This is a genomic window from Parabacteroides sp. CH2-D42-20 (assembly GCF_003670185.1).
Taxonomy (GTDB): domain Bacteria; phylum Bacteroidota; class Bacteroidia; order Bacteroidales; family Tannerellaceae; genus Parabacteroides; species Parabacteroides distasonis.
This window is the reverse complement of the sequence record NZ_RAYG01000001.1, coordinates 115,344-173,014: the sequence shown is the minus strand read 5'-3', so window position 1 is coordinate 173,014 and position 57,671 is coordinate 115,344. Positions and strand designations below refer to the sequence as shown.

The window sequence follows — 57,671 nt, the reverse complement described above, 5'->3', positions numbered from 1 at the left end:
GATCGCATGGAAAGCAAGTACCGGGAAGAATTCTAACACATTATTACAACATCAAACGGCCGGCAGGCTCATACCGGTGATTTTACGGTATAGATCGAGCGCATATACATCGGTCATGCCGGAGATATAATCGAGTACGCATTGTATCTTGCCATATGTAGTAGGAGCTTTCGTGTCATATTGCTCCGGTATCCGTTGTAAGAGCAGTTTGCTGTAAGCATGCTCTTGGTTCATCACGGCCTCGGTCAAGCTGTCGATCAGATGGCTGAAAATATGATAACCGGCTAATTCAATGTCGAGCACTTCTTTTGCCTTATATATTTTCTTGTATGCTGTAGCCGAGCAATTAGCGTAAGCCTGTTTGGCTTGATCGCATATGTTACTGATTAACGGAGTGCTGTAGGTACCATTGAGGATGCTTTCCTCGTTCTCTAAAAAGACACGGGAACATTCATCCACTAATAGCCCGATAATACAAGAACGCAGATAGGCGATTTGCTCATTGGTATCGTCTACCATATGCATGACCTTGCGGATATGCTCCAGCCGCTCTCCTTCGAAAAATCCCAATAATAGTTGTATGGCCTCTTCGGTGGTCAGGATATGTAGTTTGCAAGCATCTTCTATATCCATAATTTGATAGCAGATATCGTCTGCCGCCTCTACTAAGTAAACTAACGGGTAACGAAGAAATTTGTCCGGGGCTTCCGGGTTATGCCCGATCCCCAGCTCTTGGGCGATTTGCAGATAACTTCCCTCCTCCGATTGGAAAAAGCCGAATTTCCCTTTCTTTCCTGAATAGATGGATGCGTAAGGATATTTGATGATAGAGGCTAATGTGCTATATGTTAAGGCAAATCCCCCTTTTCTGCGTCCAATGAACTGATGGGTCAGCAACCGCATGGCGTTTGCGTTACCTTCAAAATGGACGAAGTCTTCCCAGCGTCCCCGTTCCTTCCGTACTTTCTCTTCTAGTTTTCGCCCATTCCCTTCGGAGAAGTAAGCGGAGATCGCTCTCTCTCCGGAATGCCCGAATGGAGGGTTTCCCATATCATGGGCAAGGCAAGCGGCTGATACGATGGAACCTATCTCTGGGAAGTTGATACTGCCGTCCGGATATTTTTGCATAAGTCCTTTCGCTACGTTATTACCCAATGAACGTCCTACGCATGATACTTCCAGACTATGTGTAAGTCGGTTATGTACAAAGATACTTCCCGGAAGGGGGAACACCTGTGTCTTGTTTTGTAGTCTTCGAAAAGGGGATGAGAAAATCAAACGGTCATAGTCACGTTGGAAATCAGTTCTCTCATGTTTCCGCTCGTGATACTCTTCCATCCCGAAACGCTTGCCGGATAATAGCTGGGTCCAGTTCATAGTCAATACATTAATATATATATATCGCAAATGTAGAGATAATCTGTGCAAATCATTGAATATTTGTGGAAGAAATTAGAGTTAATGGTTAATTTCCTGACTGAGTTGTTTTCGAAGCTTGTAAATAAAGCTGTAATTTTATTCCAAGATGATAGTCAGATAGCGATTGGATGTTATAGGATGTTATAGGAGGAAGAAGATAATGAAGGAAAATTATGTTAATTGAAATTTGTTGTTAGTTTCATTAGAACTAAATCAAATTAACATATTTAATTTATTGAGGGATGATGAAAATTTGACTATGTGTTATCGCAAACACCTGAAAAAGTGAGGAACATACTGATTTTTGTTACGTTTTAACTTGTATGTATAGTTATTATATATATATTTGTCTGTCAAAACATGAAAAACGACTTAGTTCTAATGATACTACGTTGTTATTATTATTTAAAATAGAACCGTTTGATTTTAAATAGAAAGAGATTTCTGTATGAACATAATAATAACTTTAAACAAAAAAGAGTAAATGCCTATGCACTAAAAAAGAAAGAAAAGAGAGCCCGATCTCTCTAAAAAGAGTATGAAAATTAAAAAAGCACAAATGTAGAATCACTTAAATCAAAAACGATTTTTCATGAGAAAGTCATTTATCTTATTATTGGCGTTTTTTCTGTGTGTTACAGGATATGCACAGAAACTAACGATTAGTGGTGTCGTCATTGACAAGGATCTAAATGAGCCACTAACAGGAGTGAACGTGTTAGTAAAAGGTACGACAACCGGTACCATTACTGACTTTGATGGAAAATATACCTTGGAGGCTGACGCAAACTCTATTTTGGTATTCTCTTATTTAAGTATGAAAACGATTGAGGAGCCTGTAAATGGCCGTACGAAAATCGATGTTACGATGGTTTCAGACGCAGAGGCTTTGGATGAGGTTGTCGTAACGGCGATGGGTATCAAACGTGAATCAAAGACTTTGACCTATTCCGCACAAACGGTAGGCGGTAAGGACTTGAACGAGATTAAGAATGTGAATATGATCAACTCTTTACAAGGAAAGAGCGCTGGTTTGCAGATTACCCCGAACTCTACGGGTGCGGGTGGTTCTTCCAAGATCTTGTTCCGTGGTAATAAATCTATTAGTGGTAATAATCAGCCGTTGATCGTTGTGGATGGTGTTCCTATGATGATGAATGTCTCGGATTCACAGATTGATGGATCTTATGGTGGTGGTCGTGACGGTGGTGATGCCATGTCTACTATCAACCCGGACGATATCGCTCAGATTACCTTGTTGAAAGGTGCTTCCGCCGCTGCTTTGTATGGTGCGGTCGCTGCCAACGGTGCCATTATGGTTACGACTAAGTCGTCGCAGTCTGGAAAAGTCGCTATAAATGTATCTAGCAATACGACGGTTGAGACTCCGATGGTGTTACCGAAGTTCCAGAATTCTTATGGCGTAAGTAACCAAGGAACGTTTAGCTGGGGCGATAAGCTTGCTTCTTCTTCTCCAAACTATGCGAAGGATTATTATAATCTTGGCTATACGACCAACAACTCTATCTCGTTGGCTGGTGGTAATGATAATATCTCATCTTATTTTTCTTATGCGAATGTATCTTCTAATGGTATCGTTCCGGAGAATACATATATGAGCCATAACTTGCTAGCGAAGGTTGGCTTTAACCTATGGACAAAACTTCATGTAGACGTGTCTGCTCGTTATAATAATCAGCATATTGAGAACCAGCCGACTGCCGGTTATGTAGGTAATCCTACTTTGGGCGCTTACTTGTTTCCAAGAGGAGAGGACTGGGATTATTATAAGAGTAACTATGAGGTATACGATGGTACAAGAAATATAAATGTACACAATTGGACAAATACCGCTCAAGAGCAGTTCTCCAATCCATACTGGATGTTGAATCGCCAAAAACCGGTTTCTTATCGTAATCGCTATGAGTTTGGCGGTAGTGTCAAGTATGACATAATGGAAGGTCTTTCTGTTACAGGTCGCCTGCGTTATGAACGTGGTGATGAGACATGGAACTTGAATGAATATGCGTCTAGTACAGCAGGCCGTAACTTGCTGGGTACGATGAAAGACACACGCGTGAATAGCGAGCAGACTTATGGTGATTTGTTGGCCCAATATAATAAGACTTGGGAGGATACTTATTCTTTGTCTGTAACCGCGGGTGGAAGCTACCAAAAGACAAAAAGTTCTTCTTTAGAATTGATCGGTTGGGGTGATTCTCAGTTCTCTGTTAACGATGCGGGCGTGATTACAAGTGGTGCTTACTATCCTAATATCTTCTCTCCGGCTAACTATTATAAATTACAGACTACAAAGACTTTGGCCGAGAAACGTTTGAATTCAGTGTTTGCTACTGCCCAATTTGGTTATAAGGAAGGTCTGTTTATAGATGTTAGTGCCCGTAACGACTGGTCCTCAACATTGGCGTTTACAGATGGTGTTTCATTCTTCTATCCGTCTGTTGGAGCAAGTGTTTTGTTGGATAGATTTATTGATTTCGGCAAGAACGTGGATTTATTCAAGTTACGTGCTTCTTATTCTATTGTAGGTAACGATGTGCCTATCGGTGTGACCAACGAGCGTTATACATTAGGAGATCAAGGAGCGTTGAATCCGCCGGAAAAATCATCTTTCCGTACGTTGAAACCAGAAAAGACAAATTCGTTGGAAGTCGGCTTTGATGGTACATTCTTCCAGAATCGTTTCAACGTAAATTTGACCTATTATAAGACAAATACCAAGAATCAATATTTTGACATCTCCGCTCCATGGGAAACTGGTTTGAAGAGCCGTTATATTAATGCTGGTAACGTACAGAACCAAGGTTTCGAGGTTAGTCTAGGTTGGTATAATCAATTTACGGATAATTTCAGCTGGAGCACGAACTTTAACTTCTCTTACAATAATAACAAGATTATAGAGTTGGCCGACGAGCTTTCCGAGTGGAACCTGACAAGTTATTGTACAGGTGCCAAAGTGCTCTTGAAAGAAGGTGGGCATTTCGGAGACCTTTATGTTCGCGACTTACAACGTGATGATAACGGAAAGCCTATTGTCTCTGATACCGGTGCCCCTGTATTAGCTGGATCCGATAATAAAGATCTTGTTTATGCGGGCGATATGAATGCGAAAGTGAACATGGGTTGGACAAATACCTTCCACTATAAAGATTTCACGTTGTCATTCTTAATCGATGCGAAGGTTGGCGGTAAGGTCTTGTCGATGACTGAGGCTACCATGGATGGTTGGGGTGTTTCCGAACGTTCTGGTTTGGCTCGTGACGCAGGTTTTGTAGAGGTCGATGGAGTACAATTTGATCCGCAATTGTATTATTCAACTACCGGTGGTACAAGCTACAACTCTAATATCTTGACTTCCCAGTACGTATATGACGCAACTAATGTTCGTTTGCGTGAGTTATCATTTGGTTATACCTTCCGCAACTTGTTTGGCGCAGGTAAAAACTTGACCGCTTCTATCATTGGACGTAACTTGTTCTTCTTCTATAAGGATGCTCCGATGGATCCGGATGTAGCTGCTGGAACGGGTAATGGCTGGCAGGGTATCGATATGTTTGCGTTGCCGACAACCCGTAGCTTTGGTTTGAACTTAAAACTTAATTTCTAAATCTTACAGGTATTACTTATGAAACTAAATAGAATTCTAAAATATGCGGCTGTATCAGCTTTAGCTTTTAGCACAGGATTAACAACCGTGAGCTGTACAGACGATTTTGAGACATTGAATACCGATCAGTATGAGGTAGACCCGAACACGCTTCCTTTCTCCGCGCAGTTTAAAGAACCGCTGTCTTATGTATATGCTCCGCAACAGAACTTGTTCCAGTACTGCTTTAGTTTGAACGTAGACTTGTTTAGCGGTTATTTCATGACACCACATAATTTCAATGGTTCCGGTAACGTGGATTATGCGTTGAATCGTAGTTTTTGTGGAGGTATGTATGAGAATGTTTATTTACACATTTTCAATAATACACGTCGTTTGATCGCCTCTTGTGACGAACAAGGATTGACAGACTATGCGGGAATGATGCGTGTTGTTCAGGCTTATGCGATCCAGATGTTGACGGATGTTTACGGCCCGGTAGCCTATACGTCTTGTATCGAAGATCCGACAAATGGTGCTTCGTTCTCTTATGATACACAGCAGAGCATTTATAACTCCATTTTCGAATTGTTAGATAAAGCGCTTCAAGATTTCCAGAGTCCGAAATCCACATTGGAGGAGAGACAGTCATTCGACTATTGGTGTAATGGCGATTTGGATATGTGGATTCAAGTAGCCAATCAATTAAAGCTACGTGCAGCCTTGCGTATCGTGAAGGCCGACCCGACTTTAGCTAAACAAAAAGCTGAGGAGGCTGCCAAGGGAGCTATATTAAAACAGGATGTATTGATCAACAAGAGTTTGAGTAATGAGCAAACTCGTATGTTCGAATGGGGAGATAGTGGTATGAATGCTAACTTAACCACGATACTGGAAGGATTCCAAGATCCTCGCTTACCGCTGTATATGACGAAGAACCAAGCTGATGTTGAATGTGAGGATGGGAAGACGATTGCATCCGGTACTCAATATTTAGGTATTCGCGGCGGCTGTGACTTGCCTGCTAAACCGAATCAATGGGGTAACTTCTCGAAGATCGTTTGTTCTTATACAACAGCTTTACCGGTAATGATGGCAGCCGAAGGTTATTTCTTGCGTGCGGAAGGTGCGTTGCGTGGTTGGAGTAACATGGGAGGTACGGCGAAGGAACTGTATGAACAAGGTATCCGTGTTTCTATTAAGAATCAGTTGGCTTATAAGGGAAGTCTGGCCGGAGTAAGCTCAATTTCAGAAACAGAGATCGATGCTTATATCAGTGGCACGACAACACAAAAGGACTTCGTCGACCCGGTTAATGGTCAAAACAGCATCAAGGCTCAGAATGATATTACGGTTAAGTGGGATGAGAGCGCGACTAATGAGAAGAAATTACAACGTATCATTACACAGAAATGGATTGCGAACTTCCCGTTGTCTTGCGAGGCTTGGGCGGAATTTCGTCGTACAGGTTATCCGAAATTATTCCCGAACCGCGTGAATAAGAGTAATGGGGATATTGATACGAATGAACAGGTTCGTCGTTTATTGTATTCCGATAATGAGGATAATACGAATACCGTGGAATATCAAAAAGGTATCGAGCTGCTGAACCAAGAGAATACGGGTTCGATCTCCGGTGATAAAGGTGGTACTCATGTATGGTGGGATAAAGCTGGTGCAGGTAATTTCTAATCGGCATTAATAGGTTTTATTGTTAAATAATATGTAATGAAAGGGCTTCTTCGAGTTTGCGAAGAGGCCCTTCTGAATTTTGTAGTACTTTAGAAGGATAAATCTAAGATTATATGATGAACAGATGTATTTATTTATTTTGTTGGCTTTGTCTGGCTTGCTGGTTAAAGCCCGTATCAGCAGAGGAGCAAGCCTTGTTGGCGATCCCGGAGCCGGGAGAGAAAACCTTGATTCACTCAGATTGGTATGCCCGGAAAGCGAATGAAGTGAAAATGGATGGGAACCGGTTGAGCGCGGCGCCTTTGGATAAAACAGGATGGTTACCGGCCCGTGTGCCGGGCACGGTATTGACTACACTTTTGGAGAACCATATGTATCCGGCTCCCGAGTTCGGCTTGAATAACAATCTGATACCCGATATACATGAGGTCGGCAATGATTTCTATACTTATTGGTTTACTCGTCAGTTTAATATCAATAATTTACCAGAGGGACGTAATGTCTGGTTAAATTTCCGGGGCATTAATTATAAGGCGGAAATCTTTTTAAATGGTAAGCGGATCAATCGAAATACCCATGAGGGCATGTTCTTGAGGAAGACTTTTAATATAACCCCTTATCTTCGTACGGATGCCCCTAATGTATTAGCGGTATTGGTTTATCCACCTACACATGCCGGAAATCCGAATGGTGGACAAGGTGGCGATGGGCAGATCGCCCGGAATAATACGATGCAATATACGCCGGGTTGGGACTGGATACAACCGGTACGTGACCGGAATACGGGTATTTGGGATGAGGTCTCTATTACGACAACCGGGCCGGTATGCCTCTCTTCTCCTTATGTCGTGACCAAGGTACCCGGCGTACGTGATCCGGAAACGAAAACTCAAAGGGAGGCTTTTGTGAATACTTCTGTCGAGCTAGAGAATACCGGGAGCACTTCCTTAAAAGGACTATTGGTTTGTGAGACGAACGGAACCCGCTTAACCCAGCCGGTTACTTTATCGCCATTCGAGAAGAAAACGGTATCCTTGAATCCTTTAGCGGTAAAGAATCCTCGTTTATGGTGGCCTAACGGTATCGGTGAGCAGCCTTTATATGATATGAACCTCTCTTTTGAGATCGGGAATCAAGTGAGTGACCGTGAACGGTTGCGTTACGGTATCCGGGAGATTACTTCCGATAAATGCCCGGATAACGGGGGACGCCGTTTCTTCGTGAACGGACAGAAAATATACGTCACGGGTGGTAACTATATTAATTCCGATTGGCTGCTTCGTCTTTCTCCGGAACGTTATCGGGATGAGGTACGTTTCCATGCGGAAATGAATCTGCGTATGATCCGTGTATGGGGAGGTGCGTTGGTGGAACGGCCGGAATTCTATAACGCCTGTGATGAGTTCGGTATCTTAGTCTTTCAAGATCTGTGGGGCAGTGGTGATTGCAATGGCGCTTGGGAGGACCCGACCAAGATGGATTCCCGAGAGCGTCGTTGGGAATATCCTGATAATCACGATTTATTTATCGCCTCCGTGGAAGATCAAGTGAAAATGATCCGTAACCATCCGAGTCTTTGTTTCTGGTGTGGGGCGAATGAATGGCCTTTAGCGAAAGATATCGATCAATGTTTGAGAAAGGAGGTTTTCCCCCAGTTAGATCCGGAGCGTCTTTTCGTGAGTTTCTCTACAGATACGTTGTTTACCCGGAATTATTTGGGGGATAATGGGGATGGTCCTTACGGTATACAAGAGCCGGAATGGTTCTTTAGCTTCCGTTCGCATCCGTTTAATCCGGAAGCCGGATCGGTTGGTTCCCCGGAGGTCGAGAGTATGCGGGAGATGATGACGGAACAGGATTTGGCCGGTTTCCCAAGGAAAGGTTTTACTCGTAATTATACGTGGCGCTATCATAAGGATCTGGGCTATGGCGATCATCTGGAGCGATATGGGGAGGTGAAGGATATCGAGACCTATTGTAAGTATGCCCAAGTCGTGAATTATGACCAATATCGTAGTTTTATGGAAGGCTGGGCCTCTCATATGTGGGATTGGTATACGGGTATCTTGATCTGGAAAACCCAGAATCCATGGACATCCTTGCGGGGGCAAATGTATGATTGGTCTCTCGATGTAAATGCTTCCTTGTACGGAACCCGGAAAGGCTGTGAACCCTTACATGCCTATTATAACCCGGTAACCCGTAAGGCGGGATTGTTGAATACGACCCTGAAAGATTATACGGATTTATCGATTGTAGCCCGTATCTATAATCTGGAAGGCAAACTGCTTTGGGAGAAAGAGACGAGAGCGAGCTCCAAGGCGAATACGGTACAGGAATTATTGGATATCCCCGTTCCGGAAGGGATCAAAGGTGCTTATTTCTTACGGCTGGCTTTGAATGCGGACGTTCCCAATATTTATTGGCTGACAACCGAGCCGAAAGACTACACCAGCTTATCTCAACTTCCGAAGTCAAGACCGGATATCAAGACCGATATCAAGAAGGAAGGCTCGAATTTTGTGGGTACAGTCCGTCTGAGCGCTGATTCGCAGATCTCGTTCTTCAACCGTATCAAGGTCTTTGATAAGGAGACAGGCAAACGAATCTTACCGGTACATTATTCGGATAACTATATTACGCTAATGCCGGGTGACCAACAAGAAATAAGCTTGGAGTTCCCTGCTAATCTGCCGGAGGAGCGAATACAAATCGTGGTGGATAGCTACAATTCTCCTTTGCCTTGACGTACGATCTCGAAATTATCCGTCGTGCAATCTATAACCGTAGAGGCTTCCAATCCTCCGAAACCGCCATCGATTACGATATCCACTTGATGCTCGTATTTCTCGTGTATCAATTCCGGATCTGTCGTATATTCGATCACCTCATCCTCGTCACGGATGGACATGGTTAGGATTGGATTTCCCAAGGATTGTACCAATGTACGGGTAATGTTATTGTCCGGTACACGGATTCCGACTTCTTTCCGGTTCTTGTAAATCTTTGGAAGCTCGCTGCTGGTGGGTAAGATAAAGGTGAAAGGACCGGGCAGATGTTTCTTCATCAGTTTGAAAGCGGCGTTGCTTACCTTGGCGTATTCACTAAGATTAGACAGGTCGTAGCAGATGATAGACAGGTTGCTTTTCTGTGGATTAACTCCTTTCATCTGACATATTTTCTCTACCGCACGCACGTTTAACGCATCGCAACCGATCGCGTAAACCGTGTCGGTAGGATAAACGACAAGGCCGCCGTCCTGCAGGACTTTGACGACCTTGTCTATTTCTTTTTGATTCGGATTCTCCGGATAGATTCTCACTAACATATTAGCCGTAGATAATGTGTCCGTTCTCGTCTGTATATTCCTCTAATCCCTTACTGTATTGGTTCATGGCACGAAGGCTCATACCCATGCTTGAGAAACCACCGTCGTGGTATAGGTTCTGCATCGTTACCTTGCGGGTAAAGTCGGAGAACATCATTACGCAATAGTCCGCGCATTCGTCAGCGTTGGCGTTACCCAGTGGACTCATTTTGTTAGAAAAGTCCATCAAGTGTTCCATTCCCTTCACGCCACTACCTGCGGTTGTCATTGTCGGGGATTGGGAGATCGTGTTCACACGTACGCCTTTCTCACGGCCATAGATGTAACCGAAACTACGGGCGATAGATTCCAGCAGGCTCTTAGCGTCCGCCATATCGTTGTATCCGAAGAACGTGCGCTGGGCGGCCACATAACTTAATGCCACTACGGAACCATTCTCGGCGATAGCGTCTTGTTTCTTGGCTACCTGTAGCATCTTGTGGAAAGAGATAGCGGAGATATCCAACGTCTTTTCCAGCATTCCATAGTCCAGATCATCGTACGTACGTTTCTTGCGTACGTTCGGGCTCATACCGATAGAATGTAAAACAAAATCTATTTTACCACCTAATATTTCCACTGACTTCGCGAATACGGTCTCCAGATCCTCTACGCTGGTTGCGTCCGCCGGGATTACCTGCGCGTTCAACTTCTCCGCCAAAGCATCTACCTGACCCATACGAACAGCGATAGGCGTATTGCTTAACGTGATAGTCGCACCTTCCTCTACGGCTCTTTCTGCCACTTTCCAGGCGATAGACATATCGTTCAGCGCACCGAAGATAATGCCTCTCTTGCCTTTCAATAAATTATGACTCATACCTCTTGTTTATTAATTACGGCACAAACATACACAAAATGTGCAACATACGCAAATGAATATCATAGCCTGACATTTGAATATGTGCCTTGATATTAAAACAAGGTAGAGCCATTCTTTGTTGGCAGTTACTTCTTATTCCCGGAAATAAACCCTCTTTACCCGAGGCGAGATAGAGGTTAATATCTCATAAGGGATTGTTTTCAGTTTATCCGAAAGTTCGCTCACCGGTAGTTCGTCGCCGAAAATAATTACGGCGTCGCCTTCTTGCACATGGATGTCGGTGACGTCGATCATGCAAGCGTCCATGCAGATGTTGCCGATAATCGGGCAGCGTTGTCCATTGATCAAGACCTCCCCGCCTCCGTTGCTGAAGTGGCGATCCAATCCGTCGGCGTATCCGATCGGGATGATAGCGATCCGGGAATCACGTTTCACATAACTCATACGGCTATAACCGATCGAATCCCCTGCGGGTACGTTTTGTATTTGCAGGATCGTCGTCTTCAAGGTGCTGACATTCCGTAAGCCTTTTTGTCCGGATGCGCTTACTCCATATAAACCGATACCTAAACGTACCATATCCATTTGATAAGCGGCGAAACGCTCGATTCCTGCGGAGTTTAGGATATGTTTGATTACCTTATACTCTAACCCATTTTCTAATTCCCCTGCGGCTTTGGTGAATTTATCCAATTGTTGATGGGTAAAATCATCGAAGACGTACGAGTCGCTTCCGGCTAAATGAGAGAAAACCGAACGGGCGATAACCCCGGATTGCGCTCTCAAGCGTTCACAGATCGCCGGGACATCCTCCGGTTGAAACCCTAGGCGATGCATGCCAGTATCGATCTTGATATGGATAGGGTAAGAGGTGATGCCTCTGCGCTCGGTCTCCCGGATCATGGCATCCAATAGGCGGAAGCTATAGACTTCCGGTTCCAGATGGTTCTCGAACAAGACATTGAAACTGCTGAATTCCGGATTCATGACGATAATAGGGATCGAGATACCTTCTTTACGCAATTCGGCTCCCTCGTCGGCTACCGCCACGGCCAGATAGTCGCAACGATGTTCTTGAAGGGTCTTCGCCAGCTCGTAAGAGCCGGCTCCATAACCGAAAGCTTTTACCATACAAACCATCTTAGTCTCCGGCTTTAGCTTGGAACGATACTGATTGAAGTTGTGTACGATCGCGTCCAGATTTACCTCTAGGATCGTCTCATGCACCTTTTTCTCCAGCATTTCGGAGATCTGCTCGAAATGGAAATGGCGGGAACCTTTAATCAAAATCAACTCATCCTTGAATTTCTTGAAGGAAGGAGACTTGATAAATTCCTCGGTGGTCGTGTAAAACTCCTTCTCGATCTCGAAGACGGAAGCATATTCCTTTAAGTCGCGGCCGATACCGATGATACGATCTATCTTCTTACGGCGAACCAAATCGGCGACCTTCTTATATAGAGATTTCGGCAAGGTGCCCGATTGAAGGATATCGGAGAGGATTAAAGTGCTCTTTAATTGCTTGCCTACCCGGCGGCTTTGTTGGAAATCGAGCGCGATATCCAAGGAGTTGATATCCGAGTTATAGGTATCATTTATCAACAGGCAATTGTTGATACCTTGCTTTACGTCCAATCGCATAGCCACCGGCTCAAGATGTAAGAATTTTGTTACGTCGTTTACGCTGGTGGGTTTTAGGTAAAGCATAACCGCCATACAATGGATCACGTTCTCGATAGAAGCGTCGTCCGTGAACGGAATGGTAACGACCCGGTTGAAGCCCAGTAAAGTACAGTGAATGATCGTCTCAAACTCTTTCTTATCGATAGACTCGATAAACAAAGGAGCCTCGGAGTCCGTACGGCTCCACGCAATCGCTTTATGGGAAAGGCAAGCCGATTCGATACAATTGGCGATAAATAAATCATCCCCATCATAAATAATGGCTTCGCAATCATTGAAAAGCGTCAGCTTCTCCATACATTTCTGATTGGAGGAGAGGAAATTCTCTTGATGAGCCTCCCCGATATTCGTGATGATACCGATCGTGGGGGCGATAATGGGTTGCAGGCGTTCCATCTCGTCCGGTTGTGAGATACCGGCCTCGAAGATGCCCAGTGTATTTTTCTCGCTCATCTGCCATACCGAGAGAGGAACCCCCAACTGGGAGTTGTAGCTCCGGGGCGAACGTACGATGTTGAACTCGTTATGCAGCAGTTGATAGAGGAATTCCTTTACGATCGTCTTTCCGTTGCTACCGGTGATACCGATCACGGGGATGTTGAATTGCTTCCTGTGGTGGGTGGCCAGCTTTTGTAAAGCTCGTAACGTATCTTTTACGATCAGGAAGTTCGCATCCTTCATGCTCTCGAACTCCGGTAGCATATCGCTTACCACGAAGTTGCGAACACGAAGTTTATAGAGTTCCTGTATATATCTATGTCCGTCGTTCGTCTTGGTTTTCAAGGCGAAGAAGAGGCTTTGTTCCGGGAAGGAGAGACGACGGCTATCTGTCAACAACAAACTGACCGTATCGTCAAGCAATTGGTTTGTTTTAGCACCGATAACTCTTGCTATTTCTTTAATTGCGTATTCCATTCTTTTATTTTAGTTTAGACTTTACTATTTCGATCTCTTTTCTGATATCAAAGGAAGGAATTTTCTCGCTAATTCGTTCCATCTTTAACAAAGTTTGAAGGATAAACCGCTTATAGGCCTCGCTATCCGGTTGAAAAGGCTTATGGTTAATAGCTTTTTGAATATCACCCCATTCTTTAAGGATTGCCGAAGTGTCTGTGGATAAGAAATTTTCGATAAAACGTTGCCAAATATAATCAATGGCCAATGGGGAGGGATGGAGCATATCGTCCGCATAGAAACGATAATCCCGGAGCTCGTCCATAAGGATCTCATAAGCGGGGAAGTAGGCGATTCGGTCGGGATAATCTTTCTGTAAGGCGTCCGTGGCTAGCAATAGGGTGGCTTTGCTGAGTTGGTTCTCGTGCGCCCCGTCTTTCCAGTGGCGGATCGGACTTACGGTAAATAAGATTTTCAAGGCGGGGTTTTGTTCCCAAAGGGCTAGTAACAGAGGTTTCCAGTCCTCGACGATCTCTTGCGTGGATAATCGTTGCCGGTCGAACATCTTTTCCGGTAGCTTATGGCAATTCGACACGATTCGCCCGTCGCTCTTGAGGCGGTAGACGAAAGCGGTTCCCAACGTGATTACCAACCGGGTCGCTTTTCGCAGGAAATCGGAGGATTCGGATAAGCGGCTGTTTATATGGCCTAGGCATTCTTCTTCCGAGGGAGCGGAGAAACGGCTATGATGGGTAAAACTATGGTATATGCCCTCATGCTGGAATAAATCGCCGGGAGTGAAACGCTCCGGGCGTAGCAGCATCCGCAATCCTTCCGCTACGGAAGCCGGGTTATACAGAGTACCGAATGGGTTTATATCTACGGAGAATTTATTCTCTTCCAGTTTCCGCCCGATATTCTCGGCGAAGCAGGAGCCCATCATCACGACCCGGTCCTCATACGAGAAAGAGAATCGTGCTTTCGGCAACAGGATTCGGGTATAAAGTTCCATATTTACTTTTTCGCAAAAGTAGATATATGTTTACGGAAATGCAAATAAGGAAGGTGTTTTAGGGGAATAATGTAACAATGCCCATTGTAAGGTTGTTAGGATGGGCAGTATAAGGAGCTTACGATGGGCATTGTTGCGACCTTATAATGCCTATTGGCGGAAGGTCGGGAGTGATACTATAAAAGAACGGCGGTAACTTGTTGAGTGTTACCGCCGTTGGTCGTAGCCTTTGCCGGGGCTACGCTTCATCTCCCATCGTTGCCATATATTCTTTCCATAAGGAGTCTATATCATGATCATTGCCGAGCGCGTATTTCACGCCACCATCGAACGACCAAGGAATAACCTCTAATGTGCTTCGGTTGAACTTCCGCAGGAAATCCGGGCTCTTGGTTTGAGTAAGCCATGCGAGGAAGAAGCCTGTCGTGCGGTAACCATCCATATAATGGCCGCCTTTGGGACGATCTTCCAAGGTAAAACCGCCGTTCAGGTATCTTACGGCATCCGCCACACCTTCTATCATAGCCCAGAAAGTCTTATTAGTCCCATAGCTACCTATGCCTTGAGGCTCCAATTGGAAACCATGCGTCAGCTCATGGTATAATACGCCACGGGTCTCGTAATCCACTTTCGCGGTGTCATTATTGGCAAAACTTTTCTCGATCCATTTCGTGCTGTATACGATACTGATGGAAGGGGGCGCTCCGTCTTTTGCGGATACCCCGTCGTATTCCTTTAATGTATAGTGGATCTCCTCGATGCCCGGGATACTATCTTCCGGAGTGAAATAAAGTGTCTCTACGACTTTGCGGGCGTGCTTGGTAATATAAGCTTCCGGATCAGGGATAACGGCGGCATAGATCGCCGAGCCCTTAGCCTCGGGGGAAAGATTCTTGAAATCGATCTTTCCGATGTAATAATTATCCCAAGGACTTGAGGTGGCTTCCGCTACCGTAGCCGCCTGTTCCTTTTTGCCGGAGCAAGCGATGCAAGTCCATAGCAGGAAAGCACCGCTGATTAATTGTTTATACTTCATGAGTCTTGTCTGTTTTTTCTGATAAAATGGGTTAATCCGTCAGTGAATAAGGGCGATCCTCTCCGTTGAACAATCGCTTTTTGTTCGGGCTGGAAGTCATCTCGAAAGTGAGCGTTCCACCGTTCATGATGTCATCCTGCGTGATGTATCCTTTGGTATAGGGTTTCCCGTTTAGCTTTACCGCTTTTACATAACGGTTCTTGTCGCTGACTTTATCGGCTTTTACCTCGAAAGTCTTACCATTCTCCAAGCGGACCTTCATATAGGGAAGGTAAGGAGCGCCTAATACGTATTGATCCGTACCCGGGCAAACCGGATAGAATCCCATGGCGGAAAGGATATACCAAGCGGACATCTGGCCGCAGTCGTCGTTACCGCAAAGGCCGTCGATATTGTTGCGATACATCTTATTCATGATCTCACGTTGCCAATATTGGGTTTTCCAAGGCTGGCTGGTCCATGTGTATAAGAATGGGATGTGATGGCTGGGTTCGTTGCCGTGTACATAACCTCCTAGTAATCCTTCTTTGGTTACGTCTTCGGTCTCGGCAAAGAACTCATCGGGAAGATGCATCGTGAATAAGGAATCCATTTTAGTGATGAATGCTTGCTCGCCTCCCATCAACTGAATCATACCATTGACATCTTGAGGGACATAGAAGGAATAATTCAAGGCATTTCCCTCGATAAACCCTTCACCGTGCGTGCTTAACAAACTGAAGTCCTCTTTGAATTTACCATTCGTATAACGGGGACGGGCATATCCGATCGAGGTATCGAATACATTCGCGTAATTGGACGCACGCTTTTTATAGGTATCGGCCACGGATCGGTTTCCCGCTAATAAAGCTGTATTATAGATTGTCCAATCATCATAAGCATACTCCAAAGTCAAGGAGCCTGCGCTACCGTTGCGATCTAAAGGAACATAACCTAATTCCATAAACTCTTTGGTCCCCTCATAATACGGAATCGTAGAACTGCTGATCATCGCTTTTAACGCGGCGTCTTTATCAATCGGTAATCCTTTGGCGATAGCGTCCGCCAAGACAGAGACGGAATGATAACCGATCATGCACCAGTTCTCATTTGCCATATGGCTCCAGATCGGCAAGGCATGATGAACGCTTTGCTCGCAATGTTTCAACATAGATTTGGCGATATCCGTGTTAACTTGTCGGTTGATGATATTGAACAGGGGATGTAGGGCACGATACGTATCCCATACGGAAAAAACCGTATAGTTCGTGAATCCGTCCGCTTGATGGATATTATGGTCGAGTCCGCGGTATTGACCGTCAACGTCTGTGTATACGCAAGGATTGATCATCGTGTGATACAAGGAGGTGTAAAGCATAGCCAATTGATCATCGCTTCCTTTTGCGTCGATGACGGAGAGCGCTTTATTCCAAGTATCGGAGGCTTTGGCGGCTAATTGGTCGAAGTCCGCACCGGAAGCCTCGGCACGTAGATTTTTCAAGGCTCCCTCGGTGCTGACTCCGGAAAGGGCGACTTTCACTTCCAACTCATCAGACGTTTTCGGATCGAAATCAAAATAAGCGACGATCTTACGTCCTCCGATATCCGGGAAGTTCTCTTTCATATTGAACTTGGCATAACCGCCCCGATAATTAACTTTCGCTTTCTCTTCGCATCCGTAATGCGTGATCGGTTTGGAGAAAGACATGGCGAAATAAGTATAGTTGGTACGTGCCCAACCGTTTGTGATACGATAGCCGGTTACCAGCGTATCGTTCTCTACGCGAATATTGGTCCAAAGAACTTTGCCGTCATAGTTATAGATCCCGTGAATCATATCAAGGATAATGCGTTGGTTCTCACTGTTCGTAGGGTATGTGTATTTGTGGATGCCGACCCGTTGGGTGGTGGTCAGTTGTGCCTTTACGCCATAATCGGCGAGCATCACCTCGTAGTATCCGGGACGGGATATCTCGGTGCCATGCGAGAAACGGGAACGGTAACCGCCATCGGGATTCGTGGCCGTTCCGGGGTTTAGCTTCAACGTTCCGGTGGTAGGCATAATCAAGATATCCCCGAGGTCGGAGTGGCCGGTACCGCTGAAGTGGGTGTGGCTGAAACCTACGATGCTACTGTCTTTATGTTGATAACCTGCGCAATACTCGTAGGAGCGAGGTTGGTATTTACCATCTACGTTGTGTGGTATGGTATCCGTATCCGGACTGAGTTGTACGAGTCCGAAGGGTACGCAAGCACCCGGGAACGTATGTCCCATTCCATTCGTCCCGATGATCGGGTTTACAAGATCAACTACACTGGTCTGTGCGATCGCTACTGTTGAGCTGGCTGCCAGAAAGAGGCAACACATCGATTTCTTGAGATTTATCATGTCGTATCAATTAGTTAGAAAAGGATGAAACATAAAAGGTCACCTTTGATAGTTCCAAGGATAACCTTTGATAGTGACAAAGGTAACCTTTTATATTTTCAGATCAATAAGTATAGTAGTCCTCTATCATTGTCAAGTGCTAATTTGTTAATAATGGATTTCTACTATACTTAGTTGATATTTAGAACAATGAGTTAGCCTCGTTCGGAGATAAGTTTGCGTTAGCATCCAATTGTCTTTGCGGAATAGGGAAGATATTACGCTTTGGTTCGTTGGATGCAGTCTTGTCCCACCAAGAAGTGGTTACGAACTTGTTGAAACGAACCAAGTCTGTACGGCGGATTCCTTCGAAAGCAAACTCTCTACCTTTTTCGGCTAAGAACTCATCCATTGTCAATGTAGCGGTCGTATATTTCGCTTTCTCCCAATCCTCTGCCTTGAAAGAACGTTGACGAACGCTGTTGATCATATCTACCACTTCTTGCGTTGCTTTGCCCCCGTTCTTACGCATCAAGGCCTCCGCTTTGTTATAGATAACCTCGGAATAACGGAACATCACCCAGTCGTTGTTCATATCGCCGGTAGTACCCGGTTGGATCTCATACTTGATAGAGCGAGCGCCGCTGTTTTCTTCGCCCTCGGTCATGGACTTAATGTAGTTTACGAATACCAAATCCTGCCCATTGTACTCCTCTGAACCTTTCAAAGGCTCTGCGGTCGTGTCGTAGTAGTAATTACCGTTTTCATCTACTTTGCGAGGATATTGCTTACCGATCAAGAAACCCTCAATTTTTCTCAAGTCGTTGTCAGCGAATGAGTCATAAAAGGTAGGTTGCGTCACCAAGCCGTTCCAAGGACCGGATTGCAAATCCCAGCCAGTTTGGTGTGCGTAATGCAACCAACGTTGATACCAGCCCATTCCTTTGGCATATACTTCATCATACACGATTGACCAGATAATCTCGGTAGATCGCTTGTCGTTATCCGCACGGAAAGTGTCATTCCACTTCTTATCCAATGCGAAACCTCCCTTAGCTAATTCATCGCAAGCAGCGATACAATCATCCCAGCGTGCTTGTCCAGTATAAATTTCCGCATTCAAATAGAGACGAGCCAGTAATGCGTAAGCCCCCCATTTGGATACACGTCCGTAGGTCTCTGTTTTACTCTCTGACAAAGAAGGAATACTCTCGTTTAACTCTTTTTCGATCCAAGCGAATAACTCTGCGCGAGATTTGGAGGAAGGATTGATTTCACCGATTTTCTCGCAAATTGGAGCCGTACCGAACATATCCATCACATACCAATAACAGTAAGCGCGATATACACGCATCTCCGCTTGTGCTTGTGCTTTAGACATTGGAACTTGGAGTGCTTCAAAATCTATATTCTCTGTATCTGTAAGGAAGTTGTTAGCATATCCGATACCTTCAAATAATTTTTTCCAAGCATCCACTACTTGACCATCCGTAGGAATCCATTGATGGCGGTGTAAGCGAATCCAGTCTCCATTGTCATAGCCGTGGCGACCTTTTTGAGGCCATGCGGCACCGTCGGAAGATAACTCGTTACATGACCAAGGCGATTGGGCTACTTGCATGGTTCCACAGAAGTGCCCCCATGGACGCATCATGGCGGCCATTACCTCGCCTGCATTGTTGTAATAATTTTCAGCGATTACCGAGCTATGTATTTCCTCTGTCAGGTCCGTACAAGAGGTAAATGCGGTAGCTCCCAGCAATAATGAAATTGCGCATATATTTTTTAAAGCTTTCATTGTATTGTCTTAAATCTATTGTTACTTAATTAGAATCCAAAATTAACGCCAAACGTGAAGGTACGGGTGGTGGGATAAGATCCGCGCTTCTCTATACCTGCTTGTAGTCCTGTTACGTTTACGTCAGGGGTTAAACCTGAGTATCCTGTAATAGTCGCAAGATTGGTGACATTACCATAAATACGTAAGTTGCGCACATATTTATTATTTTTGAAGTTGAATGTATAACCTAGTGTCACGTTATCGATCTTCAAGAAGTTCCCTTTCTCTAGATAATAAGAAGAGAACAATGGTTGCTCTGTTACCTTGTTCTTCAAGGCATCCTTATATACGTTTGTGCCAGACTGATCGATATTGACAGTCGTTCCGAAATAAATAGCACCCTCGTTCAATACGTCATAATCAAACATACCGCGCAGGAAGAAGCTGAAGTCAAAGTTCTTATAGGTAAATGTGTTCTGTAAGCCAGCCTTGAATTTCGGCAAACCATTACCGATAAAGGTACGGTCAGCGTCAGACAGACCTTCCTTTCCGTCTATGTCGCGAAGATTCCAAGTTCCGTCCGGGTTGATACCATCGCATACATAACCGAAGAATGACGCGATCGGCTGTCCTTCTTGTAGGCGGTAAGCCTTGCCCGGGTTACCCGGAGAGGGCAGGTCATATTGATCCTCGTAAGAAGATTTGTACACGTCGTTAGACAAAGATGTCAATTTATTATTCTCGTATGAGAACGTGAAATTAGCCGTGTAAGAGAAATCCTTAGTCTTTACGACCTCTGCGTTTAATGCTAATTCTATACCTCTATTTCTCATCGTGCCTACGTTGGTGGTGATCGTGTTGTAGATCAAGGATGGCTGTTGGGCATTGTAGCTACTGATCAAGTCGCGAGTCGTACGACTATACCAATCGATCGTACCATTTAGGCGTCCACCTAGCAAGCCGAAGTCGAAACCGATGTTCAAGGACTCATTCTTCTCCCATTTCAAATCCGGATTCGGGTTGATATTCGGACCGTAAGTGGCGGTTAGCCATGAACCGGTGTAAGCGTTCCAAGCTCCAGCGCCTGTACCGTAGGTAGCGAGAGACATATACGGATCGGTAGGTAGACTACCCGTGATACCGAAACCGGCACGGAATTTCAATACGTCGAATACTTCTTGGCTCTCCATGAAGTCCTCACGAGAGATCATCCAGCCTGCGCTGACAGAGGGGAACCAAGCCCATTTGTTGTTCGCTCCGAACTTCGTGGAACCTTCACGGCGGATAGAGGCGCTGGCCATGTATTTACCGTCGTAATTATAGTTGGCGCGGGCGAAGAAGGCGATCAGTTTGCTGGTCTCTTTTTTACTCTTCATCTCGGCCTTACCATCTTTTAGGTAACCGCCGGCTTCTAGGTTATTGGTACCGAATACGTCCGTCAAGAAGTTCTTGTTCTCGGCGCTGAATTGCTCGTATTCAAAATCTTGGTAACTGTATCCCAGCAAACCGGTAATATTGTGTACGCCGTTGATGGAAGTATTGTAGTTTGCTGTCCATTCAGTAGTACGGTTGGTATTCTGATAATATTCTTTTTTGGCGCGTCCGTTTGTACCGTCTTTATATTGGCTATATTCCTCACGCATACTATAATCGTTAGTTAATGCGTCGTTCTTCTCCATAGCGAAGAAAGCGGCGGCTGTCAGACCGGGGATAATCTCATATTGAGCCTTGAAGTTCGCCAATAAATTCTTGAATTCCTTTTTCTTGGTACGCTGGTATATGCGGGCTACCGGGTTGAAATCTTCGTAACCGCTGTAAGTTTCCCAGAAGGAGCCGTCTTCCTTATAAATAGGCATCGTCGGGTTGATACGGATCGCCTGGTATAATATGCCGTAATTAGGGATATCTCCTACCTTATCCACATCATCGGAAACTGCGTCCACTTTCACGAAAGAGTTTGCTAGATTGAAAGAAAGCTGTAGTTTATCATCAAACGCACGGTGGTTCACGGCGATAGAGCCATTGATCGTTTCACGGCTGGTGTTACGGATCATACCATCATTCTTTTTGTAATTTAAAGAAGCGCGATAGTTTGTCTTACCATTACCACCTGTAGCGGTCAAGTTGTGTACATGGGTGAAATTACTCTTATTCAATAAAGCGTCGTAATGGTTATCCCGTCCACCAAAGTCGCGGATATTGGCGTTGTTGGTTTCCTTGCCATAAGCGACGAACTCGTCTCCATTTAAGATTTCCGGTCGTTTATAAACCGCCTCGTGCATGATATATCCTGAGTAATCCACTTGAGTAGTTCCGGCTTGCGGACGTCTCGTGGAGACGATGATCACACCGTTATTACCCCGGGTTCCGTAGATAGCGGCTGCGGAACCGTCTTTCAATACGTCGATCGCCTCGATATCCTCGGGTGCGATAGCATTCAAAGAAGTCATATTACCCGGCATACCGTCAATAATAACGAGAGGCTCATTGCTACCTTTCAGAGATGAGGCACCACGCATCTGTACTTTTACCTCGCCATTAGGGTCGGTGCTACCACGTGATACAGTCAGACCAGCTACACGTCCTTCCACCAATTGCATCGGGTTCACTACCGGTGCCTTGTTAAAGTCGGATGCTTTCACGCTGGTAACGGATGAGGTGATCTCACCTTTCTTTTGGGAACCGTAGCCAACGACTACTACCTCGTCTAGTGTCTCAGAGTCTTCAGCTAAGACTATGTTCAATGTTTTTTGCCCGGTATAACGAACTTCTTGGGGTTTGAAGCCGATGAAGGAAAATACCAATGTGCTGTTATCCGGCACATCCAAGGTGAAATTTCCGTCAAAGTCCGAAGCTGTTCCGTTCGTGGTTCCTTTCACAACAATACTAACGCCAATCAGAGGTTCACCCTTTTGGTCTTTTACTACACCTTTAATGGTTGAACTTTGCTGTGCGATCTGATGAATCTCCATGTTTCCCATTTCAGGAACAGTAGAATCTCCGGCCGCATAAGAGGACTGAAACATTAAAGATAAACAAAGTAACAAAGAGGTTCGTCCACCTAATAAAGTCAGGCATTTCCTCGTCTTACCTTCACTCTTTTTTCCCATAAAAACATTAAATTAAAAGTTAATAATGTGCTTCCCGAAGGAAGAATACACACAAGCGGTTTGCTTTGCTATTCGACAGCAATATTAATAGGTCTTAACGAATTGAAGAGTGCTTTGAAATGCCAAAGAAGTGTCATGAAATGCATATAGCAGATTATGATACTCTTTTGGTAGATTATGACACTATTTAGGAATCAATGATTTATGCCTCTTTTGTGCGGTATTCCTTAGGTGTCATGTTATATTTACGGGCAAATTCCCTATAGAAGTATGATTTGTTAGAAATTCCTACATTATAAATAATTTCCTGAACGCTCATGTTGGTATTCACGAGTAATTGCGCTGCATAGTTTAACCTATAATCCTTTATAAAATCACTCGGCGTCATAGTAGATATTTTCTTGAAACGACGATATAAGATGCGAGTGTTTATATTCAATGCGTCCGCTACCAGTTCGGGACCGAGTCCTTCCTTGCTGACATTTTCTTTGATGATAGCGGTTACGGTGTCAAGGAATTCCTTGTCTTCTTGATGTAATAATTGCCCTTCCGTATATTGATAAGCACTTTCCGGAGAATAGAAATACTCTTTTAATTCTCTTTGGTTAGTCATCAATCGATTCACGACGGATAGGAGAACTGTTGGTGAGAAAGGCTTGGTTAGATAGGCATCCGCTCCGATATTAAGTCCTGCCGCTTGCTCTTGGTCTGATATTTTAGCAGAGATGATAATAAGCGGGATATGGCGGGTATATTTATTTTCTTTGATAAGCGAGATCAATTCTAATCCGTCCATATTAGGCATCATGATATCGGTGATGATAAGGGACGGAGTGTATTGTTTGAGGAATTCCAGAGCCTTTTCCGCATTATAAGCTTCTTGAACCTGATATTCGGAAGAGAGGGTTTCCGTGATTAACCAGACGATGTCTTTATGATCGTCGATAACGAGTATCATCGGTTTATCTTCCGTCTCTTTTTGTGCCGTATGTGAGATTTGCGGCTCTTGTATATCCGTGTTTGGGGAAGGAAGCGATACGGGAATCTCTTCGTCTATCGTGTTGTCTGAGGTCTCCTCTACGATGCCAAAAGGTAAGGTAACTGTAAATTCAGCATATTGGCCGACCTCACTCTCTATGTCGATTTTACCACCTAAGGATTGTACGAGGCTGTGACAGATAAATAAGCCGAGGCCATTCCGTGTCGTATTTTGCCTGTTATCATCGTTATCCATCGTGCCAAGGATACGATATCGGTCGAAAATATTTTGCATGTCTGCCTCCTCGATTCCTTTGCCGGTGTTGTAAACTTTAAGGACGAGGAAGTTCTCCTCCTCATGTAAGGAGATACGAACCGTGCCCCCGTCTTCCGTATACTTAAATGCGTTGGAAATCAGATTTGCTAGGATCTTCTTGAAATAGACGGAATCCGTATTCCAATAAAGCTCTTTGGGAGCATCGATCTTGAATTGGATTTGGTGTTGCTCGGATAGTGGGTAAAACCATTCGAATTGAGTTCGCAAAAGAGAGGATACGGATACTCTCCGGATGTGCGTATGACTGAATCCTGCGTCTTCCGCTTTCCGGAAATCAAGGATTTCTTGGATAAGTCCGTTCAGTTCCTCTACATTTTCCCGGAGGACTGAAGTGTATTTTTCTAATGTCTTGTCTTTTGAGGTGGCGGCATAGGCTTGGATATAATTCTCCACGCCATTGATCAAGGTAAGCGGGGTGCATAGCTCATGCGTAATGTGGGTAAAGAAATTCAGCTTGGACTCGTATAGCTTCTCTTTTTGCTCCTCCTTGATCTTGTCTGCGATCTGCTTCTGTTTCTTTAGTATTTGGTGATGGATACGATAGGTGGCGATGATGAGCAAAACCGTACCGATAAAAAGATACGTGAAAATGGCTAATGAGCTTAGATAAATAGGAGGTAATACCTTGATAGGTAGAGTGTATTCTTTTGCCGACGAATCAATGACATCGTTGCGATAACGGACTTTCAGCAAATATTCCCCGTACGGTAGGTTCATGAAAGTTACCTTGTTTGTCTTTTGCAATTTTTCCCAAGAGGAATTATAGTTGACCAACTGATACGAATACTCGTAATTCTCCCCGTTGATGTAATCCGGAGCGACGAACGCAATCGTTAACGATTGCACATCAGCCGGAACCGTTACACCGTTCCGGCTGATGTCCTTATATAATGGAAGGATTTGTTTATCCATTTGCAACTCGAAGAAACTTAATTCGGGTTGATAGGTATGCTCCGGCTCCGTTTGTTTATTTACCCAGACTAATCCGTTGATGCCTCCAAAGAATAAACGCTCGGAGTATGGGCATTTCCAATAAGCGTCATCAGAGAATTCCGTGACGCTAAAGTAAGGCTGATGATAATTATGGAAAAAGTTGTTCCGGGGATTATATTTGGTGAGACCTTTATTGGTACTAAGCCAGATACAGCTATCGTTCCCCTCATGGATACCATGGATCATGTCGTTTACGATCCCGTCGCTTTTATCGAATTGGCGTAAACGCATCTTTCCCCCTCTGAATTTAATCCGGGTGAGACCGGAGCTGGCGCCTGCATAAAACGTGGAATCTTCGGTCTGGCATACGGAAAGCACGTCTCCAATGGCCGGGTTTCTTAAATTGTTGGTTTGCAGGAATTCATATCCTTGATTGAAAATATTGAAACGAATGACTCCGTAACCGCCACGGCTCCCGAGGAACAGGGTCGAGTCGTTGTCATATACCATCGATTGGATTTCTTTACAGATGTTCTTTCCGTTTTTTAACGGGAAGGTTTGTACCTTCCCGATTGTAGGTACGGCTTTATCTATATGTAAGGTAACCTTTTGCAATCCGTTACCCGTTGTCGCTAGCCATAATGTGGAATCATCTACCTCGCAAATAGAGTGGACATAGCGTAGAGGGGTGGTGTCTTCTCGTTGCGGTATCGTTTTTATTCGTTTCTCTTTATACGAATAATAGGTCAGTCCCGGGCCTTCCGTGCCAATCCAGATACATGGATGGTACTCGCTTTTTTGGAAACAATACACACGGTTGCTGGATAGGCCGTCGGCGGTGGTAAAATGCGTGATAGCGCTTTGTGGGATCATCTTTTTGTTATGGTAAGTGTCATACGCTTGTATCCGGACAATACCGTCTCCTTTTGTCCCGAGCCAAAGGGATTGATCGTCATCTGTATATAAAGAACGTATGGGGTTCTGTATATTAATCGGTAAATCCTTGAGTAAGATAGAGCCGAAAAGATCGGGTTTGTCATAAAACATCCGTATACCTTGCCCGTCTGTTCCCAACCAGAGAATCTCCTGCCTTTTATCGTTCATTAGGCAAAAGATACCGATGCCCATATTTATCGTGTTTTCCGGTTGGCTTAGGTCTAGAATATTGCCGTTACGGAAAACGATATACACATTGGATTGGAAGGTGCATATCTTGATGATGTTACCATATTGTTTTGTCATTTCAGGCAGATCGAACAGGAATTCTTTCCCCTTTCCGTCTACATGCTGTCGATATAATTTATTGTCGGTATCTACTATGAAAATATGATTATTCTCGTAAAATGCGGATAAGATCGGTTTATTATGGAATTGGCGTTCTTCCGATAGCAAATTAAAAGTAGTATCGGAGAAATCCGGAGTCAACTTTTTCAGTATGCCCGAGGCTAATAATAAATAAAAATGTCCGTCCGTCCCGGCGAATAAGGTACGTACGGTTTGAGGGCCTACTCCTTCTCTCGGCAGGTCCCGGAACCCATCGCTAGATGGGGTGTAGCAAGAGATCCTGTTTTCCTTACAAATAGCGAGCGTGATGCCGGATGAATCGGACGCTAATAGATCGCATTCCATGTATCCGGGGAAAGACTCGGTGACTTTCCGTTCTTTTAGTGAGAATTTATTGATACCTAAAGAGGTTGATATCCATAAAAAGCCGGGTTCTGCGTCGGATATTTTGTGAATGATATTACTACAAAGAGAGTTTTTGTTATTTAATTCGAAACGATATACATACGTATCTTTTCCGTTGTATAAGTTAAGTCCGTCGTAAGTCCCGATCCACAAATAGCCATCCGGATCTTGATGCATGCAAATAATAGCGTTATTTGAGAGATCAACCATAGAAGTTTTATGCAATACGGTTGAGGCAAATAGGTCTGTTTGCGTGATCAATATAAGGAAACTGGTTAACGCTAGAATAAGCCTTGTGAATCTCATGTATTTAAGATTTAGTGTTTGTTTTCAGCGCAAAGATAATATCTTTATGAACGAACAGAAAAGAATTCACTTTTTTGTTTACTTTTGCAAAAAGCAGGGCTTTCGTATAAATTAGAATGTCTGACGTATGATAATACGAAATAAAGTAAGTGACAGATGGAACAATGTGAAGAGAATTCTCAAGAAAATGACGATGTGATAATAGAGAAAGAAATTTCTAAATTAATAGAAGAACAGCGTTTATTTACGGAGAGTATATATGCTTGTCTGCCGGTGGGTATTGAAATTTATGACGCACATGGTGTGCTGCGTAGTATAAACGACCATGCGTTGAGGATGTATGGTGTGGACGACCGGACATCGGTGGTGAATATAGTCAATCTTTACAAAAGTCCATTTGTTGATTCAGAACTTTTAGCTCGGATACAATCGGGTGAAGATATTTCCTTGGAGTTTGAGTATGATTTTGATCGGGTTAATAAGGATGCATATTATTCTTCCCATAATAAAGACACGATGATCTATGGGGTTAAAGTTATCCCGATATGGAGTAGAAAAAAACATCTTATCGGACATATATTACTCGCAAATGATATGACTTCCGTGAAAGAGGTGGAATTCCGTACGGAAGAAAGCAAGAAAAATCTGGAGATGGCCATGAAAGCGGCTAATATGGCTTCTTGGGTATATGATGTGAATAAAAAGGTTTTTAATCCATTATATGGACTAACCGTAGCCCAAAAAAATATGCCAATGGAGGCGGTACTGGATATTTTGCATCCCCAAGATCGAGCTCCGTTAATCCGGCTCTTCTCTCAATTGATAGGAAATGAGATAGAACAAGGACAAATGACTTTGCGTTTCTATAACGAGCAAGAAGAGATGTATCGTTATTATGAGAGCCGGATGCGCCTATCGACAGAACATCGTGGAAAATTGCAGATCATCGGGACACAAATGGATATAACCGAAAGGTTGCAAATGGCCAAGAAAGCGCAGGATCTGATCGCAAAACGTGATCTGGCCATGAAAGTCAGTAATATTGTTCATTGGGATTTTGATGTAAATTCCCAGAAATTCGAATCTTATAATGATCCGATCAACGATTACGTTTCAGATCGGTTATTGACCGTTTCGGAGTATATGGATGTTATATACCCCGAGGACCGGTCTGTTTTTTACGACGCAATGCAATCCCTGATAGCTGGAAAGAATGTCACCATCAATTTTACCTGTCGCATACAAACCAAGTATGATGAGACTTGGCAGTATTGTGATTTTATGGGTGTCCCTTTCGATCAAGATGAAAATGGAGATATAATACGCTATACGGGATTCAGGCAAAACATTCCTAAGATCCAGCAATTGAATCGGGAACTTAAAGAAAGAAATTACAAGATAGAGCTTTCTTTCAAGACGGTTGGTATGTCGTATTGGGATTTTGATGTAAAAAGATTGAAATTCAGTGCTTTTAATGATCCTATCAATGATTTTTATTCGGAAAAGACAATCACTCCCGAGGATTATTTGAACGCTACACATCCGGATGATGTGGTTTTTGTGCGGAAATATATGGAGCATATGTTCCGGGGCATAGATAAAGATTTCAACGTTAAATATCGTTCCAAAACCAAATGGGATGACGAGTGGCAGACCTTATTGGTTACTGGAATCCAGGTTGAAAGAGATAAAGAAGGCCATGTGACTCGCTATACCGGTATTACGATCAATAATACGAAGTGGGAGAAGATGATTCAGCAATTGAAGGAATTAAAGGAGAAAGCGGAACTTTCAGATCGTCTCAAGTCTGCGTTTCTCGCTAATATGAGTCACGAGATACGTACCCCGTTAAACGCGATTGTTGGTTTTTCAGAGTTAATGGTAACTTGTGATGATCCGGAAGAAAAAAAAGAATATATAAATATCATCCAATCCAATAATGAGTTGTTATTGCGATTGATCAACGATATCCTTGATCTTTCCAAGATAGAGTCAGGCATAATTGAACGTAGGAAGGAGAATTTCAATCTGGCCAAGGTTTGTAATGAGTTATTTGTTACGATTCAGGCGAAGATGACAAATCCGAATGTCGAGTTACGTTTAGATGGTCCCAACTCGGAGTGCTGGGTACTTCTGGATAGAAACCGGCTTAAGCAAGTATGGATGAATTTCCTCACTAATGCGGTAAAATGCACCAAATCCGGATATATTAAAATGGGATATGGCATTGAAAGGGAAGGTCTTCGTATCTATGTTGAGGATACGGGAATCGGTATACCGGATGATTTGCATGACAAAGTATTTACCCGTTTTGAGAAATTGAATGAGTTCTCGCAGGGTACCGGACTTGGCTTGACGATCTCCAGAGCTATCGTAGAAGCGGCAGGGGGAGAAGTGGGCTTCACTTCAAAACTTGGTGTCGGATCTACTTTTTGGGCATGGTTGCCTCTTCGCCCTTAGGTCTGACTCCCCATTTATTGGTAATGTCCTTTTAAAATAGTGAAGGATGAGAAGCTTTTTTATCGCAATTTATAGGGATTTTAGAACTGGTGTAGCATATGTGACAGAAATATGACGATAATTCTCCTACCTTTGCGGCGGTAAAAATGTGGTATTAGATAAGATTGTTTATGAAATTTGAGAATGAGTGCTGGGATCACTTTAAGGGTGAGACCTGGAAAAGAGAGATCAATGTAAGAGATTTTATCCAGAGTAACTATACGCCTTATGAAGGGGATGATTCCTTTTTAGTCGCTTCTTCCGAGAAGACCCGTAAGGTCTGGAACAAGCTGACCGAGATGTTTAAGGTCGAGAGGGAAAAGGGAGTTTATGACGCCGAGACAAAATTACCTCAAGGGATCGATGTATATGGCCCGGGCTATATTGATAAGGAGAATGAGGTGATCGTTGGGTTACAAACCGATGCTCCGCTGAAACGTGGTATCTTCCCGAAAGGCGGTATCCGTATGGTCGAGAATAGCTTGGAAGCTTATGGTTATCATTTGGACCCGATGACGAAAGAGATCTTCACGAAGTACCGTAAGACGCATAACGAGGGCGTTTTCTCCGCATATACGGAAGAGATGATTGCCGCACGTCGTTCGGCTATTATCACCGGTCTGCCCGACGCGTATGGTAGAGGACGTATTATTGGTGACTATCGTCGTGTCGCTTTATATGGTACGGCAATCTTGATCGAGGAGAAAAAGCGTTTCTTGAATCGTTTGGATATCCAAGAGATCACGGAAGAGATCATCCAGAGCCGTGAGGAGATTTCCGAACAGATCAAGGCTTTGAAAGCGTTCGAGAAAATGTGCGCTAGCTATGGCTTTGATGTGACTCGTCCGGCACAAAACGCTCGTGAGGCGGTTCAGTTTGTGTATTTAGCTTATCTGGCGGCGGTAAAAGACCAAGATGGCGCGGCGATGTCTATCGGACGTACTTCTACGTTTTTGGATATTTATATCGAGAAAGACATCCGTGAGGGTAAGTTGACCGAAGAGGAGGCGCAAGAATTGGTAGACCAGCTGATCATCAAGTTGCGTATCGTTCGTTTCTTACGTACGCCGGAATACAATGATTTGTTCTCCGGTGATCCGGTTTGGGTAACAGAGTCCTTGGGCGGCCAAGGAGTGGATGGCCGTTCTTTGGTAACAAGAACTTCCTATCGTTATCTCCATACATTATATAATCTAGGTCCGGCACCAGAACCCAATTTGACGGTTCTGTGGTTTAAGAACGCTCCCGAGAACTGGAAACGTTTCTGTGCCAAGGTCTCTATCGATACGTCGGCTATCCAATATGAGAACGACGATTTGATGCGTCCGGATTATGGAGATGATTATGGTATCGCTTGTTGCGTTTCTCCTATGAAGATCGGTAAGCAGATGCAGTTCTTCGGAGCCCGTGCGAATTTGGCGAAATGTTTATTATATGCGATCAACGGAGGACGGGATGAGCGCAGCGGCGTACAGGTAGCCCCGATGTTCGAGCCGGTTCGCGGCGAGTATCTGGAATACGATGAGGTGATGGCTAAGTATGAGCAAATGATGCGCTGGTTGGCGAAAGTGTATGTGAACGCCTTGAAGATAATCCATTATATGCATGATAAATACGCGTATGAGGCATTCGAGATGTCGCTTCACGATGGGGATGTAGAGCGTATCCGTGCGACAGGTATCGCCGGTCTTTCTATCGTTGCCGATTCGTTGGCTGCTATCCGTGATACGAAAGTACGTGTGATCCGTGACGAGCGTGGCTTGGCGGTTGATTTCGAACGTGAGGGCGAATATGTTCCTTTCGGTAATAACGATGATCGTACGGATAGTATCGCTGTAGAGATCACCGAGAAGTTCATGGAATATTTGCGTCAGCACGAGACCTATCGCCATGCGAAACCTACGCAGTCCATCCTTACGATCACCTCTAATGTGGTATATGGTAAGAAGACTGGTACGACACCGGATGGCCGTATCGGTGGAACTCCTTTCGCTCCGGGCGCGAACCCTATGAACGGTCGTGATACGAAAGGTGCTATCGCTGCGCTAGCTTCGGTAGCGAAGCTTCCATTCCAGCATGCGCACGACGGTATCTCTTATACTTTCGCTGTTTCTCCGGCTACGTTGGGAAAGGAGCGTGAAGTGCAGATCAATAATCTGGTTAGCTTATTGGATGGCTATTTTACTCCGGATGGAGGTCAGCATCTGAATGTTAACGTATTTGATAAGGATTTGTTGATCGACGCTATGGAACATCCCGAGAAATATCCGCAACTTACGATCCGTGTATCCGGATATGCGGTAAACTTCGTGAAACTGACTCGTGAACAACAGTTGGATGTTATTTCAAGAACCATTAACCATTCACTGTAAGTGATAAAAGGTAAGATACATTCATTAGAGAGTTTCGGGACCGTAGATGGTCCCGGAATTCGCTTTGTCGTTTTTATGCAGGGCTGCCCGTTGCGTTGCCTGTATTGCCATAACCCGGATACTTGGAACCCGAAAGGGAAGGTGAAATATCAGATGACTCCCGGCGAGCTATTGACGGAAGTCTTACGGTATAAGAGTTTTATCGCCCGTGGGGGGGTGACTGTTACCGGTGGGGAACCTTTATTGCAACCTGAGTTTCTGAAAGAGTTTTTCCGTTTGTGCCAAGAGCAAGGTCTTCACACAGCTTTGGACACATCTGGTTTCGTATGTACCTCAAAAGCTTGGGAAGTCTTGGATTATGCGGACTTAGTGTTATTGGACATCAAAACCTTAAACCCGGATTTACATCCGTTACTGGCGGGTGTCAAGCAGGATAATACGCTTCTGTTCTTGGATGAATTGGAGAGACGTGGCATAGATACTTGGATTCGCCATGTTATTGTCCCCGGATATACGGATAATGACGAGTGGCTGGAGGCGTTAGCTCGGTATGTCAGTTCATATAAAGTGGTTCGCAAAGTGGAATTATTGCCTTATCATACGATGGGAACCTATAAATATGAGCAATTAGGCCTCGATTATCCGTTAAAGGGGGTGGAACCCTTATCAAAAGAACGTTTAGATAATGCGAAAGCGATATTCTCTCGCTACAAACCAGAAAATAACAAGGCCTGATCTCTCGATCAAGCCTTGCGATTATGCAACAGCTAATCAGGGAAAACAATCTAATCCGATTAGCTTTTAAACGATAGTAATAATTTTTTGCCTAGACTAACCTTGACTATTTAATATGTGTTTGTTTTGTTATATGCAACAAATATCTATTTTTGTAAGGAGATAAAAAATGATATAGATCAGAAAATGATGAATAGTATGAAGACACCACAAGAAATAGCCGAAATGATATCCAAACGTTTTTATCCATTACCCGATGCGGATTTGGATTCTCTGGCCTCGATCATAGAATCAAGTAAGGCTGCGAAAGGAGAATTATTGTTGGATAACGGACAAATATCTAAATATTTATATTATGTGGAATCGGGATTATTACGCCAGTTTTACTATAAGAATAAACGTGATATTACCGAGCATTTCTCCTGTGAGGGAAATATCGTTATTTGTATAGCCAGCACATTCCAAAGAGAACCGACGCGTTTATTAATCGAGGCATTGGAACCGACGGTTTATCACCGGATCTCTTTTTCGGAATTTAGCGATTTATTGAAAACATCTTTAGCTATTAATAGATTGTACCAGAAAATACTGGAGTGGGCTTTGATGCTTTCGCAAGAGAAAGCGGACTCTTGGCGTTTTGAGTCGGCAAGAAAACGTTATCTGCGTTTTCAACAGGAATATCCGGAAGCAGCGAAACGTGCTTCTGTCAATCATATCGCCTCGTATTTATTGATGACACCCGAATCTTTGAGCCGGGTACGGGCGGGAGTGTTATAATCGTTACTGATGCGGTAATCCAAAACCCAAGATATTGAAGGGCTTATCCGTGAGGATAGGCCCTTTTTATTGATTGATAAAGTATTATCTATAACCTCATAAAATATATCGATTAAAAAAATTGTTTTAATGAAGAAATATGTTATATTTTTGTATCGGAAATAAAAACAAATAGTATTCATTTAAAAATAGGAACAAGTATGGAGCCGATTATTAATTCTCAACTTCCGGAGTTTAAAGTACAAGCTTTTCAAAATGGTAATTTCAAGACTGTAACCAACGAGGACGTTTTGGGTAAGTGGGCTATCTTTTTCTTCTACCCGGCCGATTTTACATTTGTTTGTCCAACAGAGTTGGTCGATATGGCTGAGAAGTATGAGCAGTTTAAATCAATGGGAGTAGAAATTTACTCTGTAAGTACAGACTCTCATTTTGTACATAAAGCTTGGCATGACGCTTCCGAGACTATCCGTAAGATCCAATATCCGATGTTGGCGGATCCCACTGGAGCACTGAGTCGTGCGTTTGGTGTGATGATTGAGGAAGAGGGTATGGCATACCGTGGCACTTTCTTGGTAAATCCGGAAGGAAAGATCAAAGTGGCCGAGATTCATGATAACAATATCGGTCGTGACGCTTCCGAGTTACTTCGTAAAGTTGAAGCCGCTCAGTTTGTCGCTTCACATGATGGTGAGGTTTGTCCCGCTAAATGGAAGAAAGGGGAGGCTACCTTGAAACCTAGCATTGACTTGGTAGGGAAAATCTAAATAATTAAGAGTATAGATCGTGTTAGAATCAACATTAAAAGAACAATTAAAAGGTATATTCGCAGGGTTAAATGCGAATTATACCTTTGATATATCGATCTCTCCTGCGCATGAAAGTAGACAAGAATTGTTGGATTTATTAGGTGATGTTGCCTCTTGTTCGGATAAAATGTCTATGCGAGTATCTGATGGGGATGGATTGGAATTCATTTTATTAAAGGATGGAGCGAAAACGGGGATTAAGTTTCGTGGAGTACCTAATGGACACGAGTTTACTTCCTTACTGTTGGCGATCTTGAATTCAGATGGGAAAGGCAAGAATTTTCCGGACGAGAGCATTTGTAATCGTGTTAAAGCCTTGAATGGCCCGATACATCTGACGACCTATGTCTCTTTGACTTGTACGAATTGCCCGGATGTGGTACAGGCATTAAACGCTATGACGACTTTAAATCCTCAGATCCATCATGAGATGGTAGATGGGGCTATCAATCAGGCGGAAGTTGATGCTTTGAAGATACAAGGCGTCCCCTCTGTCTTTGCGGATGGAAAACTGATCCATGTAGGACGTGGGGAATTCGGTGAATTGTTATCGAAGCTGGAAGCTCAGTATGGAATCAATGAGAGCCTGACGGAGAAGACGGTAAAACGATATGACGTGGTTGTGGTCGGTGGGGGTCCGGCTGGTGCTTCTGCCGCTATTTATTCCGCACGAAAGGGGCTGAGTGTCGCTGTCGTGGCGGAGCGTATCGGCGGGCAGGTGAAGGAGACGGTAGGAATTGAGAATCTGATTTCAGTTCCGGAGACAACAGGTACCCAGTTGGCTGACAATCTGCGCTTGCATATGCGGCAATATCCGATTGACCTGCTGGAGCATCGTCGTATAGAGAAGGTAACGATAGAAGGAAACGAGAAGGTTTTATCTACGGCTGGAGGTGAGATATTCAAGGCTCCGGCGGTTATTGTCGCTACGGGCGCTAGCTGGCGTAAATTGAATGTACCGGGTGAGGCAGAGTATATAGGGCGTGGAGTGGCTTTTTGTCCTCATTGCGACGGTCCGTTTTATAAGGGAAAACATGTTGCCGTGGTTGGCGGTGGAAATTCCGGTATCGAGGCGGCTATTGATTTGGCGGGGATCTGTTCGAAAGTAACCGTTTTGGAGTTTATGGATGAGTTAAAAGCGGATCAAGTCTTGCAAGAGAAAGCGAAGAGTTTGCCGAATGTCGAGATCTTTGTTAGTTCACAAACAACCGAGGTGGTTGGAAATGGCGACAAGGTAACCGGTATCCGTACAAAGGATCGTAAGACAGGGGAAGAGCGTGTTATTCATTTAGACGGTATTTTTGTTCAAATCGGCTTAGCCGCTAATAGTGGTGTCTTTAAGGAGATTGTCGAAACAAATCGTCCCGGTGAGATCGTGATTGACGCACATTGCCGGACGAATGTCCCGGGTATTTATGCAGCGGGCGACGTTTCCACCGTACCCTTTAAGCAAATCATTATTTCTATGGGAGAAGGCGCCAAAGCGGCCCTTTCGGCCTTTGAAGATCGGGTACGTGGCGTACTTGATTGAGGAAAGTACCTACAAATAGGTAATTTTTGAACAGCGTATCTCTTTTATCGGTTATATTACTATATTTGCGATCGAGAGAAAAGAGATGGATAGATTAAGAAAATATCTGAGGATATTACTCCCTGCGCTGTTCATAGCCTATTTGGGATGTATTATTGCGTTTACCCACGTTCATATTGTCAACGGGGTAACAATCGTCCATTCTCACCCGTATCATAAAACGGACGATGGTCGTCCGGACCATGAACATGGCTACGCCGAGTTTCAGTTGCTTCATCAGTTATCTGTCTTGCAGATAACAGGTGCGGCTTTCGTCGCTATTCTGCTGGCGGCTTTTTATTCCTTTATCCGTAACTTATCTTTCGCTCCGGTCTATCCGGACTATATCGTTCCCTTCCGGGGAAGACGTACGCTTCGGGCTCCTCCCATATTCTGATATTGTGAGATTAATAACATTGTATTACTTATCAGAATAAATTAAAATGAATAAATTTTTCATCTTTATACTATGCCTGTGCTGTGCCCTAACGGTAGCTCAGGCCACGGGAGAGGACCGTCTAAACGACTCAGACGCAAATGTTTTCGGACATGTATTGGATAAGAAAACAGGGGAACATCTTCCCTTTATCAACGTATTGTTAAAAGGTACCACGATCGGTACGACCACCGATAACTCGGGACATTATTTCCTGAAGAATCTGCCGGAAGGTAAATTTACGCTAGAATATAAAGCGCTCGGGTATAAGACTATCTCTAAAGAAGTGACCCTAAAGAAAGGAAAAACCTTAGAGATTAATGTAGAACTGGAAGAAGACCAGATCGCCTTGGATGGCGTGGTGGTATCTGCGAATCGTGCGGAAACTTCCCGCCGGTTGGCTCCCACATTAGTGAATGTATTGGATGCGAAGGTTTTTACTACGACCAATGCGGTGAATTTGGCACAGGGACTAAATTTCCAACCGGGTGTACGGGTAGAGACGAATTGCCAGAATTGCGGTTTCCAGCAAGTCCGGATCAATGGATTAGACGGACCTTATACCCAAATACTGATTGATTCACGTCCCATATTCAGCGCTTTATCCGGCGTATATGGGCTTGAGCAAATACCGGCGAATATGATCGAGCGGGTAGAGGTGATGCGAGGAGGGGGATCGGCACTGTTCGGCTCGTCCGCTATCGCCGGGACAATTAATATCATCACGAAGGAGCCCTTGAGAAATTCCGGGGAATTGTCGCATACGTTAACCTCGATCGGTGGGACATCCGCTTTCGATAATAATACGACCCTAAATGCCTCTTTGGTATCGGAAAATGGGAAAGCGGGCTTATATCTTTTTGGCCAGAACCGTCATCGTTCCGGTTTTGATCAGGATGGAGATGGTTTTACGGAGTTGCCTAAATTGAAGAATCAAACGGTTGGTTTCCGTTCATACCTGAAAACGAGTACTTATAGTAAATTGACATTCGAGTATCATCATATGAATGAATACCGCAGGGGAGGAAATCTGTTGGATCGTCCGCCTCATGAAGCGGATATCGCCGAACAGTTGGAGCATTCGATTGATGGAGGAGGTCTGAAATTCGATCTTTTCTCCAAGGATTACAAACATAAATGGAGTGTTTTCACTTCTGCCCAGAATACAGACCGGGATAGTTATTACGGGACGAACCAAGATCCGAACGCTTACGGCAAGACTACGGACCTGACGGTTATGGCCGGTACGCAATATGCTTATAGTTTTGATAAATTCTTGTTTATGCCATCGGATTTGACTGCCGGTTTGGAGTATAGTTTCGATCATTTGAAAGACGAGATGATCGGGTATAATCGCTTTACGAATCAGATGGTGCATATCGAGAGCGCATTTTTGCAGAATGAGTGGAAAAATAAGCGATGGAGCTTCTTGATTGGCGGTCGTTTGGATAAACATAATATGATGGATCATGTAATATTCAGCCCTCGTGCGAATATCCGTTTTAACCCGACGGAAGATATCAATATCCGGGCTAGTTATTCCAGTGGTTTCCGTGCCCCGCAAGCGTTCGATGAGGATATGCATATCTCGGCGGTCGGCGGAGAGGTCGCTATGATCCAGCGTGCGAAAGATTTATCCGAGGAGAAATCGCAAAGCTTGAGTGCTTCGGTCGATTTTTACCATCGTTTTAAGAATGGTATCCAGTTGAACTTCTTGGTGGAAGGTTTTTACACCAGCTTAAGTGATGTGTTTGTCTTGGAAGATATCGGGAAAGATGAGCAAGGCAATCTGATTAAGGAACGTCGTAACGGTTCCGGGGCGAAAGTGATGGGATTAACCTTGGAAGGAAAGTCGGTGTTAACTTCATGGCTATCTTTGCAAGCGGGCGCTACTTTCCAGCGAAGCCGTTATAAAGAGGCCGAGAAATGGAGCGATGACGAGAATGTGCCAGCCGAGACAAAGATGTTCCGTACGCCGGATATCTATGGTTATTTTACGGCTACTCTCACGCCTTTCAAACGTTTCACGGCTTCCCTGTCGGGAACCTATACGGGAAGTATGTTGGTGCAGCATTTGGCGGGATATATACCTTTGGATAAGGCGGTGGAGACTCCGGATTTCTTTGATATGAATATCAAGCTTGCGTATGAGTTCCCGCTTTACAAAGAGCTGAAACTAGAAGTAAATGGGGGCGTGCAGAATCTGTTCAACGCTTACCAATCCGACTTTGACCAAGGTAAGAACCGGGATTCCTCCTATATCTATGGCCCGGCTAGCCCGAGAAGTTATTTTGCCGGTGTAAAGATGAGCTTTTAATCATGTAATGCCCTTTGAAAAAACATGTACGTGTTTCGTGAAAAACACGTACGTGTTTCCGAAAAAAGACGTACGTGTTTTTTTGAAGGCAAAATAAATAAAAAGACAGTGTTCCCAAGCGTATGATCGCCCTACGGAAACACTGTCTTTTTTATGGGATAAATCGGGATGTTTTATTTAACGAACGGAGCGGCTTGCAAATAGGCGGCGCTCTTCTCTACGCCCTCGAACTGGGTACGGCCTTTTTTGTCACCTTCCAGTTCCACGTAGTAGCCGAGGATACCGATCTCGTACGCTTTTTTGAATATATTCGGGAAATTCATCATACCGGAATCACCGATGATCCAACGATCCTTGATGTGCAATAACTTAAAACGATTCGGATAATTCTCCATCCATTCCACGGGATCTTGCTGCCCCATAACGGCCCAATATACATCCAACTCGAACATAACCTTATCCGGATCGGTATTTTTCAGGAATAACTCCTCGATATAAGTACCCTTAGGAGGTGCCCACGGATTCGGGTTCTGTTCCGGTTTCTCGCCGGCTTTCAATACCCGTTTGAACTCATTGCTGTGATTATGGTAGCCCCATAGGATTCCCGCTTTCTTCGTGATCTCTCCGGCACGGTTGAAGATCTCCGATACTACTTTGGCGTCATCCTCGTTTTCGATACGGGGTAAACTCGGTTGTACCATACAACTAACACCTAGCTCGGCATGGATATCGGTTGCCTTTTTCCAGAACTCGTCGAATTTGGGCATATTCTCTTTCGTGTACTCACGAAGAGAAGGGGTCAGGTGTGAGCTACTGATTCTCAAACCGGCATCATCCACCATTTTCTTATAATCCTTGGAGGCGATGAATGTCGTATTTTTAGGATTATAATCACCGAATTTACCAGTGTCTTCCCTATATCCGAAAATCTCCAGATCGGTATATCCTGCTTTTGCCAATCGGTTCAACCCGTTAGGCATATCTTGCAGTAACTCCTGTCCGAGCGAATAGGTTTGCAATCCCATCTTTTTCCCGGCGGTTGCCGAGGATACCGCATCCGTGGCGGGTATGGATCTGGTGGGATTTGAAGCCATTACTTTTTGGCTGGCTATGCCCCCTAAAGTAAGTAATGAAATGTTTCTCAAAAATGTTCTTCTGTCTGTCATGGTGATAAAGAATTAAAATTAAACATCTGTTTCTCGCAAATATAGTTAACCTTTTTGAAGTTTATTAAGAAAATGTCTCTCAAAAACTTGCGATTGGGTTTAAATAGATTTAAAATTTGACATAACTCAATTTTACGAACTTACTCCATACATCCAATTACCTGAATAAGGGGATTGTTTGGTATACCTCCGTGGATTTTTAATGTGATTTTACCCATTCTTAGGTATTGTGGGGCGGTAGTCTCTGATCGTAACTTTGCAACGTTTTAAATAACATAATTGATTAAATGATGATGAAGAAAATCAGAGGGCTTTTCCTCTCCTTTTTATTATTGCTTATTTCCATCTCGGCTTTTTCTCAACATAAAACAATGATATCGGGTAAAGTCCTGTCCACGGAAAAAACAACCGTGGATTTCGCTACCGTTTATCTAAAAGGTACGAATTACGGCGGGACTACGAATGAGGAAGGTATCTATCATCTTCAAGCTCCCGCAGGAGAATATACATTAGTAGTATCGGCTATCGGATATAAGACGGTAGAGAAACCCGTGAAACTGATGCGTGGGGAACGGACAAAGATGAATGTGGTAATCAGCCCTCAGGCTACGGAGTTGGATGAGGTGGTTGTCGTTTCTAATGGCGTGACCCGGCTCAAGCGTTCTGCGTTCAATGCCGTGGCCCTCGATACGAAAGCCTTGCAAAATTCAACCCAGAACTTGAGTGAGGCTTTGGCTCAAGCGCCCGGAATGAAGATCCGGGAGTCTGGCGGTGTCGGCTCGGATATGCAACTGATGATGGATGGATTTACCGGCAAGCATATCAAGATCTTTATCGATGGGGTTCCGCAAGAAGGTGTCGGCAGTTCTTTCGGACTGAATAACATTCCGGTGAATTATGCCGAGCGTATAGAGGTCTATAAGGGTGTGGTACCGGTGGGTTTCGGAACAGACGCTATCGGAGGTGTTATCAATATCATCACCAAGAAGAACCGGAACAAATGGTTCTTGGATGCTTCTTATTCATACGGGTCTTTCAATACGCATAAATCTTATGTGAACTTCGGACAAACTTTCCGGAGCGGACTCACGTATGAGATCAACGTTTTCCAGAATTATTCGGATAATAATTACTATGTGGATACTCCGGTGAAGGACTTTACGACCGGAGCGATCAATAAGAAAAAGATCGAGCATGTGAAGCGTTTTCATGATACGTATCATAACGAGGCCGTTATCGGGAAAATCGGTTTCGTGGATAAGAAATGGGCGGATCGTTTGATGTTCGGGTTTACCTATTCACATATGTATAAAGATATACAGACGGGCGTACGCCAAGAAGTGGTGTTTGGCGGCAAATATCGGAAGGGATACTCGATCATGCCGTCGTTGGACTATCGCAAGCGTGATTTCTTCGTTAGGGGCTTGGATGTGGTATTGACGGCGAATTATAATAAGAACATGACGAACAATGTAGATACCTCTTCCTATGAATATAATTGGCGTGGCGAGATGCGTCCGCTCCGGATGCCCGGCGAGCAATCTTATCAGAACACCCGGTCGGATAATAATAACTGGAACGGAACCTTAACAGCTAACTACCGTATCGGTAAGGCGCATACATTCACGTTCAATCACGTGATCAATGCGTTCCGGCGTTCGAATCAGTCTCTTTTGAACGAGGACTCGGAAGCGAACGCTATCCCGAAGGAAACCCGTAAAAATATCAGCGGTCTTTCGTATCGCTTGATGCCGACGGAACATTGGAACTTGTCTGTGTTCGGTAAATATTACAACCAGTTTATCGCGGGGCCTGTCGCTACTTCCTCGGCTCAAGATGACTATATACGTACGACCAATTCGGTAAGCGCGATGGGATATGGGGCCGCGGGAACTTACTTTATCTTGAAAAGCTTGCAAGCGAAATTGTCCTATGAGAAAGCCTATCGCCTGCCGACCAATGAGGAGATGTTTGGCGATGAGGACCTTGAGACCGGCGATATTTCCTTGAGACCGGAGAACAGCGATAACGTGAATCTGAATTTAAGCTACAACGAGACATTCGGTAAGCATTCCGTATATGTGGAAGGCGGATTGATCTACCGAAATACGAAAGATTATATCCAACGGAATATATCGGATTTGAGCGGCGGTAAATATGGCGCTACCTATGTGAATCATGGTCGTGTAGAGACCAAGGGTTACAATATCTCGGTTCGCTACGGTTTCGCTAACTGGGTAAGCGTAGGAGGAAACTTTACGCAGATGAATGTAAGGGATAACGTGAAGACGGTTACCAGCGGGACGAACCAAGAGAGCTTGACATATGGCGCACGTATGCCGAATCTTCCTTATCAGTTTGCCAACTCGGATGTGACCTTCTACTGGCGTAATTTGTGGAAGAAAGGCAATACGCTAAGTGTCACTTACGATAATTTATATATGCATAGTTTCCCGCTGTATTCGGAGGCAGTAGGCAGTGAATCCGAATTTGTGGTACCAACTCAATTCTCGCATAACCTGACACTCTCTTATGGTATACAGAACGGGCGTTACAATATCTCTTTCGAGTGCAGGAATCTCACGAACGAGAAATTATACGATAACTTCAGCTTGCAGAAGGCTGGCAGGGCTTTCTATGGTAAGGTGAGGGTTTATTTCGGTAATTAATTTAAAGTGTGACTATCTTTTATTTATCAATAATTAATTCAAAACATAATAGATTAAAACAACATGAAGAAGAATTATTTAATGACAGGTCTTGCCGCCGCGTTATTGGTTGGGGGAGTATTTACTTCTTGTAGTGACGACGATCCTGTAAACCCGGATAACGGAGGCAACGGGAATGGAAATGGCGGAGGATCGACCTCGGAGGCGGTTTCGAGCTATGTAGTCGCCGCTTCTGTCGGTGACGCAAATTACTTGTTGACAGCCGATACGCTGGGTGATGGCTCTATCTCCGCTAAAAACAACGGACTCACTACGGAAAGCGGTACGCAATGGATCTTCTATAAGGATAAATATTTGTATCGTTTGGTTTACAACCAGGGAAATGCCGGTGTTACTTCTTCATACGTACTGAATGCGGAAGGTAAGATTAAAGAGCGTGATAATACTTACGAGATCAAGCGATTTACTTCTTATGGTATCTACGGCGACTATATCATTACATCTTCTACCGGTGATCTGGGTGAGGAATATGCGGACGAGAATGGTTATCTGCCTAAAGGCTTCTTGCTCTCTTATCTGGATGTGGCCAAAGAGACGTTTACGACAAACACGAATACGATCTTGTCGGAGAATTATTTGGGAAATGGCGAGTTCGTTACGTTAGCGGGTATTCTCCAAGCGAACGGCCGGATCTATTCTGCGGCTATCCCGATGGGATTGAGTAAGTACGGCGTGAAAGCGGAGGGAGGTAAATATGTTAAATACCCGGAGCTGGTAAAGACAGAATCCGGAGGAAGCGGTAGTGGCGCTTACGAAAAAGGGGAATTGCAATGGACGCAATATCCGAACGAGGCTTGGGTCGCTATTTATGCGAACGAGAAATTCGAGAACCCGAAACTGATAAAGACGGATAAGATCAGTTATGCTTGCGGACGTAACCGTTCTCAATACTACCAGACCATTTGGACGGCAGACAACGGCGATGTGTATGTGTTCTCGCCCAGCTATGCCAAGACGATGACCGCGGAGGTACAGAAAACGACTTTGCCGGCCGGTGTAGTTCGTATTAAGGCTAATGCGGAGGAGTTTGATCCTGATTATTATTGTAATTTGGAGGCACAGACGGGTGGTAAGGCATTCTTGCGTTGTTGGCATATCACGGAAGATTATTTCTTGTTGTTGATGTATGATCGTCCGTTGACTGAATCCGGATTCGCCGCGAAAGAGTTGGCTATTTATAAAGGAGAGGATAAGAGTCTTACTTACGTGAAGGGGCTGCCTTCCACGGATGTTATTTCCGGATTTGGCAATACTCCGTTCTCGGAGGATGGTATCGCTTATATGGCGGTTACGACTACCGATGGAAGTCAACCTGCCGTGTATCGTATCGATCCGAAGACAGCTACCGCAACAAAAGGTCTTACCGTTGAGGCAGAGCAAATCAGTGGTGTAGGTAAATTGACTGCCGCTCAAGAGTAATAAGCAAGTATGAGTCGGACTCACATTCTTTTAATATTCCTCCTGCTCCCGCTAACCCTGCGGAGCCAGGAGGATATTTGTATAGGAAAGGAACTGGTTTTGTACTCTACCGTATTGCAAGAAGACCGGAGTTATTGGATAAACCTGCCGGAGCATTATAATATGGATACGAAACAACGCTATCCGGTTGTTTACCTGCTAGATGGAGATTCTTTCTTTCATTCGCTGGTAGGCATAAGGAAAACGTTGGCATCCGGTAGAGGTAAATATCTACCTCCCTGTATTATTGTCGGGGTATTAAATACGGATCGGACACGTGATTTTACGCCTACCGCTTCAGCCGCCGGACGGGATGGTAAAATCTCCATAGATGCGATTCCGCAAGGAGGGGGAAGTGAGGCTTTCAGTAAGTTTCTTACGGAAGAACTTCGTCCTGCTATCGATAGTGCCTATCGCACGAACGGCTGGAATATGCTTATCGGTCATTCGTATGCGGGGCTTTTCACCTTGAATACGTTTCTTCGTCATACGGAATTATTTGATACCTATCTAGCGGTCGACCCTAGTTTGTGGTGGGATCAGGGGCGGTTGGTCCGGGAGGCGGAGGCTTTGGTTGCAGGCCGTGATTTTAAAGGGAAAAGCCTGTATATCGGTGTCGCGTCTAAAAAAAGGACGGACCGGGTGGACATTCATCTTGACAAAGTGAGTTATCTTCTTTCGGAGGTTTTGCCACAAGCGGAGAACCTGCGTTTCTTTAGTAAATCATTTCCCGACGAGAACCATGGAACGGTAGCGGTTCCGGGTATATATGACGGGATTAAACAATTATTCGGAAAATGAGAAAATTCTTTGCGAAAGTACATTTATGGCTATCGATACCTTTTGGCATTATTATTGCGATTGTCTGCCTGACCGGGGCGATTCTCGTCTTTGAGACAGAGATATTAGAATTAGGCTACCCTTCCCGTTATTTTGTAAAGGAAGTAAAAGGGGAACCTCTCTCGCCTGCCGCCTTGATAGAATCGGCGCGCCAACAATTACCCGATTCGGTTCGAATAAACGGTATTCGGGTATCGTCTGACCCGAGACGAACTTATCAACTGGTATTACCGGGGAAAAAGGCCGCGGGTTTTATTGATCCCTACACCGGGGAGGTGACCGGGATGGATGACGGACAAGGTTTTTTCCTGAAAATGATGCGTCTTCATCGTTGGTTACTTGATGAGTATAAACGGGATGGAAGTTTTTCTTGGGGAAAATCAATAGTTGGCTATGCGACTTTGGTCTTGGCGATTATTATTATAAGTGGAATCGTAATTTGGTATCCCCGTAATAAAAAAGTATTGAGAAACCGGTTGAAAGTAAAGACCAAGGCTGGTTGGTTCCGTTTCTTCTATGATTTACATGTCTCCGGGGGATTCTATGCGGCATTGCTCCTGCTTATCTTAGCGTTAACCGGATTAACATGGTCGTTTGGTTGGTATCGAAATGCCTTTTATAGTGTCTTCGGTATTAGTGCAAACCCGCCTCAAGCGCATCATGCTCCAGCTTCTTCCGGCGCAAAGAAACCCGCGAAGAAAAAGACGGATTACACACAATGGGCTGAGGTGTTATCGGCATTGAAAAGCCATTATCCGGACTTTAACTCAATCACGATCCAAGATGGCTCCGCTACGGTTTCTACGGCCCGTTATGGGAATACAAGAGGAAGCGACCGTTACTCCTTTGATCCTGCTACGGGTGAGATTACGGAAGTCCAATTATATAAAGATCTCCCAAAATCGGGGAAGATAAGAGGATGGATTTATTCCGTACACGTCGGCTCGTGGGGGGGAATGACTACCCGTATATTGACTTGCTTAGTTTCCTTGTTGGGGACGATCTTCGCAATAACCGGCTATTATTTTTGGATAAAGAAACAATTCAGGAAACTGAGATGAAAAGAAAGAGGTATGTTTGACCCACATACCTCTTCATAAATCTAAACCAATCAAGTTGAATACGCAAACGTTACAATAGTAAGGGTGCGAATACCCACGAATGATCAGCTAAAGTCACCACTCAATAAACTTACCTCTTTGCCTGCGTTTCTCCAACTCCTCTTGCAGATAACGTTGACGGTCTTTGGCGATGTAACGACGGGCGAAGATATTGGGGACGGCTACGCCTAAAGAGATACAAAGGATGATGAGGGCGGAGTTAATACCATTGGAGAAGGCGTTCGTAACCTCGCCGATCACCCCGTGAAGGTTGATAAAACCTAATAACGAGCGATACATCAATACTCCCGGGATCATTGGGATAACAGAAGGGATCGTCAATACATGGTTCGGTACATGGAACCAATGAACCGCTTTCACCGCAATCAGGCTGACAACGAAACTTCCCATAAACGAGCCGATCACGGGACCATAGCCCAGCTCGAAGTTCACGAAGTTCCGGATGCATACGGCGATAATACCGCCTAAAGCAACCACCCATAATAAACGGCGTTGGATATTGAATATCATAGAGAAACCAACGGCGGATATGGCGGCCGCTATCGCATATACGTAATACGGATCATGTGGGACCATGCTTAGTTCGCTGAATTTATGGTCGATCGATACGTCGTTCATCACGAGCAGGCGCAAGGCGAAAGCGATACCGAAAGTCATTGCCGCTACCATCATCACCGTGTTTGCGGCACGGGTAATACCGACCAGCAAGTGATTATCGATCATATCGTCTACAAAATTAATCAAAGGTACGCCCGGTACGATGAATAGGGCACAAGCCAGTAACGGGAGATACGGAGTACCGGATATTCCCAGAAAAGATGAGGCATATGCTAGACAAGTACAAATAAAGGCGGCAAGAGCGATCCCCATGTAGGCGTTAAGGCCAGCCTCTACACAACGGGCACGCACCCTGAAACCGATAAAAGTACAGATCGAGGTTAACAAGAACGCGATCCAGTCTCCTCCAAATAACTTACAGAAACCTCCACAAGCGAATCCTGCTCCGATCGCTACGATATAAGGGGTATAATTCCGAGGTTGGCGAACTATCTTTTCCAATTCTTCCTCATATTTATCCAAGGAATAATCTTGCTCGATCGCCCGCCATGAGAGCTTGCTGACCTGTGATATCGTTGTCATGTTAATACCATGTTTCTCGCATTTCTGGAATTTGGAGAATGAGTTTCGCTCATCGCTTACGTTCACCATAATCATGGTCCATCGGATATCGATATGCAATTTCTCCTCGGGAATCCCCATAAAGGCGGCCACCCGCTTCATGTTGCGCTCGATACGGTTCGTATCGGCGGCACTTTCCATCAACAATTTTCCCGTACGGAGCAAAAGATCCAATTTGCGCCGTAATAACAATACTTCCTTGTCTGTCATCATCTTCTTTTTGTTCTTATATATGTGTTCTCTATACCCTAACCCACGAGGATATGAATCTTAAATGAATGGCAGGTCTTCTGACTGACTCCCATTCTAATGCCTTCCCGGCTTACTAGGCCAGTGGCGAAAGTAGTATTAGAATGTTAAAGGAGTTTCACAGCAGCGGGACTGTACCGGATTCTCACCGGATTCCCTTTTAATCCGTATGCCCGAACGAGCGAACGGAACCAATTCGGATGCAAAGGTATGAAATCATGCTAATATCCGTCTCGCTTCAGTAAGAATAATTATCCGGATACTTATATATTCTTTGTTGAATGCGCTTCTATTCTATAAATCACGACGTGGTCTGTACAAATCACGCCGTGGATTTTATAAACCACGCCGTGGTTTGTACAGACCACGTTGAAAATTGAGGAATAGATGCTGATGTAATTCTCTTTATATATAAGAGAATGGATGTTTATTTCTTGTTCCGTACAAGATTTTATGCATGTGTGTGCCTTAAAAGCCTTAAATAAAAGGATCGTACTTGTATTTTACGATTTCCTTTTTATTTAAAGAAGCTTGTACGTCAATTAACCGTTGGTTGCTGCTTCCCCGGAATAAAAGGCTCTCATCCCGAAGGGTTTGTTTGTAGCGGCCATCTACCAATACGTCGATATAGGATAATAAGGCGGCTTGTGCCGGGTTCTTTATCAGGTCCTCGAATTTATATCCCGTGTAGCACCAGATCGTCTTTTGGCTTTTTTCCTTGATCGCCTTGGCTACCTCGGTGAAGCCTTCCGGCTGGAACATGGGATCTCCACCACTGAAGGTGACGTTGGCGAACTCGTCAGCCAGCACTTTCTCCACGATCTCTTCCGTTCTTACTTTCTTCCCTTTATGGATATCCCATGATTCGGGGTTGTGGCAACCCGGGCATTTGTTCGGGCAACCCGCCGCATAGATGGCGGTCCGGAATCCCGGACCGTCTACGGTGGTATCTTCGATGATATCTATGATAGACAACATGGTAATTGAAAATTAGTTGTGGGTGATGCGGTCGTTCAGCTCGGATAGCTTGGCGTTGTTCCAACGGTCGGTGGTTCCTACCAAGTAACCGGTGATGCGTTGAAGTTTGTCCAAGTGTTTGCTGCCGCATTTCGGGCAGGCTTCCAGATTCGGGGTGGAGTTCTCGTAGCCACAATCCAGACAACGGTTACGATTATGGTTTACGGAACCGTATCCGATATTGTATTTATCCATCATATCCACGACACGCATGATCGCTTCGGGGTTATGGGTAGCGTCGCCATCCATCTCTACGTAAAAGATATGGCCGCCACGAGTCAAATCATGATAAGGAGCTTCCACTTCGGCTTTATGACGGGCGCTGCACTTATAATATACCGGGACGTGATTAGAGTTCGTATAATAATCCCGATCCGTGATACCGGGGAGCGATCCGAACTGCTTACGATCTTTTCCCGTGAACTTGCCGGACAAGCCTTCAGCCGGAGTTGCCAGTACGCTATAATTGTGTTGGTATTGCTCAGAGAATTGGTTGGCACGATCCCGGATATACGTAACGATCCTTACGCCTAAGGCTTGCGAATCCTCATCTTCGCCATGATGCTTCCCGGTAAGGGCTACCAAGCATTCGGCCAGTCCGATAAAGCCGATACCCAAGGTGCCTTGGTTGATAACGGAGGCAATCGGATCGTTAGGCTTCAATTTTTCCGAGCCTAACCACAAGGAAGACATTAACAACGGGAATTGCTTCGCGTAAGCGGTTTTCTGGAACTCCATACGCTCATGCAACTGACGAGCCGTAAGTTCCAGCATATGATCCAGTTTAGCGAAAAATAGGGCGATACGCTCTTCCTTATTCTCCACTTGCATGCACTCGATAGCCAATCGCACGATATTGATCGTCGAGAAGGATATATTACCTCGTCCGATAGAAGTCTTTGGTCCGAAACGATTCTCGAATACACGGGTACGGCATCCCATGGTCGCTACCTCGTGGATATAGCGCTGAGGATCGTCCGCTTTCCAATCCTCGCTTTGGTTGAAGGTCGCGTCGAGATTCAAGAAGTTCGGGAAGAAACGACGGGCGGTGACCTTGCAGGCCAATTGGTAAAGATCGTAGTTACGGTCTTCCGGCAGATAGCTTACGCCTCGTTTCTTTTTCCATATCTGGATCGGGAAGATAGCGGTCTCGCCGTTACCTACGCCTCTGTAAGTGCTTTTTAATAACTCCCGGATGATGCAACGACCTTCCGCCGAGGTGTCGGTCCCATAATTGATGGAGCTGAATACCACTTGGTTGCCTCCACGGGAATGGATCGTGTTCATATTATGGATAAAAGCCTCCATCGATTGGTGTACACGGCTTACCGTGCGGTTGATGGCATGTTGTATAATGCGTCTATCACCGCTTAATCCATCCAAGGTCTGTGTCTGGTAATCGTCGATAGGCTTATTATATAAGTGGGAGAAATCCTGTCCGTATAAATCCTCTAAGGTCTTTACTTCCTCGATAAAGCTATTACGTACGTAAGGTGCTAGGTAGAAATCGAACGCCGGTATCGCCTGTCCGCCATGCATCTCGTTTTGGGCGGTCTCTAGAGAGATACAGCCAAGGATGCTTGCGGTTTCGATTCGTTTAGCCGGACGTGATTCGCCATGACCGGCGGAGAACCCGTATTTCAGGATGCGATCCAACGGGTGTTGTACGCAGGTCAAGCTTTTAGTCGGATAATAATCTTTATCATGAATATGGAGGTAGTTGTTAGATACGGCTTCCTTGACCTCTTCGCTCAATAAATAGTCATCTACAAACGGCTTGGTGGTCTCGCTGGAGAATTTCATCATCATGCCGGCGGGTGTATCGGCGTTCATATTCGCGTTCTCACGGGTGATGTCGTTGGATTTGATATTGATAATCTCCAAGAACATATCCCGTGTTTTCGCCTTGCGGGCTACGCTTCGCTGATTTCGGTAAGCGATATATTTCTGCGCTACGTCCTTCCGGCTACTGGCCATCAATTCCAGTTCCACGGCATCTTGAATCGCCTCTACGGTCATTTGAGGTTCTCCCTTGAATGAGATATGATCTGTGATCTGGCGAATCAGTTGCATATCTTCTCCCTTGTCTGTATGCAACATGGCTTTACGGATAGCGGTTACTATCTTCTCCTCGTTGAAGCCAACGATACGCCCGTCCCGTTTAACAACTGTCTGTATCATGATGTCGATTAATTTGTGATTGATTATGCGTGCAAAGGTATCTTATTACACTATATGATTTTCTTTTTGGAAAACTTTTTGCTGATTAAATTATGTTAAGGTGTTAATTTGTAGTGCGTTGTGAAAAGTTTTGGAAAACTTTGTGTCTTGTATGATTGCTTTTGTTTTCCTTTTTGGCGATGTGGTGTGTTGTAAGCTTCTCTTTGTAAAGCTTTTAAAGAACATAAGCTGGGATATATTTTTGTTTATATAAAATAATTCATACTTTTGCCCCCGTTTTGGTGATGACGTAAAACCATCCGGTTTCGTCATAAAGAGGGAATCCGGTGTGAATCCGGAGCAGTGCCCGCTACTGTAAGCTTTTGTAAAGTAGAAAACATTTCTCATACCACTGTCTGTAAAAGACGGGAAGGTCGTTTTCTACGAGGTAAGTCAGGAAACCTGCCAAGCGTTTTTATTGCTGTTTTTCTCGGGGTCAGGAAAGCGGAAATATACATAATAACAAATCGTTTATGAAAAGAAAGTGTTTGTGCGCGGCTTTAGCTGTAAGTTGTGCGATAAACGTATCATTTGCGCAGGTACGTTTACAGGGTAAGGTCGTGGATGAAAGTAATGAACCAATTCCGGGCGCGAATATCCGCGTGTCGGAATCCTTGAATGGTACAACCACGGATGCTAGCGGAAAATTTGAGCTGAACCTTCCCGATGGTAGACATCGTATTCGTGTGACTTACCTTGGCTATGAGCAAGGCGTGTATCAAACGGATCACTCGGAAAAAGATGTCGTTATTAAGCTGAAAGAAAAGTATGTGAATATCGATCAAGTGGTGGTAACCGGTACCGGTTCGCATCGCCGCATGAGTAATTCCCCTATTCCCGTGAAAGTGCTTACGGGAAAAGACTTGAAAGAGGCGAGCGTAACCAATTTCCAAGATGCGATGACCAAGCTGAATCCGAGTATCGTATTTATGGAAAACGGACAGGGGGCTACGATGAATATGAACGGATTGACAGAGAAATACGTGGTTATCTTGGAAAACGGTAAGCGTTTGGCCGGCGATGATACCTATTCCCGTATCGATATGTCTAACGTAAAACGGGTAGAGATCTTGAACGGGGCCGCTTCCGCTTTGTATGGTAGCGACGCGATCGCCGGCGTTATCAATATCATCACGGATGATTCCCGCAATAAGGTGAACGTGACGAGCAATAGCCGTTATGGTAGCAAGAACCAATTCTTGCAGTCGGTCAACGCGGACGTGAATGTAGGGAAGTTCGGTTCATATACTTCTTATCAATATCAACGGGCCGATGGTTGGCAATTAAATCCCTATACGGAGAGTAAAGGCGAGTTGGTTCCTACCAATAAGCAAGCTTCCGAGGGATTTCACCGGAACGTGATCAACCAACGTTTCACGTACGACGTTACGGATCGTTTGTCTTTTTATGTGCGTGGTACTTTCTTCGGACGTTCCAGCGATCGTCCGATGCCGATGGATAAAGTGAATACGACCAACTATGATATGAGAAAAGAGACGTTCACTTATGGGGCGGGCGCTCAATACATGATTAATAAGAACTCTTATTTGAACGCTGATTATCTGTCGGACAATCATAGTACGTATAAGGATTTCTTTGATGGAAAGAAAAGCGGAGAGAGTGATATGACGAAACGGATTCATTACCATAACTTGAATGTCAAGGGAATCTTTCGTCTGGGCAAGTATAATAAGCTTTCGGCTGGTGCGGAGTTCATTAAAGAGTTACTGAGTAGCGAGACGGATAACATAGCGGGTAAAAGTATGTACACGACCGCGCTTTATGCGCAAGACGAGATCAATATCAATGAGCATTTCCAAGCGTACGCGGGTTTGCGCTATATTTACCATGAGAATTTTAAGAGTTATGCGACTCCTAACGTGGCTTTGCTGTATAAGGTAGGCGGTTTTAATTTCCGCGGATCGTATGCGGCTGGTTTCCGTACACCTGAATTGAAAGAGTTGTATACGGAATCGGAGAAGAAAGCGTCTGGAGCGACTCGCCTTACGATCGGTAATCCGGATCTGGACCCGGAGAAGAGCGACAATTTCACGTTGAGCGCAGAATATACGATGCGGTATTTTTCTTTGTCCGTGTCCGCTTTTATGAATAACGTACGTAGCATGATTAACTATAAGATATTGGATACGGCGGAACGGGATGCTTATAACACCGCCCATGGTACGGATTATGATGAGATACAGATGCGTGCGAATATCGATAAAGCGAAGATCAAAGGTATTAACGTGACCTTCAATAGTTATCTGGGAGCGGGCTTTACCTTGAATGGTGGCTATAGTTTCATGGATGGAAAGAACGTATACGAGGATGAACCTTTGGATAAGACCGTTAAGCATAGTGGTACGGTAGCGGCTATGTGGTCTCATACTTGGAATAAGTATAAGCTGAACGTGAATTTTAACGGACGTATCCAAGGGGAACGTTATTCTACTTCTTATGGATACGCACCGAAATATTCCTTGTGGAATCTCAATACGAGCCATACGTTTAGAGCCGGCGATTTCTTGTTGGAACCGGGAGTAGGTATCGAGAACCTTTTTGATTATGTAGATGATCGTCCCTTTAATTACAATTACGCTACATTGACCCCGGGCCGTACCTATTACGTCAGCCTTCTGGTCCGTTTCAAGCAGTAAACTGTCACATGTCAACTATTAACTAATATAATAATGTATAGGGGATTTTTACGATCCATGTTTGTTTGTTCACTCCTGCTCGGGCTCGCCTGTTCATTATGGGCGAAACCCGGGCGGGAGTTTTACGCTTCCGATATCCGGGAGAGCATGGAAAAGGGAGATAAGTTAGCGATCTTGATGGTACATTTCGGGAGTGCTTACCCGGAAGCTCGTACCCAAGTACTCGATGTGATGAACAAGCGTGTCAAGGAGGCTTTCCCAGACGTGGAAGTCCGGCAGGCTTATAGCGCCCGTAGCGTAGTGAGTCGGTTGAGGGCGCAAGGTGTTTGGGTTCAGTTGCCGGCGGACGCCTTGGTGGAGTTGCGTGATCAAGGGTTTACCCATGTAATTATCCAACCGACTATCATTATAGAGGGTGTGGAGATGGAAGCGATCCGCAAAGAGGCGGAACAGCGAAAAGGTTTGTTTAAGGATTTGCGTGTAGGTAATCCCTTGTTATATGATGATACCGATTATGAGGCGGTGATGAAAGCGGTTTCCTCACCTTCTGGAGTGACTAAAAATGGGGCTAAGTTATTGGTGGCGCACGGAACTTATCATGCCAGTAACTCGGCTTACGCGAAATTGGGGTATATGTTCCAGACCAAAGGAATGAAAGATTATTATACCGGAACCCGTGAGGGTTTCCCTACGATCGAGGATGTAGGTGAGCAAATGCGCCAAGCCGGTCATAAGCGTGTGCAGTTGATTCCTTTTATGTTCGTACTGATTCGAGGTACGGAAAATACGGTTACGGATTTCTGGCAGAAAGGGCTACGTCAACAGGGTTTCGATGTGGATATTTATTTAAAGCCTCTAGGTGAGAATCCGGCGATCCGGTCTTTATTTATCGATCACATCCGTTTCGCCATGAAATATAAACGGGCGACGATTTTTGATCGAAAGAAATTATATACACACTGAACAATTGAAAATTGAGAATTGAAAATTAGTGAGTACTTACTGAACCAATTTTCAATTCTCAATTCTCAATTATTTACTGGTAGTCTTCTCCGGTTTCCCAAGCCTCCGCATCATTATATAATGCTTTTAGATGGTTCACCCAGATCTGACGAACAGCGTCGTAATCGCCTAAGCCTATGATCTTACAGTTCTCTAAACTTCCGTTATGGCTTTCTTTCGTGTCAATCTTGAAGCCCATCTTCAAAAGTTTTAGTCTCCAGCAAGCGTCGGCGTTAGGAGCGGCAGCGCTGAAATCATCACCCTCCTCGATACCCCAAAGGTCATTATGCGCATGGTCTCCGGCGATAGACATGAACGGAGCTAAGGAGATCGTGATCTCTTCCGGTTTTAAGTTATGATCCTCGCAGTATTTGGTAAGTTTGGAGTAGACACATTCCTCATTTGGTTCGCCTTCTTCCGGCCAGAACAACATATCTCCGTAATCAACGGTACCTACGAATACATTCTTGTTAGCGGCCAAGGCTTGCATAGCCTCTTCTGTTTCCGTGTATTTCGTATTTGCGTTATAGTTTTTATCCGGGTTACCATGTCCCATTAATAAAAGGATGTTCTTGTTATCAGCCAATTTATCACTGTAGTGGCTGTATAGGACTTTCGCTACGGCTTCCACATCATCCTCGTCGTATACCAAACAAGGGCTTTTTACGACTTGAACACTCGGGAAAGACTCGATCATGAATTTCTTCTTCACGTCCGTATTCATCAAGCTTAGGTATTCCTCACCCGGGATGATGTGTAAGGACTGTACCGCTACCTTCTTGTAACCGGCATTTCCTAGAGCTTGTAACCAAAGGTCCGGTTGGTAACGTGCGATACCGGTCTCTGCCTCTACACGATTCACGCAAGTACGGGAGGTAAATGACAAATAGATGTCCGCATCGGGAAATGCGTTCTGGAAATCGGCCAATGTTGCGTCGTAAGTCTTGATAGACTCCTTGAATGTGCTACCGAATGTACACAACAAGATCGCCGTGTCATGTTTCTTACTTGTCTTTACGACTTCTTCCGCCGGGTTTGCGGTATTGTCGTCGTCTCCATCATCACAGGAGGTAAAAACTGCGCTTGAGGCAAATAGACTCGCCGCAAGCAAAAGGTACTTAAATTTGTTCATCGCATTTAACTTTTAAGATTGTTTATAGTTTATGTTTATTCTGAAATTTCACGATAAAGGAGGCGTACCAAGTCCGTCCGGGAGACGTAGTTCCACGATGGCGTCCGAACGGGGTACGATCCACATAATCGAAGATATTATCGATACCGACATTGATATCTAGGTTCCATTTTTTCTTTTTCAATACGTTATGACGGGTATTCAATCGCCATAGCTGATAACTTTTTCCATCACCGTCCGTGATATAAAAGCGGGTGGATTGGTATCGGCCGAACAAGGTGACATCCAATTTATACTTTTTCCACGCATGGTTCCATGCTAGTTTCCAATTGGCATTATGGAATGAGGTTCCGTTGATCGGGGTGTAGAGCATATAATTCGAGTCGGCCGGATCATCCGTATATTGCGCTTTGGCATCCGTATAGCTATAGCCTCCACCAATAGCCAAGGAAGATAGGATTTGATAGGTGAGCGATATATCTCCCCCGAAAGAGCGGGCTTTGGATAAGTTCTTGTGTTGCATGCTGGCCTCGATCTCATCCAATCGGTCTTCGGCGCTTGTCGGGATCTCGGTCAAGGCGATCATGTTCTTGATACGGTTGTAGAATCCTGTTACCGTGATCTGCAGGTTCGATGCGTGATATTCTACGCTCGCCGAATAATAATTGGACTTTTGCGGTTTTAAATCCTTATTACCATAATAATGTTTCCACGGGCCGCCGCCGATCTGCGTGATATAATCATCGTGCAACTCCTTTAAGGTAGGAGCCTTAAATCCATTTGAGTATGTGGCTCGGATATTGAAGTCGCCTAGTTTGTACATGGCGGAGACTTTAGGGGTAAACGTAGCCCCGAACTCTTGGTGCACGACGAAGCGCCCACCTACCGTCACATTCAACCGATCCGTCGGGTTCCATTCGTCTTGTACATAAGCGGAAGCCGTAAATACGGAGGCTTTCCCGTTCTCGATACGCCGGGGAGATTTCAAATGATCGTATTGATATTCGAGTCCGGCGCTTAGGATATTGTTTTCCCCGAGATGGAATACGCTTTTGGCTTGTCCTAGGAAACGTTGTTGAGAGGTTTCCAGAATATGTTCTCCGGGATAACGAGTGATACGTAAATCCGTCTCCGGATCGAAGAAGTTCGTAACATCTTTATGATGGTAATTATAGAAATAACTATAGTTACCATAAGTTAGGTCTACCGAAAGAAAATTCAGTCCTCCCAATGTGTATTTAGCTCCTCCGGCCACATCGAAGTTCCGGTAGAATTGATCATAGGTATAATACTTGAATGCGCCGTGCGGACGATAATTCCATTTCTGGTAAAAAGAGCCATCGGCCGAAAGGTTCAGCCGGTCGTTCACTTTGTAGGTTAAGTTCTCCCTTAACGTAAAGTTCGTGGATCGGTTTACGGTTCGTGTCACGGTTCCATCCATTACCTCGTGATGGTCCCATTCTTGGGTCGTATTTCGCCAGCCGTCCGTATGGGTCGTACTAAGTGAGGTGGTGGAATTCACTCTCTTATGCCCAAAGCCGATTTGTACGCTTTCCAATATATCTCCATATGATCCGACACGAGTCGTATTCGATAGGCTCACTTTATCCCGGTTCTTTTTCGTGATAATATTGATAACACCGGCGATAGCGTCCGAGCCATACAGGGAAGAGGCGGCACCTTTTACGATCTCGATACGTTCGATATTGGCGGGGTTGATAATACTCAAGTCGTTTTGTCCGCCGGTATCTCCGTTGATCCGTTTGCCATTGATAAGGATCAAGATGTAATCGTTGCCTAATCCGTTCATCTGGATGCCACTACCCATGTCGCTCGGATTGAAGGTGATGGAAGCGTTCAGTCCTTCCAGAATATCTTGCATACTGCGTCCTTGGTAACTGTCAAGGGCTTTGCCGGTGATTACCTCTGTTTGCACAGGGGCGTCTTTCAGATAGTGTTCGGTACCCGTACCGGTGACCACGACCTCGTTCAATAGCACGGAAAGTTCCTTCGGATCTTTCAATATGCTTTGGGCGCATACGGATTGTACGCATGCCACCAGAATAGCGAATGCTAAAAGCCTCATATAGTGTTTTATTTGTACACAAAATAAAACAACAAGCCTCTATCTGGTTATGTCTCAAAAAATAAATTGAATCGTTTTTTGTATGACACATACTTCTATCCTGGAAGCTTGATGTTATTGTAAGACTTTAGCAGGTATTCTGGCTCTCCTCTGGTTAGAAACCTTCCCATTCCGACTTAGGAACAGTGGCTTTTGAACTTCTAACCAACTTAATGAGGATTACAGCTGCAGGAACAGCTCCGGATTCACACCGGATTCCCTCTCACCAAACTATGTGATAGCTTGAT

The 57,671-nt window shown here is 44.6% G+C and carries 34 protein-coding genes and 3 riboswitches (2 of these 37 cut by a window edge); of the genes, 18 read left to right on the top strand and 16 right to left on the bottom strand.

The annotated features are described in order from the left end of the window. Positions 1-36: the end of a ribosome small subunit-dependent GTPase A gene (gene rsgA, locus D7V92_RS00590; RefSeq protein WP_121772074.1), read on the top strand. The gene continues 897 nt to the left of window position 1, outside the view; only the last 36 of its 933 coding nucleotides appear in the window; the start codon falls outside the window, past its left edge; the stop codon is at positions 34-36. A 15-nt stretch (positions 37-51) separates the two neighbouring features. Here the strand turns inward: rsgA and dgt are convergent, their stop codons facing one another. After that, complete coding sequence (dgt, locus tag D7V92_RS00585; RefSeq protein ID WP_121772073.1) at positions 52-1,377, bottom strand: dGTP triphosphohydrolase; 1,326 nt, start codon at positions 1,375-1,377, stop codon at positions 52-54. Between the two features lie 634 nt (positions 1,378-2,011). On the opposite strand from dgt, the gene D7V92_RS00580 reads away from it, so the two are divergent. The 3 genes from D7V92_RS00580 to D7V92_RS00570 all read left to right on the top strand — a co-directional run bounded on the left by D7V92_RS00580 (position 2,012) and on the right by D7V92_RS00570 (position 9,465). Beyond that, on the top strand, positions 2,012-5,047 hold the full coding sequence (locus D7V92_RS00580; RefSeq protein ID WP_005867376.1) for a SusC/RagA family TonB-linked outer membrane protein: 3,036 nt from the start codon (positions 2,012-2,014) through the stop codon (positions 5,045-5,047). 18 nt (positions 5,048-5,065) lie between these two features. Continuing rightward, positions 5,066-6,718, top strand: a complete 1,653-nt coding sequence (locus D7V92_RS00575) for a SusD/RagB family nutrient-binding outer membrane lipoprotein (protein WP_121772072.1) — start codon at positions 5,066-5,068, stop codon at positions 6,716-6,718. A 113-nt stretch (positions 6,719-6,831) separates the two neighbouring features. After that, the gene (locus tag D7V92_RS00570) at positions 6,832-9,465 is read left to right on the top strand and encodes a glycoside hydrolase family 2 TIM barrel-domain containing protein (protein ID WP_121772071.1); all 2,634 of its coding nucleotides are present in this window, start codon (positions 6,832-6,834) and stop codon (positions 9,463-9,465) included. Here D7V92_RS00570 and D7V92_RS00565 read toward each other — a convergent pair. The 9 genes from D7V92_RS00565 to D7V92_RS00525 all read right to left on the bottom strand — a co-directional run bounded on the left by D7V92_RS00565 (position 9,444) and on the right by D7V92_RS00525 (position 27,013). Continuing rightward, a complete protein-coding gene (locus D7V92_RS00565) occupies positions 9,444-10,046 on the bottom strand; it encodes an L-threonylcarbamoyladenylate synthase (RefSeq protein WP_005867379.1) in 603 nt (200 codons plus the stop codon). The two genes, D7V92_RS00570 and D7V92_RS00565, sit on opposite strands and share 22 nt — an antisense overlap. A gap of 1 nt (position 10,047) precedes the next feature. After that, complete coding sequence (locus D7V92_RS00560) at positions 10,048-10,905, bottom strand: enoyl-ACP reductase (protein ID WP_005859732.1); 858 nt, start codon at positions 10,903-10,905, stop codon at positions 10,048-10,050. Positions 10,906-11,040: 135 nt separating this feature from the next. After that, entirely contained in the window at positions 11,041-13,506 is a 2,466-nt protein-coding gene (locus D7V92_RS00555; RefSeq protein ID WP_121772070.1) for a bifunctional UDP-N-acetylmuramoyl-tripeptide:D-alanyl-D-alanine ligase/alanine racemase, read from the bottom strand. 4 nt (positions 13,507-13,510) lie between these two features. Continuing rightward, positions 13,511-14,497 carry a GSCFA domain-containing protein gene (locus D7V92_RS00550; RefSeq protein WP_008779137.1) on the bottom strand — a complete coding sequence of 329 codons (987 nt, stop codon included), beginning with the start codon at positions 14,495-14,497 and terminating at the stop codon, positions 13,511-13,513. Positions 14,498-14,735: 238 nt separating this feature from the next. Further along, positions 14,736-15,533, bottom strand: coding sequence for a basic secretory family protein (locus D7V92_RS00545; RefSeq protein WP_008772888.1), 798 nt, complete (start codon positions 15,531-15,533; stop codon positions 14,736-14,738). A gap of 31 nt (positions 15,534-15,564) precedes the next feature. Further along, positions 15,565-17,901 carry a GH92 family glycosyl hydrolase gene (locus tag D7V92_RS00540; protein WP_121772069.1) on the bottom strand — a complete coding sequence of 779 codons (2,337 nt, stop codon included), beginning with the start codon at positions 17,899-17,901 and terminating at the stop codon, positions 15,565-15,567. A gap of 181 nt (positions 17,902-18,082) precedes the next feature. Continuing rightward, positions 18,083-19,678 (bottom strand): RagB/SusD family nutrient uptake outer membrane protein, encoded by a 1,596-nt coding sequence (locus D7V92_RS00535; protein ID WP_121772068.1) that lies wholly within the window; start codon positions 19,676-19,678, stop codon positions 18,083-18,085. A gap of 29 nt (positions 19,679-19,707) precedes the next feature. Further along, positions 19,708-22,770 (bottom strand): TonB-dependent receptor, encoded by a 3,063-nt coding sequence (locus D7V92_RS00530; protein ID WP_121772067.1) that lies wholly within the window; start codon positions 22,768-22,770, stop codon positions 19,708-19,710. A gap of 202 nt (positions 22,771-22,972) precedes the next feature. Further along, positions 22,973-27,013: a response regulator gene (locus D7V92_RS00525; RefSeq protein WP_370035686.1), complete on the bottom strand. Its 4,041-nt coding sequence runs from the start codon at positions 27,011-27,013 to the stop codon at positions 22,973-22,975. A gap of 156 nt (positions 27,014-27,169) precedes the next feature. Here D7V92_RS00525 and D7V92_RS00520 point away from each other — a divergent pair, with 156 nt between their 5' ends. From D7V92_RS00520 to D7V92_RS00485, 8 genes are all read left to right on the top strand, one after another. Beyond that, positions 27,170-29,473 (top strand): ATP-binding protein, encoded by a 2,304-nt coding sequence (locus D7V92_RS00520; protein WP_121772066.1) that lies wholly within the window; start codon positions 27,170-27,172, stop codon positions 29,471-29,473. A 170-nt stretch (positions 29,474-29,643) separates the two neighbouring features. Continuing rightward, entirely contained in the window at positions 29,644-31,884 is a 2,241-nt protein-coding gene (gene pflB, locus D7V92_RS00515) for a formate C-acetyltransferase (RefSeq protein ID WP_008772883.1), read from the top strand. Beyond that, positions 31,885-32,619, top strand: a complete 735-nt coding sequence (gene pflA, locus D7V92_RS00510) for a pyruvate formate-lyase-activating protein (protein WP_005867396.1) — start codon at positions 31,885-31,887, stop codon at positions 32,617-32,619. Between the two features lie 186 nt (positions 32,620-32,805). Further along, positions 32,806-33,396, top strand: a complete 591-nt coding sequence (locus D7V92_RS00505; protein WP_008777750.1) for a Crp/Fnr family transcriptional regulator — start codon at positions 32,806-32,808, stop codon at positions 33,394-33,396. 200 nt (positions 33,397-33,596) lie between these two features. Further along, a complete protein-coding gene (gene ahpC / locus D7V92_RS00500; protein WP_005867400.1) occupies positions 33,597-34,163 on the top strand; it encodes an alkyl hydroperoxide reductase subunit C in 567 nt (188 codons plus the stop codon). A 19-nt stretch (positions 34,164-34,182) separates the two neighbouring features. Then, positions 34,183-35,736 (top strand): alkyl hydroperoxide reductase subunit F, encoded by a 1,554-nt coding sequence (gene ahpF, locus D7V92_RS00495; RefSeq protein ID WP_121772065.1) that lies wholly within the window; start codon positions 34,183-34,185, stop codon positions 35,734-35,736. A gap of 85 nt (positions 35,737-35,821) precedes the next feature. Beyond that, complete coding sequence (locus D7V92_RS00490; protein ID WP_005867403.1) at positions 35,822-36,172, top strand: hypothetical protein; 351 nt, start codon at positions 35,822-35,824, stop codon at positions 36,170-36,172. A 46-nt stretch (positions 36,173-36,218) separates the two neighbouring features. After that, positions 36,219-38,528, top strand: coding sequence for a TonB-dependent receptor (locus tag D7V92_RS00485; RefSeq protein WP_121772064.1), 2,310 nt, complete (start codon positions 36,219-36,221; stop codon positions 38,526-38,528). A gap of 173 nt (positions 38,529-38,701) precedes the next feature. On the opposite strand, the gene D7V92_RS00480 is transcribed toward D7V92_RS00485, so the two are convergent. Further along, complete coding sequence (locus D7V92_RS00480) at positions 38,702-39,694, bottom strand: sugar phosphate isomerase/epimerase (protein ID WP_009275330.1); 993 nt, start codon at positions 39,692-39,694, stop codon at positions 38,702-38,704. Between the two features lie 287 nt (positions 39,695-39,981). On the opposite strand from D7V92_RS00480, the gene D7V92_RS00475 reads away from it, so the two are divergent. From D7V92_RS00475 to D7V92_RS00460, 4 genes are all read left to right on the top strand, one after another. After that, on the top strand, positions 39,982-42,363 hold the full coding sequence (locus D7V92_RS00475; RefSeq protein ID WP_008777751.1) for a TonB-dependent receptor: 2,382 nt from the start codon (positions 39,982-39,984) through the stop codon (positions 42,361-42,363). A gap of 63 nt (positions 42,364-42,426) precedes the next feature. Continuing rightward, positions 42,427-43,842: a DUF4374 domain-containing protein gene (locus D7V92_RS00470; RefSeq protein ID WP_044545610.1), complete on the top strand. Its 1,416-nt coding sequence runs from the start codon at positions 42,427-42,429 to the stop codon at positions 43,840-43,842. Positions 43,843-43,851: 9 nt separating this feature from the next. Further along, entirely contained in the window at positions 43,852-44,682 is an 831-nt protein-coding gene (locus D7V92_RS00465; RefSeq protein WP_057326155.1) for an alpha/beta hydrolase, read from the top strand. Next, complete coding sequence (locus tag D7V92_RS00460) at positions 44,679-45,782, top strand: PepSY domain-containing protein (protein ID WP_057326156.1); 1,104 nt, start codon at positions 44,679-44,681, stop codon at positions 45,780-45,782. The genes D7V92_RS00465 and D7V92_RS00460 overlap by 4 nt, the downstream gene beginning before the upstream one ends. Before the next feature lie 114 nt (positions 45,783-45,896). Here D7V92_RS00460 and D7V92_RS00455 read toward each other — a convergent pair whose 3' ends face one another. The 3 genes from D7V92_RS00455 to D7V92_RS00445 form a co-directional block, all read right to left on the bottom strand. Next, positions 45,897-47,234, bottom strand: a complete 1,338-nt coding sequence (locus D7V92_RS00455) for a threonine/serine exporter ThrE family protein (protein ID WP_008779144.1) — start codon at positions 47,232-47,234, stop codon at positions 45,897-45,899. Positions 47,235-47,283: 49 nt separating this feature from the next. After that, positions 47,284-47,481, bottom strand: a riboswitch (cobalamin riboswitch). A gap of 266 nt (positions 47,482-47,747) precedes the next feature. After that, positions 47,748-48,248 (bottom strand): anaerobic ribonucleoside-triphosphate reductase activating protein, encoded by a 501-nt coding sequence (gene nrdG, locus D7V92_RS00450; RefSeq protein WP_008772872.1) that lies wholly within the window; start codon positions 48,246-48,248, stop codon positions 47,748-47,750. Positions 48,249-48,260: 12 nt separating this feature from the next. After that, complete coding sequence (locus D7V92_RS00445) at positions 48,261-50,468, bottom strand: anaerobic ribonucleoside triphosphate reductase (RefSeq protein ID WP_121772063.1); 2,208 nt, start codon at positions 50,466-50,468, stop codon at positions 48,261-48,263. A 262-nt stretch (positions 50,469-50,730) separates the two neighbouring features. After that, positions 50,731-50,932: riboswitch (cobalamin riboswitch) on the top strand. 48 nt (positions 50,933-50,980) lie between these two features. Between D7V92_RS00445 and D7V92_RS00440 the strand changes: the two genes are divergently transcribed. Together D7V92_RS00440 and D7V92_RS00435 are read left to right on the top strand one after the other, a co-directional pair. Then, complete coding sequence (locus D7V92_RS00440; protein WP_121772062.1) at positions 50,981-53,164, top strand: TonB-dependent receptor; 2,184 nt, start codon at positions 50,981-50,983, stop codon at positions 53,162-53,164. Between the two features lie 33 nt (positions 53,165-53,197). After that, complete coding sequence (locus D7V92_RS00435; RefSeq protein WP_039848534.1) at positions 53,198-54,127, top strand: sirohydrochlorin cobaltochelatase; 930 nt, start codon at positions 53,198-53,200, stop codon at positions 54,125-54,127. Between the two features lie 73 nt (positions 54,128-54,200). Here the strand turns inward: D7V92_RS00435 and D7V92_RS00430 are convergent, their stop codons facing one another. Together D7V92_RS00430 and D7V92_RS00425 are read right to left on the bottom strand one after the other, a co-directional pair. After that, positions 54,201-55,298: a sirohydrochlorin cobaltochelatase gene (locus D7V92_RS00430; protein WP_008779148.1), complete on the bottom strand. Its 1,098-nt coding sequence runs from the start codon at positions 55,296-55,298 to the stop codon at positions 54,201-54,203. 22 nt (positions 55,299-55,320) lie between these two features. After that, a complete protein-coding gene (locus D7V92_RS00425; RefSeq protein ID WP_121772061.1) occupies positions 55,321-57,384 on the bottom strand; it encodes a TonB-dependent siderophore receptor in 2,064 nt (687 codons plus the stop codon). 111 nt (positions 57,385-57,495) lie between these two features. Next, positions 57,496-57,671: riboswitch (cobalamin riboswitch) on the bottom strand (it continues 22 nt past the right edge of the window).

Bases quoted from the DNA above. Each gene is read 5' to 3' on its own strand.
- dgt (WP_121772073.1), bottom strand. From the start codon at position 1,377: ATGAACTGGACCCAGCTATTATCCGGCAAGCGTTTCGGGATGGAAGAG.
- D7V92_RS00580 (WP_005867376.1), top strand. From the start codon at position 2,012: ATGAGAAAGTCATTTATCTTATTATTGGCGTTTTTTCTGTGTGTTACA.
- D7V92_RS00575 (WP_121772072.1), top strand. From the start codon at position 5,066: ATGAAACTAAATAGAATTCTAAAATATGCGGCTGTATCAGCTTTAGCT.
- D7V92_RS00570 (WP_121772071.1), top strand. From the start codon at position 6,832: ATGATGAACAGATGTATTTATTTATTTTGTTGGCTTTGTCTGGCTTGC.
- D7V92_RS00565 (WP_005867379.1), bottom strand. From the start codon at position 10,046: ATGTTAGTGAGAATCTATCCGGAGAATCCGAATCAAAAAGAAATAGAC.
- D7V92_RS00560 (WP_005859732.1), bottom strand. From the start codon at position 10,905: ATGAGTCATAATTTATTGAAAGGCAAGAGAGGCATTATCTTCGGTGCG.
- D7V92_RS00555 (WP_121772070.1), bottom strand. From the start codon at position 13,506: ATGGAATACGCAATTAAAGAAATAGCAAGAGTTATCGGTGCTAAAACA.
- D7V92_RS00550 (WP_008779137.1), bottom strand. From the start codon at position 14,497: ATGGAACTTTATACCCGAATCCTGTTGCCGAAAGCACGATTCTCTTTC.
- D7V92_RS00545 (WP_008772888.1), bottom strand. From the start codon at position 15,533: ATGAAGTATAAACAATTAATCAGCGGTGCTTTCCTGCTATGGACTTGC.
- D7V92_RS00540 (WP_121772069.1), bottom strand. From the start codon at position 17,901: ATGATAAATCTCAAGAAATCGATGTGTTGCCTCTTTCTGGCAGCCAGC.
- D7V92_RS00535 (WP_121772068.1), bottom strand. From the start codon at position 19,678: ATGAAAGCTTTAAAAAATATATGCGCAATTTCATTATTGCTGGGAGCT.
- D7V92_RS00530 (WP_121772067.1), bottom strand. From the start codon at position 22,770: ATGGGAAAAAAGAGTGAAGGTAAGACGAGGAAATGCCTGACTTTATTA.
- D7V92_RS00525 (WP_370035686.1), bottom strand. From the start codon at position 27,013: ATGAGATTCACAAGGCTTATTCTAGCGTTAACCAGTTTCCTTATATTG.
- D7V92_RS00520 (WP_121772066.1), top strand. From the start codon at position 27,170: ATGGAACAATGTGAAGAGAATTCTCAAGAAAATGACGATGTGATAATA.
- pflB (WP_008772883.1), top strand. From the start codon at position 29,644: ATGAAATTTGAGAATGAGTGCTGGGATCACTTTAAGGGTGAGACCTGG.
- D7V92_RS00505 (WP_008777750.1), top strand. From the start codon at position 32,806: ATGATGAATAGTATGAAGACACCACAAGAAATAGCCGAAATGATATCC.
- ahpC (WP_005867400.1), top strand. From the start codon at position 33,597: ATGGAGCCGATTATTAATTCTCAACTTCCGGAGTTTAAAGTACAAGCT.
- D7V92_RS00490 (WP_005867403.1), top strand. From the start codon at position 35,822: ATGGATAGATTAAGAAAATATCTGAGGATATTACTCCCTGCGCTGTTC.
- D7V92_RS00485 (WP_121772064.1), top strand. From the start codon at position 36,219: ATGAATAAATTTTTCATCTTTATACTATGCCTGTGCTGTGCCCTAACG.
- D7V92_RS00480 (WP_009275330.1), bottom strand. From the start codon at position 39,694: ATGACAGACAGAAGAACATTTTTGAGAAACATTTCATTACTTACTTTA.
- D7V92_RS00475 (WP_008777751.1), top strand. From the start codon at position 39,982: ATGATGATGAAGAAAATCAGAGGGCTTTTCCTCTCCTTTTTATTATTG.
- D7V92_RS00470 (WP_044545610.1), top strand. From the start codon at position 42,427: ATGAAGAAGAATTATTTAATGACAGGTCTTGCCGCCGCGTTATTGGTT.
- D7V92_RS00465 (WP_057326155.1), top strand. From the start codon at position 43,852: ATGAGTCGGACTCACATTCTTTTAATATTCCTCCTGCTCCCGCTAACC.
- D7V92_RS00460 (WP_057326156.1), top strand. From the start codon at position 44,679: ATGAGAAAATTCTTTGCGAAAGTACATTTATGGCTATCGATACCTTTT.
- D7V92_RS00455 (WP_008779144.1), bottom strand. From the start codon at position 47,234: ATGATGACAGACAAGGAAGTATTGTTATTACGGCGCAAATTGGATCTT.
- nrdG (WP_008772872.1), bottom strand. From the start codon at position 48,248: ATGTTGTCTATCATAGATATCATCGAAGATACCACCGTAGACGGTCCG.
- D7V92_RS00445 (WP_121772063.1), bottom strand. From the start codon at position 50,468: ATGATACAGACAGTTGTTAAACGGGACGGGCGTATCGTTGGCTTCAAC.
- D7V92_RS00440 (WP_121772062.1), top strand. From the start codon at position 50,981: ATGAAAAGAAAGTGTTTGTGCGCGGCTTTAGCTGTAAGTTGTGCGATA.
- D7V92_RS00435 (WP_039848534.1), top strand. From the start codon at position 53,198: ATGTATAGGGGATTTTTACGATCCATGTTTGTTTGTTCACTCCTGCTC.
- D7V92_RS00430 (WP_008779148.1), bottom strand. From the start codon at position 55,298: ATGAACAAATTTAAGTACCTTTTGCTTGCGGCGAGTCTATTTGCCTCA.
- D7V92_RS00425 (WP_121772061.1), bottom strand. From the start codon at position 57,384: ATGAGGCTTTTAGCATTCGCTATTCTGGTGGCATGCGTACAATCCGTA.